The organism is Paenibacillus sp. BSR1-1 (assembly GCF_030403775.1).
Taxonomy (GTDB): Bacteria; Bacillota; Bacilli; order Bacillales; family Cytobacillaceae; genus Neobacillus.
On record NZ_JAQMWQ010000004.1, the window covers coordinates 57,672 to 115,342 of the forward strand.

A 57,671-nucleotide genomic window follows, 5' to 3' on the forward strand; every position below is an offset into this window, starting at 1 on the left:
AGTTTGTAATGACGAAATCATTGGGGCTTACAAATCCAACCCAATAACCATAAATCCCCCCTGCTATACCTGTGAAGAAGGAACTGATAACAAACATGGTTGTTTTATAAAACGAAAGGTTTATACCAATTGCTTGTGCTGCTACTTCACTATCACGAATAGCAATAAAAGCTCTTCCAATACTGCTTTTTACAATATTATTAATTAGCCATATTATTAACACTGTTAAGAAAACAAAAAAGTAAAACAATTGTGTTTCAGATGCAAAAAGGCTGGATGGTGTTACAGATAATCCTGAAAAACCGCCTGTAAGTTTATCCCATTTCAATGCAATTTGCGGGACTGACAGACCGAACCCTAACGTTGCAACTGCTAAAAAATGCCCTTTCAGTCGAACTGCAGGCAGCCCTATCAGCAAACCAATCAGGGCTGTTATAATTCCTGCTAAAGGTAACACAACTAAAAAGGGTAAACCTAATTTAGTAGATAGGATGGCAACTGAATAGCTTCCGACTGATAAAAACCCTGCCTGACCTACAGAAATTTGTCCTCCATATCCAACAAGAAGATTCAAAGACAATGATGTAATGACATAAATACAAGTGATTACAAATAATGTGAGAAAATAACTGGAATATCCTACGGAAAAAGGGTAGAAAAGCATACAAACAATCAGTATTCCCAAAGCAATCCTTTTGTTTCCTAATTGCTTCAACATCAGTATCATCACACCTTTTTAAGAGTTTGTTTGCCTCCAAAAATACCCTGTGGGCGTATATAAAGAACTAAAATAATTAATAAAAATGTATATACCAACTTCATTTCTGGAGAAATATAGAAGGCTATCAAGTTTTCAAAAACACCAATGAACAAACCGCCAATTACTGCTCCCGGTAAACTAACAAACCCGCCTATTACAGCTGCTGCAAATGCCATTATTAAAACTTCGAACATCATTTGTGTATCTAAAAATGTTATTGGAGCAGTCATGATCCCTGCTACACCACCAAGGATAGCCCCTACTGCCCATGTAGCTGTAAATACACTTGTTACTTTTATACCCATTAACTGTGATGCTTTTATGTCCTGTGCAGAAGCTCTCATGGCTAATCCAACCCTAGTAAATCTAAATAAAAGGAAAAAAATAAGCATCAAAAAAAATGTTATACAAAGAATGAATAATTCATTTGGTGTAATAAACACACTGCCAAGCTTTATGGAATCACCCTTTACAGCTTGAGGATAACTGGTCGGTTTATGACCCCAAATTAACCCGGCCATACCATTTAAAATCATGAATAAGCCCAGAGTTACAACAATTTGATTTAATGGGGGCGCAGATTGTACTCGTTTCATTACAATTTGATGTATAGCAATACCAAATATTGCAGCAAATATTAATGCTAATAGTAATGAAGGGATATACCCAAATCCAAAATTCGATAGAAAAACAAAACTTACAAATGTAGTAACCATCGCCATTTCGCCTTGCGCAAAGTTTACAATATCTGTTGTCTTATAGATTAAGACCAATCCAAGTGCTGTCAAACCATAGATGCAGCCAAAGATTAAACCACTCATAAGAATTTGCATTTGATCCCGCCTTTCTTTTCTTAGAATTAAATTGACGAGTGCTGTTCATGTTAAGAGGAATAATGTATCAAATCCATTATTCCTCTTATTTCAAACAACAATTAATGAGCTTTAAATTCTTCTGATAAATTAGGGTAAATTATTTTTCGTAAGTAATTTCAGTCGTATCAGGATCAAACGTGATTCGACCTGACAATGGAAGAATTTGACCATTCTTTGCTTGAGTTAGGATCATGGTTGTCAACCCATAATGATTATTTTTATTAAATGTAACACCTTCATAAATAGATCCATCCCAATTGTCAAATGAATTCAATGCCTTAAAAAAATTATCCCATGTCAAATCTTTACCTGTTCTATTTAAAGCTTCTACCAATACTTCAGCAATTGCCCAGCCATTTTGTGCAAATCCATCTATTGGGTCATTAGGATAATATTTCTTAAATTGTTCTACATAGGTTTTCATGCTTGGATCATTACTAACATCAGGCATTGGGAATGCAGCTGCACTAATTGTTCCTTCCCAAACATCTTTACCCGCTAATTTAAATAGGTTTCTATCATTAGCTCCTACGGATGAAACAATATAAGGTGTATCCTTCATCCCAATCTTGTATAATTCTTTCTTCAGGTTTGCTGCTTGAGTAGGTCCTCCTAACACCATAATTGCATCAGGTTTAGCCTTATTTAAATGCTCTGCATGTGTACTCAGATCGGTATCTCCGGCAACGTATGGTACTTCGGCTACAAGTTCAATGTTTTTAGAGTCTTTTAAGACAGTTAACCCTTCTTTACCATAATCATCATTTTGGTATACGACTCCGATTTTTTTAGCGTGTAACTGATTAACTGCATAATCAACGAAAACTCGCGTTTCGACTCGATAGTTTAAGATACTAGATCCAAAATAATTCTTGATCGGTGGATTTACAAATTGTTGAGCACCTGAACTAATCATAACCATAGGAATGCCAGCCTTTTCAAAAATATTCCTAGCAGCACTGTTACAAGGAGTGCATGGATCTCCTAACATAGCAAATACTTTATCTTCATTTACAATTCTTTTTGCATTTTTGATTGTTCTAGAAGGTTGATATTGGTCATCATAAGCAATTAGCTTAAGCTTCCTTCCATTAACACCACCATTTTCATTTACGTACTTAAAATAAGCATCAATGCCTTTTCTAAAATAATCATAAACAGCTACAGGGCCGGTTTGAGGTCCTAAATGACCAATTAATATCTCTTTGTCAGTGACTCCTTGTGACACATTCTTACCTTGTTGGCTTGTACTGGCACTCTGATTTCCACATGCAGTGATGGTGAATAATGAAATAATCAATAAAATGATAGTAAAAAACTTTTGCTTTTTATTTTTTATCATTTCCTTTGTTCCCCCTTTTTTATAAAACTTATATTTTAGTTAACAAACTAAAGTAGTATTTTCCTAATGTGATCTAATTAAGATATAACTTTAATAGAACTGTATATTATCAAGATCCTTCAAACAAAGTATTCCACCCCCTATACAAAATCACAAACCAGCTGTAAACCCTTACATTTTATTGTCTTTAAATTCTTTCAACAATTGTAACATTTACTATTCCATTAACTTCACAAACCCCCATTAAACCATACCTGCCGCTTATTCTATCTAGTTCATGAATCATTGTTGATAACATTCTGATTCCTGTAGCCGCAACTGGATGCCCCAACGCAATTGCTCCGCCATTTGGATTTAATTTTGAAGGATCAGCCTTTGTTTCTTGAAGCCAAATAAGGGGTACTGATGCGTAGTCTTCATTTATTTCGAAAATGTCAATTTGATCGATATTAATCCCAGCATTCACTAACGCTTCATTCGTACCTTTAATAAGACCTGTATATAGGATTGATGGATCTGTACCCAGGACTGTTCTGTTTAATATACGAAAACGAGGTCGCAAACCCATTTCCTCTGCTCTTGTATTAGACATTAACAGGACAGCTCCAGCTCCATCGCTTATTTTTCCTGAGTTTCCTATGTGGATTTTTCCGTTTTCCTGGAAAAATGGTTGTATTAACGATAAATCTTCAATGGAGTATTCCTTAGTTAAATGGGAATCATGTTTCACTTCTATGGTTTTTCCATTTGGTTGAATCAAATCCAATGGCAGAATTTCTTTTTCAAAACGCCCCTCTTTTTTTGCTTGAAATGCCCTTTGACGGCTGTTTAAGGCATATTGATCCAAGTGTTTCCTGCTTATACCCCAAATATCGGCTATCCGTTCAGCAGCAACCCTTTGTTTGTTTATTTCTTTCCATACATTCTTATTTAAAAGCTTTGAAAAACCCGACACAAATTCTACTCCTGTTGCTATTACAATATCGTGGTCACCGCTGAGGATAGCTTGAGCAGCTAAATTTACAGCTTGTTGACTGGATCTGCACTGTCTGCTGATTATTGCTCCTAAGTTATGCATTGGTATTCCGGTACTTATGCCAGCCAATTTAACCATTTCGGATGCTGCTTCCCCGATTAGCGGACTGTGTCCTATTATTATTTCATCCAATAACTCAACTGAAATTTCATTTTTAATAATTAGGTTACTCATCACCTCTGCTAACATGAAGTCGGGCCGCATTCCACTTAAAAAGCCATTTCTTTTTCCAATTGGAGTTCGTATTGCATCAATTATTACGGCTTCACGCATCTTCCCCCCCCTTTCAGGATTTTGAACAAGTCTTGAAAAAGGCAATGATACTTTCTTACTAAGATTTAATGCAATAATCATACCAAGTTATTAAATTGAAATGATGGCCCTTAATTTTTGGCTATAAACCGTGATTAAATATTCCATCTAAACATTCACGTAATTGTAAATATATTTATTTTTCTGTTAATTTGTGGTTTAATGTAAACAAAAGAATCGAAATGTTTACATATTGTTGGCACTTTGTTCATCTTTGATAACAACTGGTTTATATGGAATGTGGTAAAAAAGAATTCTAAAAGCAATCTATTTTTAAAGCGCTTACATTTTCTTTATTAAAATTTTAGAGTATTAAGGGAGTGGAAATTGTGGAAATAAGGAGTATTATGGCAACTCACTTTCAGCCATGTTTTGCAGATACCTCGTTAGAAAATGCCTCCAAGATCTTCTCTTTATACAAAATAAATATCATTCCAATTGTTAACAAGGATTCTATTCTAATAGGGATCCTTACACAAAATAAAATCATCAATGCAATAGCTAGAGGTTACTCCTTAGCAGATTCTATTGAACCTTTAATAAATTTCAATCCCATATGTATATCACCAGATTCACAAGTACTTGAAACTAGAGAAAAACTGTTGAAGTATAAAATAGGTCATGCCCCAGTTGTTAACTCAAAAAAAGAAGTAGTTGGAATTATTTCTACTTCTCAAATATTATTTGCATACACCCGGACTCTTGATTTGTTTCAATCACAACTTCAATTATTATTCGATAACCTTCGGTTTGGAGTATTATCGGTAGACACAAATATGAGGGTAACAGCTATTAATCCCCTTGCTAGAGAAATATTGAGATATGAGGAAGGAAGTAATGAAAGTTTTATCCATAAAAATAAAGTAATCAGGAACATGATTGAATATATGTATGTCAACAGGGAAAAACCATCTAAGCAAAAAGTAAAATTAAATGGATATTCATTCTTAGTAGACTGCAATCCAATATTTGAAAACAAAATATTGATCGGAGTAATAATCATAATTGATAATTTAACAAATATTGAGTCTCTTATGGAAGAACTTCAAATTACTAAAGAATGGGAAGAAAAACTTCGAACCTTAGTAAAACTGGCATATGATGCGATAGCTTTAGTTGATAAATACGGTGTTATTACTATGGTAAACAAAGGATTTTGTGAACTTCTTGGAGCAAATGAAAAAGATTTAGTAGGTAAATCAACCATCACCGATTTCCAGGATTTAGCGATTAAAGAAGTGCTTGAAATGAGGATCCCCCTTCAAGGTGTTACAAAAATTATTAATTCTAAGCAATGCTTGATATCGAATTTACCAATTATGAATAATGGAGTATTAGTTGGTGCCATTTCGAAAATAACTTTCCGTGGATTAAAGCAGCTCCATGATGCCTTAAATAAAGTGAGTAAACTATCGGATGATAAAGCTTTTAGTCAAAATAATGGGACAAAATATTCGATTGCCGATATTGTTGGATCATCTAACAAAATTAAAAAAGCAAAAAAAGAAGCTTATTCAGCATCACAAAGCAGGTCAACAGTACTATTAGTAGGAGAAAGCGGTACAGGCAAAGAGCTTTTTGCACATGGCATACACACTGCCTCCTCCCTATCCGGTTCATTTATTAAAGTAAATTGTGCCGCTATACCAGGTGAATTATTAGAGTCAGAATTCTTTGGCTATACTGAGGGAGCTTTTTCTGGAGCAAAAAAAGGGGGAAAGAAAGGAAAATTCGAACTTGCTCAAAACGGCACCTTATTCCTTGATGAAATAGGTGATATGCCAATAAATTTACAATCAAAGCTATTAAGAGTTCTACAAGAAAAAGAGTTTGAGCCTGTAGGAGGTACTAAAACAATAAGTCTAAAAATTAGAATTATTGCAGCGACTAATAAAAATCTGGAGGAAATGATAAAAAAAGGTACTTTTAGGGAAGACCTTTATTATCGTCTTAACATTCTAAGAATCAATATTCCCCCGTTGAGAGAACGGATAAGCGATATTCCTGAGATTACTGACGCAATTTTAGAACGTTTAAATAAATCTGGGTTCTATATTAAAGGCATTACGGATTCAGCTAAAAATGTGTTTTTAAAATATAACTGGCCCGGAAATATACGTGAGTTACAAAATATTTTGGAACGGGCTGCAAATTTAAGTACAGACGGTTATATTGATATCCCTGACTTACCAGAATACATTTTAGAGCATCAAAATAGTGATATTTTTAATTATAGTGAAAAAATGATTGAGGAAAAAACGGTGATAAATCCTAAAGATTTCAAAGAAAACCTAAATCAAAAAGAAAGAGCACTTATTACTGAAGCACTTAAACAAGCAAACTGGAACAAGTCAGAAGCTAGTAAGATATTAGGAATTAGCCGAACGTGGTTATATTCCAAGATGAGAAAATATAACATTGCCGCTGAGTAGGCCAGAAGACATGTAAAAAGGGAGAATCATGATCATTCTCCCTCCTCTTTCCACCATTTAATTGTACTGCGCTTTAAGTCCCCGCTTCATTAGTTTTCCTGAAGGAGTTTTTGGAATTTCTTTTATAAACTCCACTTCCCGTATTTGTTTATACTTAGCTAAACGTTCCAAACAAAATTGAATGATCTCTTCTTTCGATACAGAAACTCCTTCTTTTAATACAACAAAAGCTTTAGGTATTTCACCCAAGCGTTCATCAGGCTGACCAATTACAGCTGATTCCAGAATGGCAGGATGGGTGTAAAGTACATTTTCTATTTCTACCGGGTATACGTTGTATCCCCCTACAATAATTAAGTCTTTCTTCCGATCTAGTAGATAAACATAACCATCTTCATCCATTTTTCCAATATCACCTGTATGAAGCCAGCCATTTATAATGGTTTTATCAGTTTGCTCAGGGTTATTCCAATAACCTTTCATAACACAATGACCTCGGACGATTATTTCACCAGGTTCATGAGGTGGTAAAAAATGATTCTTATCATCGACAATCGCTACTTCTAAATGTGGAATCGGATAACCTACACTTTCAAATCGGCGTTCACGAGATAACATATCAACTGTTATGACAGGAGAACTTTCTGTTTGACCATATGCTTGAATAGTTTTAGTATTATACCGGGATTCAAACTTTTTCCGAACCTCCAATGGCATATGACCACCACTTGTAATACATAATTCCAAGCTAGACATATCAAAACATGGTGCGTCTGGCAAGGTCAGGAACATATAGTACATGGCAGGGACACCAATAAAAAAATTAATTTTTTCTTCACAGATTTTTGAGGCCACTGTTTTTGGACTGAATTTTTCAAAGAGGTAAAATTTCCCTCCTTTCATAAAGATCAAGATAAGCCCTGCCATTAAAACAAGCAGGTGAGATAGAGGGGTTACAATACAGCCGTAATGATTTTCGGTCAGGTTAATACTATCAGCATAAAACTCAGCATTTGTATTTAAATTATAATGGGAAAGTTCCACTCCTTTAGGATTACCAGTTGTACCAGATGTATATAATATGCATGCCCCTTGGTCGGGAGATAAATCTTTAGAACAGAACAGCCCATTATAATTGGTAAGGATAGACTTTAAATCTATAAATTGCTCTGAATCTGTCTGAAAATGGTCAGTAATAATCACTTTATTTAAATTCGGTAAATTGTTTTCTAACATGGGGATTTTTTCGTTGGTTGTAAAGATTATTTTGGCACCTGAATCCTTTAAAATATAATTAGCTTCAGCAGATTTGAATAAATGGTTAATCGGTACAGCAATCGCCCCAATTTTTAAGGCTGCATAAAATGCATAAATAAATTCCATGCTATTTGGCAGCCAAATAGCAACTCTATCACCCTGTTTTACATTCAATGAAGTCAATAATTGAGCAAATGCGTCAACATTTTGATTTACTTGTTTGTAAGAGTAGGTTTTGCCTTTAAACTTTACTGCAGTACGTTCTCCGTTAATAAACGCATGTCTTTCAAGAGACTGTGAAATATTCATACTTATCCCCTTTCTCTTCATTCACCTATAACTTTATCTATGCAATAACTATGCCAGCCTTTTTCTTATTAGCTGTTAGTAAATGCAATATTATTAAACTAGTATTTATAACATTTGCGTCACCTTATGTAACATCCACATAAAAATTAGGGTGTAAATTAATGTAAACTCCAGATAACACTTGTAAACATATTGTTCATATTAAATTACAAGTTAGAACCAAATATAAATACCTGAAAGCAATTTTGCTTTCAGGTCCTACAATGCCGGTTCGCGGTGTTACAAATCTAAATATTTGTAAAGGTTACACCAATACTTTTTTTCTTAAACCTTATATTCATACCAATTAATAGGGACGTAAGTTCTTCTAAAATGGATGAAACCCGCAGCGGTCCCGCATCTAGCGGCCGTAATCCAATTTTTTCAGCCATTATCGATACTATTTCTTTTGCTTCTTGGTCATCACCCGCTATTAGGGTATCGCCACTTATTTCTTTATTCAATTCTTGTAATAAATGTGCTGATATAGTATGGAAAGCTGATACAACTTTTGCTTCATCACCTATGATGTTATTTATTTTTTGTGCCACAGACCCCTCAGGTACTCGTTTCGTTGAGGGGGGTTTTCCAGGGACGAGCGCAACCGATGTATCAACCACCACTTTTCCCTTTACTGCCTCACGTAACTCTAAAACCGTTTTATCAATAGATGTATATGGGATCGTTAAAATAATCAAGTCACCCTTGTTAGCAGCTTCTATATTACCTAAACCTTCAATAATAATATCTGGATTTTTTTCTTTCAATTCATTTGCAATATCTTCTGCTCTTTCTTTTGACCTCGAACCTAATAATATTTGATACCCTGCCTTCCCAAGTCGAAGAGCCAGGCCTTTTCCCTGATTTCCTGTTCCTCCAATTATACTTATACGCAAAATGATCACCTGCCTATTATCTAAAAATTGATTTTTTCTTATCGCTAAAGCAAAACAAGACGATTTTAAAGATTCATCTTTCTAGGAAGGATTTTTTCAAAGATATGATTGTTTTCAAGAAAATCTTTTGTTTTAGTCCCCTCTCCTAATGTCTTTAGGAGAAGTAGATCTTCTACAGTATCTATATCATAAGCTAGGGAAGAATTTTGAATAATTGAATAGTTTACTCCTGCTTTTTGTGCATTCATACAATGCCTAACCATACTGTTCACCCCAAAAGCAGTGCTTATGATGTCTGGGGGGGATAATATCAACCCATTCGTTCCTGTTCCGTTACGACATGGAATAATAGTAACAGGTGTCTCGGCCGCCAATCTTATGATTATACTTAATTCCCTTATTGATATCAGAGGAATATCTGCCGGGAAAATTAATAGTTTATTTACCTCTCTAGGCAATTGGTCTACGACAAATTTTATGGCGGCATTCATTCCCCTTGGTTCCCTCTCGTAAAAAACATGAGCACCAAATTGATTCGCTACCTTAACTGCCGTGGGATCACTCGTCACGATACCGATTCTATCTATAGATGGAACTTTTGATAATGTATTGCAAACCTCAAAAAGCATTGAATGAACAAGACTGATGCGTTCAAATGAAGAGAGCCAGTGTTTAAGCCTTGTCTTGGCATTATTCATAGGTTTTTGCATAACAATTGCCAAATTCACTGTAACCACTCCTCATTTTGAAATGTATTTATACAAGCTGATACCTTACAAAATCCATTACCTTTTCTGCTAATTTTCTTTTTTTATGATCCGAATCCATAATTGTATCTGTTACTAAAGTTTCCATGTTTAATTGTTTTAGAGACTCAGCATATTCTTCATCACGGCAATCAATGACCATAGCATCAAGTAGGTCTGAATAACATGAGGCAATCCCTAATGGTGAAACATCGATACCTAAATCTTTAAGCATTCGTGCTCCTGGACCTTTAATAACATCCCCGCCAACTACTGGACTAACAGCCACCACTTTCGCTTTACTTTCAAGAATGGCCTTTTTTATTCCAGGTAGAGATAGGATTGGGTTAATGCTAACCAAAGGATTACTAGGCGCAAATAAAATGAGATCCGATTTTCTAATGGCTTCCAATATACCGGGTGTTGGTGAAGCGTTTTCTATTCCATTGAACTCGATTTTTAACACTTGATCTGACATTTTACGTTTTATTAGGTATTCCTGAAAATGGAATTTCCCTCCTGGCGTATGGATATATGTGGTTACTGGTTCGTTGGACATCGGCAATATTCGTATAGGAATATTCCATTCTTCACACATTTTCAATGTAACTTCGGATAGGCTCCTATTTTGCTTTAGGAGAAAAGTACGGTAAATGTGTGTAGCTAAGTCCTTATCTCCTAAGTTAAACCAACAATCTTCTTCGTAGACTTTTGATAAAATACTTTGACACGAATACGTTTCATCCTTAAATCCCCATCCTTGTTGATGAATAACGTCAGCTAACGTATAGATATTGATATCAATATCCGGGGATATATATAGGCCAAATCTATCAATATCATCGCCTGTATTAATGACAGCTGTGATTTCTTCCTCAGTTGCACTTACTATTCCCTTTAAGAACTTTGACCCGCCTACACCTCCAGCTAACACAACAATCATTTACAGTCCCTCCTGCTAGTTGGAGAGATAATCTTATTTTCATCAAGACCAGACCATCTTCCCCTCGCCTAATATTATTCAACATCTCTTAACCTAATTGGTTTTCTAAGTGGGTTTACTTTTGCAAGCTGTTTAATTTTGTTCTATCCATCGAATTGGAGGAGTTAAATTTCATCCTAACGCGATCTATTTTTCCATTTGGCAGTTTTGGCAAAGGTTCATGGGTTAATTCTATATATCTCGGAATCTTCCAGTCTGATAGTTCTCTTTTACACCACTCAATAATGTCGAGATGAGAAATTTTAGACTGTTTACTAATAACGATAACAGTTGCCGCTTCTTCCGTCCTAATTGGATCTGGAACGCTGAATACAACACATTCTTCTACAGCAGGGTGTGACATAATGGTAAATTCCACTTCTTCTCCTGAGATATTTTCTCCTGATCTCTTAATAACATTTTTAAGTCTTCCTTCAAAATAGACTCTTCCTTCGTTATCCATTCTCCCTAAATCACCTGTTTTGACCCATCCATTCACTAATGTTGTCTGAGTAGCGGCATGGTTTTTAAAGTATTCTTTCATAACATCTGGATGTTTAAATAATAATTCTCCAATTTTATTTGGCTCAACCTCATTTCCATATTCATCTACTATTTTAACCTGTGCATTTTCCGGAAATGGCAAGCCAATTAGCTTCGGTTCAAAACGATTATAATTTGGTGAGGTCAATGTACCCATAGCACCTATTTCCGTCAGGTTCCAAGTTGTGCAAATGTCTACATTAAAACGTTCCATAAATTCTTTTGGCCGAATGTGGGAAATGACAAGATTCAAAGAATGATCACGGTCATTTTCTTGTGGAGGCAAAGTCATAAGGATGGATAACATGGTTGGCAGCAGTAATGCTTTTGTCACTTGATGATGATCTACTGTAGCCCAAAAAGTACTTGCACTAAATTTCTCAACTAAAGAAACGGCAGCCCCGCATGCGATGGCAGCGGCTATGGACATATGGGTACCAGCGGCATGAAATAATGGAATGGTACAAAAAATAGTATCTGTTTTTTGGTAATTTAATCTTCTGGAAAATGCTATTCCACATGAGGAAAAACTGGAATTTGGCAAAACGACCCCTTTGGGTGTCCCGGTACTGCCTGATGTATACATAATGGCCATTGGGTCATCTGGTTTAACGACTATACCTATTGGCTCTTCAGCTTTATTGTTTAAAAGCTGCTCAAATAAATGCTCACTTTGAATTTCATTACCTGTCAAAACAATTTTCTTTAAATCATTTAATTCGTCCCGAATAATGTTTACATTCTGATAATTAGAATGATCCGTAATAAGATAACTGCTTTCGGAATGGTTCAAAACATATTTGATTTCTTGCGGGGTTAACCCATTGATAAGCGGGACTACAATGGCACCAATTTTACTTATAGCGAGGAAACATTGAAGATACGTTGGACTGTTTCTAAAAAGCAGTGCAACCTTATCTCCTTGTTTACATCCTAAATCCAAAAGACCATTTGCTAATTGATTCGTGAGCTTATCAAATTCTTTATACGTATACTGATCGTTATTAAACTTCAGGAAAACTTGATTACTATATCTTTCAACAGCATCTTTCCAGAATTGCTTTACCAAGTTTCATCCTCCTTAAAATAATCCATTAATTAATAACGAAAAAATATCATTTTTGGGTATTATTTTTTAAATGTTTCAATAATCAGCTCCATATTATCAATTACTTCTTGTTCACTGACTTTGAATGGAATTAAAGTTAACATGGGCATTCCAGGGTAATCGCGATATCTTAGTATCTTTTCCCTGCATTCATCAGGTTCACCAGCAATAGTAAAATGGTCTACCATCTTGTCAGTGATTAATTTTGCTGCTTTTTCATAATCCCTTTGTTCTAAAGCCTGACTAATGACTTTTACCTCTTCGCCAAATCCCTCCTCTTCCATGACGCGTTGATAATGAGGATACTGGGCTGTATACATCACAGATCTTCTAGCCCTGTCGTAGGCTTCTTTCCTATTGTGGGATATGGAGCAAATCTGTCCGTAAATAATTTGTAAGTTCGATAAATCTCTGCCTGAACGTTCTGCCCCAATTTTAAGATTGGGATATACATTTTCACTTAAATATCGCGGAGAATGTAAAGCTCCAATGACTAAACCATCAGCAGTCTCACCAGCAAGCTGCAGCATTTTGGGCCCGATTGCTGCCATATAAACAGGGAAAGGTTTTTCCAAATTTACCGGTAATTTATATTTTTTGATTTTAAATAATTCTCCATCATAATTAAATCGATTGCCTGATTTTGAGGTTTGTATTCCCTTTATAACCTCAATGGATTCTCTCATTTGTTTTAAAGGACGTTCATATCGGCTTCCATACCAATTTTCAACAACAAAGGGTGTGCTTAAGCCCAGGCCCATTATAAACCGTCCATTTGATAATTCCTGAAGATTAGTACCCTGCAGTGCTAGAGTTGTCGGATTATTGGGAAATAATTGACCAACACCTGAACCAAATTTTATGGTATTGGTTTTCATGGCGATTGCGGTTAACGGTACGATGGTTTCGCGCCAAGCTTCTGCAAACCAAACAGCTGCAAAACCATTTTTCTCTGCCCTTTCTGCCAGTTCGGCCACCTTATGAATAGGGGTCTTTTCTGTTATAAACCAAACGGATAAATCCATAGATTTCAACCTCCATGTAAAATAAAACGGATTGGGTGAACAAAGTTCCCCCTTTCATTATAAGAAAGAGGGTCACTTTGCACTTTTTAGTTATTCATTAACACTTGTCGTAGCACCAAGCATGGTTCCGCATTCTGGACAGATCAATTCTTGAAGTTTAACATAAGGGGCAGTATCTTTGACTTTCAAAAACATGCCAAAGTTACCCAGCGTTTCTGAGGCTTTCGTGACAATTCTTCCTGCACCCTGCTCCCATGCTTCTTCGATATTTGAAAGGACAGTCCCGCAATCAGAGCAGCACATATACCTCTGTCCATTAGAATCTGCACTTACCTGGAGGGCATCGCCGGCAGATTTTACAAACTTGAGTGATTTCTTGACAATCAATTTTTGCTTGGGAGGAGCTGACTGGCCCAGCCGCTCTCTTCTGATTAATTCCCTACGTGTTTTAGTGCGTTCTTCGTCAAGATTACCTTTTTCATCAATAACAATTCCATATGCTGTCTCTGCCATCTCTTGTGTGATATATCCATCGTTGAAGTCTTTCAAAACAACTTCGGGGTTACGTTTAAGCGGGTCTCCCAACCCTCCGCCGCCGCCCTCAAATTGGACAAATACATCCCCCTGCGAAATCGGCGTCACATGTTTAAATGGCTGCAGTTCTTTTTCCCCTTTGAGCTGTTCGAAGCTTGGCAATGTTCCTGTTTTCATTAGGTTTTCGACATTGGCATTCCTGACAATCCAATGTCCACTGGTGCCACCAGGATACCCTCCCATTATTCCGCGTGCCGGGACCTGCGAGCATGCGGAACTGATCAGTTCATTCCCGCCTTCTGTACCCCATGGAATCCAGCCGAATTCAATCCCCTGCCCGCCTCGATATTTGCCCGGGCCTCCAGAATTGACATTTAATTTCCGCCATAAATAAAGGATTGGGTTGGTCAGTTCATTAATTTCTATATCTGGCAGTCCATTACTTAATTGTGTAAAGCTGGCTGCTGCATCCAGCCCATCAGAGACCGTTTGCGCACCGCCGCCTGCGCCGCCGCCATTCATATCCAAAAACACAACCGGTTTTCCTTCCCGGTCGTTGCCGGCAAATACACCTACCACCCAGCTGTCATGGAAACATGCCATCGCATGACTTCGAACCCATTCATCTTCACTTTCAATCATTGCACGGCTGAGAAGTTCTGTAACCACTTTCGTTACACGCATTCCCGCTTCCATATGCCCCGAGGAAACAGGTGCCGGCATTTTACAATTTATCACCGTGCCCTCAGGGAGAATCATATTGGTTGCTCTAATAATACCTTCGTTAAACGGAATATCTGGCGTCAATACAAGCATAATCGGTGTCATCAAACATCCGATTGCCGTCCCCTCCGAAATATTGACAAATCCATCTGTTTGCGGGGCTGTTCCGGTAAAGTCCAAAGTAATGTTATCCCCTTGAATCGTTAACTTACAATGGACTGGCCATAGTTTATTTTCATGGCCATTATGCTCGATCCACTCCGTTGCTTCATATGTTTTGTCTGGTAATTTAGCAATCCGCTCGCGATAAGCTTTTTCCGATAATTCTTTATTCAGTTCCACATACTTATTGAATTCTTCCAATCCATATTTATCAATCATATCAATCGTCCGCTTTTCACAAATATTACAGGCTGCGATGAAACAGCGAATGTTATTCATATCGTGCTGTGGCATCCGGAAGTTTGCTTGAAGCAAATGGAAAATATCTTGAACAATCTTTCCCTCACTGACAATCTTTATGCCGGGAAAACGCAGCGCCTCTTGATACGCTTCAGTGGCAGTAACGGCAAATCCGCCCGGCGACATGCCCCCAACATCCAATAAGTGGCCTTCAGCCCAACACCAGGCAACTAAGTTTCCATCGTAAAAAATTGGCTTTACAATTCCTACATCAGGGGGATGGCACGCTCCAGTTGTGTGGGGATCATTACAGATAAAGGCATCACCAGGTTTTATATCCTCCTGTGAATAAGTGGCCAGTATATGGCGAACGGCCTGACGAGCCGGACCTGCATGCATGGTCATATAACCCGAAAACGAAATAATCTCCCCATCCTTGTCAGCGATAAAGGTAGAGAAATCCACCGCTTCTGAGATAACAGGGTCCCCCGACGTTCTAATCATGACAATACCCATTTCTTGAGCAATATTGTATAATTGCTGCCGGATGATTTCGGCCTTAATCAGATTTGCAGATGTTAATGGATTAGATTTTGTATTTGCCATACACTAATCTCCCTTCTTCCATTGAATTAAAGTTCTAGCAGATAGTTACGGTAATTATCCATTGTGGCAATAACGCCCTCTGGAATAAATATGGTTGTTTGAGTTCTTTCAATAATGGCAGGACCGGCGAACTTTGAACCAGGTGTAATTTCACGATCGTCATAAACAGGGATTTCCGCCAATTTATGTTCCATCGGCAAATAGACTTTACGCGTTCCTTTCTTAACATCCTCCGCATTTATCGGATTGTTTGGAAAGCTTTTTGGCTGGAATTTTTCGACATGGCCAATTCCGGTAACCCTGACTGTCAGCATATTGACCGGTGAATGAACCCAAGCCGTGCCAGGGCCGTATTCTGCTTCATATAAAGGGGCAAAATTGTTGGAAATCTCTTCAATTGTTTCTTTCGAAATTTCCCCTGAAGGAATGGGTACTGGTAATTCAAAAATTTGGCCTTCAAACTTGAAATCACCATATCTTTGAATCTCATACTCTCCCTCTTTAAATCCACTTGCATAGAGACTGGCTTTGATTTGTTCCTCCATTTCCTCGAGGATTTTGTTAACGCTTTCAACATCCTGTCCCGGTTTCCAAAAACAGGATCTTACGAGGTTGCGGACATCATCTCCAGCTAACAGGCCCTGAGCTGAAAAGACAGCAGAAGTGCTTGGAATGATGGCTTTTCGAATTCCAATTTCCCGGCAAATCTCTGCAGCAAATACAGGCAGTGCACCGCCGTAAGCAACAAAGGTAAATTCGCTCGGATCATAACCGCGCTCGACACTGACACCGCGGACGGCATTACTCATGGAAGCTACGACAAGCTGATAGGCAGAAGCTGCTGCATCCATAATGCTCATATCCAATTTGGAGGCAAGTTTTTCATAATAGACCTCTTCTGCCCGTTCCTTCTCTAACTTCCTTCTGCCTCCGAGAAAATACTCTGGGTCAATAAATCCTAAAACGACATTGGCATCCGTCACGGTAGGCTGGTCGCCGCCTCTGCCATAACAAACTGGTCCCGGGTCTGAACTTGCACTTTGCGGTCCTACCTGCGGTACCCCGCGTGAATCCAGCCAGGCAATCGATCCGCCGCCGGACCCAATGGCAGTAACATCAATTTTGCTGAGACCCGTTAAAAACTCCCGTAAATAGACGCGTTGTGTTTTGGTGAGGTTGTTATTGACGATGACGGAGCAGTCAAAACTGGTTCCCCCCATGTCACCAGTGATCATATTTTTTATTCCCAAGGTGTTCCCGAGGTAATTGGAGCCTAATACACCGCCAACCGGTCCGGAATCGACTAATGTAATCGGGGCAAGGCGGACTTCTTCTGCACTTAAGCTGCCGCCAAATGACTGGATAAAGACAACAGGAGATTTTAGTCCCTTTGCCTCCAACTCAGTTTGGACTTGATCAACATATCGAACCACTTTTGGTCCTGTAAACGCATTCAAAGTTGTGGTTACCATTCGTTCATATTCACGCATAACCGGATATAACTCTGAAGAGATGGTGACATAGACGGAAGGATATTTTGTTTCAATGATTTGTTTTACTTGCTGCTCATGTTCAGGATTTAAGAAAGACCAAAGAAGACAGACAGCAATCGCTTCCACATTCTGTTCAACGACTAATTGTTCAACTGCCTTTTCAACCTGCTGTTGATTGATCTCCACGACGACTCTGCCATTTTTGTCAAGGCGTTCTTCCACTTCAAGAATACATTTCCTGTCCACTAAATCAGGCATGTTTACTTGTTTATGATGATCCCGATTATCGATTCTGGGAGACCTGGCAATCCGGAGGGTATCCCGAAATCCCTTTGTGACCAAAAGGCCGACTTTGGCCCCTTTTAATTCGGCAATACTGTTGGTAACAATCGTGGTCCCATGGACAAATCTGTCACACTGGTTCAATAACTTCGTACTCTCCAGCCCCATTTGCCCAGAAACATTTTCAACACTGTTTAACAGGCCTTCAATTAAGTTTCTGGGAGTTGTGTCGGCCTTATCTGTCCACATTTCTCCATTTTGATTAATAACCACAATATCAGTGAAAGTCCCGCCCATATCAATTCCAATTTGGTATGAATCTGCCAATTCCTATTCCTCCCTAAAATTCGATAATAGAAAAATATTTTTATAGTGTTATAATATCCTCCCTTATTATCACCACCTTTAAAGAGCTGGACTGGATCAACGGAATAGATCCTCTTTTTTTTCTCTGATTAGATCAGCAGCGGTGCCTTTCCCTTTACGAAATTTTACACCTCTTACTAGAGCTGCAGGAATAGCATCTGCTTTTCCCATTATCAATTCCGCAGCGGAGGCAATTTCATCAGCTTGAGCAATATTGGTAACTTTTAAGCAATTACCAAATGTATCAAATGTATTAATGTAGTCGTATAATGGATTCATCCCTGACAGACCAATTGCGACATTGGTTTGTCCGCTGCGCCATGGGCGGCCAAATGTGTCACTGATTATTACCGCAATGGGCAATTGATATTTTCTTTTAAAATAATCCCTTATTTTCCCCGCAGAGCTATCAGGATCTTTAGGCAACAACAAAAATTTTCCTGGTTCAACATTAGAGGAGTCAACACCGGCGTTTGCCATTATGAATCCAAGTTTATGCTCAGTAATTAAAACGTTTTTGGTATGTCTAATAATTTCACGTGACTCATTTAAGATGATTTGTACTTCTTCCGGGCTCTTATTTACCATATTTTTTGCGATATCAATCGCTTCCTTAGAAGGAATGACCTCCTTGGGATCCATATACCGCCCTTCAGCTTTTGAAATAATTTTTTGAGCGACCACTAGTATATCATCCTCTGATAATTCTAAATTATTGCTATCTAAAGCATTATCTATTATAAGCGGGATATTATCACCAGGGACCACTTCTTTAATTCCTGGAATGCCAACAATGCTGATCCTAGGATTCAATGGTATCACCTTCAGTTTTTAATGGTATCCTGTCCGCTAGTGAAGAACTGTAAACCCGTTTTTTTACTTGTGACCACACTAAAATAAATAATATAGTATTCAAGGCTCCTTTTATTAAATTGAAAGGAATGTACACAGGCAATATCATTGCCCACACCTTATTAACATCCATGCCGAATTCCAAAGGTACGATCATAACGTTTAAAGGAATGGTTATCAATGCCATCGCAATGGTGCCTATTCCTGCAGAAAAGAAGATATTTGTTTTTTTATAGAAAAGTCTCATGATTAATAAAAAAGTTCCTGAGGCACAAAAGTTCATGAATATACCAAAAATATTACCGCCGTGTACGAAGAAATAAAGAGAGTTTTTGATGACTAACGCTATCAATCCTGTTAATGGGCCGTAAATCATTGAAGCAATCATCAAGGGAATATCACTAGGCTCATATTTTAAATATGGGGCAAGGGGGATAATTGGAAAGCCAGCCCACATCAAAGCTAATGACATCGAGGATAGCATCCCTATCATAACAAGCTTAATTGTTTTCATATCATACCTCTTCTCAAAAAGTATATTTAATCCATAATCATGCAACTAATATGCCAACTATTTAAGAGTTGGAGAATCGTAAGAATAACTTAGTATTTACATATCACCAATTCAGATGGGAATGTGATTATGTAAATAATAGATAACACCATGCAAACATTCTGTACAGTGTTCTTAACAATGTTTAGAAATATAGTGAACATATTTACAAAAGGAAAAAGCTGCCGAAAATTTTCGGCAGCTTTTACTTCTTTTACACATGGTTACCATTAAGATATTACTTGACCCTTGAAAATAGGTTTCCAATCTAGTACTTCGCCCTAGCTTCTATTTTAGGTTTATATGAACCAAGGAAAATCCCAAGACAGATAAACACAGCCCCAATCCAAATATTGTTCGTTATTTTCTCGTCTAATTGTTGCCACCCGAAAAATAGTCCAAGAACAGGGACCAGCATTAGTACTATGGAAGCCATCGACACTTCCATTTTGTCAATCACCCAAAACCAAGCAACAATCGCAACTGCTGTTGAAAAAACACCTGTAAAAAGTAGTGACAAACTAGAAACGTTTGTCCATTGGACTTTAAGGAAGGAAGGTTCTGACATGACAGAAAGGATGTATAACAATAAAGACCCCACCAGCATCTGCCAAAAAGTCATTTTTATTTTATCATAATGAAATAAGTACTTTTTGCTAAAAATATTCGCACATGCCCAACAAACAGCAGATAATACGATGAGCAGCTGTCCAAATAATGTTTTATCTACATTTTGATTTAATATTTGTTGGCCCATGACAAACATCAGTCCTATTGCTCCGAAAATTAGGCCTGTGCATTTAGTTAATGTTAGGCTCTCCTTCAATAAGAAATGAGCTAGAATACTAACAAATATAGGCATGCTGTAAACTAGTATAGCCCCTACTCCCGAACTGACAAACTGCAAGCCATATGAGGACAAACCAAAAAAACCGATTGACATTAATAGACTCATGAATAAGAGGCTTTTCCAATCATCCCCCGCTGGCATCAATGACTTTTTTCTAATTTTTTGAACAGCAAAAAGCAGGATGGCGCCGATTAATAATCTTAAAGATGAAAATAAAAATGGCGGCAAATAACTTAATCCTACTTTCATAATTACCCACGTATAACCCCATATGAAGGTAATCATTAAAATTACACTAACATGTAACTTTGTCACTACCAGTCTTGCCTCCCTCCATCTCATTCTTTCGGGGGTTGCCAATAACTTTTCAATAAAAAACCACCAATTAATAGCCCACTTTGTCCTACCAGGCCCCTTCAAGCAAAATCTGTAATTTCTCCCTTGTACATGTTTGGTGTATGAGGGGATTCTCCGTATGCTTCACTTCTATCATGATGTCATCTATGACTTTCGGTATACTCTCTACTGGCACGTTGTAATCCCTTAAACGGCTTGGGATTCCCAATTGGCTCACCAATTCTCTAACCAGATTCGCTGCTCTTTCTGCCTTTTCTTGCATTGACAATTCTTTCTGTTCATACCCGAGCCTCTCGGTAATGCGCGCTTGTTCTAGCTTGGTTTGAGGCAGTAAGAATTCCATAACATGAGGAAGAACAATAGCAGACGTTCCCCCATGAGGGATACCATAATGAGATCCTAATTGATGTCCAATCATATGTGACAAACCCATTTTAATATTATTAATAGAGAAAAGAGACATCCATGCTCCTTGCTGGCACTTAACGCGAGCTTGCAAATCTGATGGGTCATTCTTGCTGAGAGGAAGAAAATGATACAAGCAATTCAACGCCTCCATGGCCAAACCACTGTTAATCGGTTGGGGTTTAGGAGAATATAATGTCTCTACGGCATGGTCAACCGCCCTGATTCCGCTTGTCAACCAAAGCCATTCGGGTGTTCCCACTGTATATACTGGATCCAGGAAAACCGAAAATGGCGTTAAAGCTGGATTTACAAACAAATGTTTCATCTTTGTTTCATGATTCGTGACACCCGCTAAACAGGTGAATTCTGCTCCAGATAGTGTTGTAGGTATAGCAATATGAGGAATTCTGGGACTTAAATTAGGGGTTCGGGATTTTCCTTGGATCGAATACTCAAAAAACTCATCTTCTGTTTCGATCCCCTCTTTAAGAATCAATGACAGTGCCTTACCTCCATCAATGGAACTCCCCCCGCCGCAACTTAAGATTAAATCGGGTTGAAAATCTCTAATTTCTCCAATAGGTTCCATTAATACGTTGGCAGGTGTATGATCCTTTGTGTGGATGATCATGAAATCACTATCTGAAACGTAATTTAGCAGGTCTTGAAAAACATTCTGCTTTTCAACACTCTTCGTCGATACGATTAAAATTCGCATGGCCTTCAGCCGGTCGATTTCTTGCTTAAGATAATGCTTCACTACGTGAACTCCATGATAAACTCTTTCCACCGGGAGACTCTCGTAATACATATTCATCACTCCTTTACCGTAGCCTTAATTATGAAATAGCCCCACAATCTTCGTGGATTGTGGGTCCTTCCAGAAACAACTTTCAGATTACGCTTCACCGAGAAGTAATGCTTGCCGGCCAGTTCACTGGGATGGGCCCTACATTCCGGCGAAAATATAGCATTGGATTCTTATCCGTTTTTGTTAACTCGACTGCCTCTCCAATTAATATTGTATGATCACCGGCATCGACCCTTTTTACCAATTTACATTGCATAACCCCATAAGATCCGTCCAGAATTGGTAAATTGTACTCCGATAAACTCCATTTGGCTATAGAGAACTTATCAGGCTCTTTTCCAGCAAATGCCCAACAAAGATCCTTCTGATCGGAGGCTAGGATATGGATTGCAAATCCATCGCATTCCTGAAAAGCCTCAAAAGACTTTGCTTTATGATCAATACACCAAAGCACCAACAAAGGACTCAGTGAAACTGAAGTAAACGAATTGACTGTCAGACCAACAGGATTACCATTTGAATCAGTTGTCGTAATAATCGTTACACCCGTTGGATAACTGCCCATGATTTCTTTAAATACCTGTTGCTTTTCTTCTATAGTCAAGTTAATTAACACCTCACGTGTAAGTTTTTTTCTCTTTTATTAGCAAAGTTCTAATACAAGGATGGACCAAGTACTTTCCCATTGGTCATGGCCGCCAGTTCCACAAGATCCCGGCCAAATCTCTCAGCTTGTTCTCTTACTTTTTCCTCTACGATATATCCGCCTTCCACGGTAAACCTTGAGTGATACAAAGTACCAGGGATTATATGAACCTGAAAAAATGCCATTGCAGTTCTAAATCCCAAATCCAGACCTAAGTAGTGATGATCACTGCCACCTGTTGCTACCAGTCCTGCGGCTTTGCCTTTTATAAAATCATTCGGGATCAGGTCAATTAAATTTTTTAAAGCTCCTGTCATGCTGCCACGATACATTGGTGAGCCAAATAGGTAGGCATCAGCCATTTTTATTTTATCAAGCACTTTTTTTGTTGACTCAGTATAATCTTCAAATGGTCTACCATCGCAAAAATCCAAGGTAACCTCAGACAAATCTATAATATCCGTTTGAATATCGTTTCCTTCCAGTCGTGCTGAGCTTAACGCATGTTCAATTAATGCTTTCGTCCTTTTGCTGGATGCAGAACTCCCGCACACACCAAGTACTAACATTTCTCCCCCTCCAAAGGTAAAACCATATTCTGCCATAATGAGTTTAGAAAGCTGCTTTTCAAATGTATTTCGTGCTGAGGCCTCCCCGTACAATAAATGCTGTTAAGATCAAATTTTTCAAGGAATTAGCGGGTCTCTAACTTTTACGAAACGAAATGTGTTGCCCATTTTTTCATATTGGTATCCGACGATAAGGGTATCAAAGTTAGTAAGGATCGGTGATACGACTAGATGAGGATTTTGAACTAGTAGGTTTTTAATTTCATTTTCAGATAGAGTGTTACTGTGTATTTGCTCTATTAATGTTTGATCGGATGCTCTTTGAGGGTTTATTAAAGCGTATGAGAAGGCATTAGGATAAGCAAGGTCTCTTGCTCCTCTATCTGTAATTTCAGATAGTGTCTTAATTTCTTGTTCAGTTATCGAATAAACACTACGAATTTCGACAGGAATACCATGATTTTTAAGCCATGCTTTTGTCACCTCAAAAGAAGGGTTTCCTGATTTTCCAAAAAGAATCCAATTTGTCATTATATCATCTCCCTGCAATATTAATTTACTTCTTATGCATTGATGAAAGTTTTTGATTCGGTGGAAACCTCTGAGTTTTTATTTTCAGCTTTTTTAGAGTCCTTTTCTACTGGATTCCGTAATCCTGCTTGCTCTAATAGTGGTAAAACATTCTCATTAAAGTATGGCATTTCTTGTAAATAATCTACGAATGTAACAAGTGATCCGGAAACACCTGTTTTGGATAGTTCAATGAGTCCTTCTGCAACCTGTTCTGGTGTTCCGACTAAAGGCCATCCCCCCCATCCGCCAAGGAACTTTTCTTTCGCCTTGGATAGGTAATCACTGGAATGGGAGGAGGCATGCATACCAAACATTTCGGTAATAATCGTCGCAGCTTCCCAATCCCCTTGTTCCCGGACATAATAATTGTAGTAGTCTTTTGCCTCTTTTTCTGTAGGACGACAAACTACAAAACTGGTAGTGAACGTATTGATTTCACGTTTGTACTCTTCCCAAGCTAATTTCTTGACTGTCTCAGTCCACTTGGCTCCTTGTTCAATACTTTCGATATAGCCAAAGTTAAAATCACAAAAACGTGCAGCATAGTCTCTTCCGGCCGGCGATGTTCCTGCACTTATTAAAACAGGGCGCGGATTTTGAACAGGTTTAGGTTCGGAGAAACCATCATTAATTTCAAAAAATTCACCTTTATGATCAAAATATTGTTCCGACCATAGTTTTAATACCACTTCAAGCCATTCGGTAGAATATCTATATCCCTGATCATGTTCCAACCTCGAACCGCCAAACATTCCCATCTCTTTCGGGAACCAGCCAACTACCGTATTAAGTCCGATTCTTCCTTTCGATATATCATCAATTGTTGCAATCATTTTTGCAGCAACGATTGGATGCATCGTTGGCACATGGGAGGTACAGAACAGATAAATTTTTTTGTAACGGCCGCCATGGCCGCAGCCCATGTATAGGTCTCCATGCATGTACCGTTTAGATTAATGGATCCCCCCATTCCTCTCCACCGTGCAACAGGTACAATACATTCATATCCAGCATCTTCCATTACTTTAGCGATTTTTACATTCGTCTCGAAATTTGGTTGAAAACTACTTTCAGCATGTGTCATCGTGCATGAATTGCTAATATTTGGTCCAAATATTCCTAACTTTAATTTATTGCTATTAAACATGGGATTACCCGCTTCACGGAAAATATCAAAACGACTCATATGAACTCCTCCTCATAAATTGAAGAATAATGGTCTACCTTTTTATGGCATTTAACCTGGCCGTCCTATCAAGTAAAAAAAGAAGGATAGTCTTTCTGGAACGGTTTCATTTCGTAAAATAAGTAACTACACCTCCTTTAAGATATCGTTAAATGTTCCACCCATATTTCTTCCAAATTGTTACGAACAATCAATTTTCCAACTCTTTTGCAAAATTTTATTTTCAAATGGAAAAATAATGAAATAGTAAGATTCCCCTATTTATTCCCCCCTTCATGCACTTTATTTGCTTTGAAATCCATCTTCCCAACTAGTTTCAATTGTACAATGTTTAAAATCTTAGAACATAATCAAATCCCGATTATTGGGACACTATATCAAAATATTTAATTTTTATTCTAACTAAAATTAGTTGTTTAAATCATCCAAAAAAAAACACATTTACTATAACTAGTAAACGTGTTTAATAAAAAATATCATTTTTAATCGCAGGTAAAGACAGAAAGATTTCTTTAAAATTCCTTTATATTACCACCTGCGACTATATTCATAAAATTGGCAAATTTCTGATATCCTGCCCGCAGTTTTCTTAATTTCTTCTACAAAATTGGAAATGTTATGGCGGTTTATACGATCAACTGTACTTACTATATCGATTGCAAAATTAACTTTTCTACTATAATCATGAACAGGTGCAGCCACAGAAATCCCACCTATTCCAAATTCCTCAATACTAGTAGAGTATCCTTGTTCTCTTACCTTTTTCAATTCAGCACGAAATTCATGGGGATCTGTCTTCGTATATTTGGTGTATCGCTTCAACCCTTTTTGTATGACATCTTCAATGAATTCCTCATTGCTATTAGCAAGCAGTACTTTACCGGCGCTTGTACAATGTACAGGATTATATCTTCCAATATGATTAAATGATCTACCAGGATATTTGCATCTATATGCATATACTTGGATTACTTGTGTTCCTGCTAATGTACTACTCCGAATTGTTTCACCAAGTTTATCAGCTGCTTCTTTATATACTGGATAAAATTCTTTAAAGGCATCGAAGTGTGAAGTTACAATTGTACTTAACGAAAGGAAGGGAATACCTAAGCGATATTTCTTTGTGGAAGGATTCTGCTCCAAAAATCCTTCACTTGCGAGAGTAGCTAAAAGACGTTGGACTGTACTCCTGGGCATTCCTAGTAATTGAGACAATTCACGCACACCCTGTTCAGGCTCATCCATAGAGAACGAACGTAAAATATTTAGTGCATTTTTTACAGTTGAAAGTGACGAACTTTTTTCCTTTTCCAATTTTCCCATCAGCTATTCCCCTTAGAAAAAATGAATTTGTAATCCGTCATACTGGCATCTCTGCTAAATTTCTATATGTCACCTTACTTTCTTGAATTTTCAGTAAATATAATTTAAGACATCTATATGTTCCAGACTTGTCGGTTTTTTAAATTGTGCGATGGGGTTATTCATTGCATACTCTCGATTTTTCAACGCAACCATGGCCAAATGCTTCTTTGAGGCACATGTTTCATAAAAATAGCGATTGGCAAGCATTCCAAAAAATCCTGGAAAGGTTAAACTAGCAAGTTTTTCGTTTGAATCGTTATCCATAGCTGCATTTATGGCTTGTGTCGCTTCTTCTGTTGTGGCATGTTTCATTTTTTCAACACGGCAATCAGCACATTGTCGTACTCACCACTTTGAATCATTAGGAACGCTTGTCTGAAGGCGATCCCGCCCCTGCTGCACAAGCCCCCTCACCTTTTTAAATCCATGAGAACAATCCCCTTAGTCACCGGATCACTCCTTTCTTTGCACATTTCTGAGCCGTCACTATTTATAATTGCAATTTCTGTGCCAAGAAAAAATATCTTCAAAAGATTTACCATACCTCTGCGAAATTCAAGACGTATTTGGATTTGTTCCTTGTTAAAAACAAAGGATTAGATCGTTTAGATTAACTATCAATGAACCTTTTCTGCATCATAGTGATGAAAAAAAGGTTCATTTTTACGGGAAATATAAAAAAACACATCGGATTGTATCATTCCGATGTGTTCATTAAGTCCCCATTATTTCTTATACTTCGATAACTTGGATGTTATGGATACAGTCTGTTTTTCTGTCTTTTTAATTTTTAAGTTGGATGCCCAGCTTATGGAAGATTCATATTTTTGGGTATGTTCCTTTTTAACAAGATTCTGTAATCGTTCTTTATTCTTTTCTAGAGATTCTTCCAAGGAAAGCAGCCGACGGGTTGGGAAGTATAATCCAGCAAGAATGGTTGTAACTGTAGGGTCAGTTTCGGAGAGATACGTCCCTTCAAATAATTGTACTGGTTCCCCTACCCTTTCAAAAATAGAAGGTACATTAATAAGTTTTGAAATAGTCTCTGGTCCTTCATATATGAGCCCTGCGCGAATGACACCTTGTGATTCAACAGGACAGAAAATCGAGTTTTCCCAAGAGGATTGTACTTTGGTCGACACTTCCGCACTGGTTTTGGTATCAGTAATCGCAACAGAAGAGATGAGGGTAACTCCTCTTGTTCCGAGTATATTCATAAGATCGGTTTCATCGAAGTTCCCGTAAAACGAACTCTTATTTGTTATTTTCAGGACATGACTGATGGCCTCCACCGTTTGACGATTAGCAGAGAGGTAAATTTCATGCTTGCTGGATTGCGGCTTCAATTTGCGCATCTGATCATTATCAACCAAGAAAACAGAAGAAATGCCTTCTATTTGGGAAAGCTCTTCGATACACTCCGCGGTATTGATTCGATTCCCCGCTAATACGTTTCGTTCAGGTATGATGGCAATGGCCCCTACTTTTATGCCAGGCAATTGGTCGATTAACAGGTCAATTAAAAGCGGGCTCATCCCTGACCCTGTACCGCCGTCCGTTGAAAAAGCTACCAATAGCAGCTTTATGTTCTTAAAGGAACCCAGTACGAAATCAATCATTTCTCGATATTTTTCCTGAACCGCGCGCATTCCTAAAGATCGATCTTGGCCTGCCCCATTATAACCTGGGACAAAATACTTTCTTTCCACTCTGGTGTTTACGGCGCCATCACGTTGATTTGTATTAATTAGCGCTGTTTGAAAACCCAAGACGGATGCAATTTCCGCCATATTTCCACCTGCTTGACCTACGCCTAAGATTCCAACCGATTTCATCTGAAACTCCTCCTTATCAAGGCTGAAATAATTCCATACATATAGTTAGAAGAATTTTTAATAAAATGAATGGTTTGGATAAAGAAAACCTTATAACATGTTTACTTTTTAGAAGGGCAGATTATGACTAAAAAACGTTTTTTCATCTCAGGGTAAATGAGGCATCACGCCAAGCATCAAAATAAGGATCAACTATATCTTTATTGTCTTTTTATGTAATCTTTTATATTAATTTGATATTCGCCTACCCATCGATATAGTGTACTTAAAGAAATGCCTAGCTTATTGGCTGCTTCCGTCACATTTTTGCTATTTCTCAGGGTTAAGATCATGGTTCCTTTTTTTGAATCATTTGTCACAGACTGATAGAGGGTCTCCCCTGCCCCATACTCCCGCAGGAGTCTTCGCGCCTTCCGCTCCAATCAACATTGTTAAAAATCAACAATGCCCTTAAACATAGTCAATGATTAAAAAACTTTCCATTCAAATGCTAGTTAAAATAGTCTAATAGTGTTGAAAAACCCTTGCATGACAAGGGTTTTTCTGTTTCTAAGTACTATAACTATAAAACCCTTTACCTGTTTTCCGTCCTAACTCCCCATTTAAGAATTTTTCAGTAAGAATTTTTTTGGGTTTTTGGGATTCATCCCCTGTTTCTTCGTAGAGAACCTGGCGAATATAATAATTGACATCAATTCCTGTCAAATCTAGAAGAGCAAACGGACCAATCGGGTGATTAAAAGCTTTTGTACAAGCAAGATCTATTTCTTCCACCGAGGCAATCTCATTTTCCAGCAAATAAACGGCTTCATCTATTACCTTTCCTAAGATTCTGTTTGCAACAAAACCCGATATTTCCTTTTTTAATAGAATTGGAGTCTTATTCATTTGTTTGGCTAGTCCAAAAGCGGCAGCCGCCGTTTCTTCTGAGGTATGCGGCCCCTTTACAACTTCCACTAATTCCATTACGAGAACAGGATTAAAGAAATGAAGATTACATACCTTATCTGGACGATTTGTCGCATCAGCCAGCTTTGAACTGACGATCGTTGAACTGTTTGTGGCGATGATCGCGTGGGCTGGAGCCAGTTGGTCCACTACGGCAAATAGCTCGCGTTTGGCGTCCAATTTTTCAACAATTGCTTCAATGACAAAATCGGTTTGATTTAACGCGGTTTCTAATGAGGTGACAAAATGAAGTTTGCTGAAAGCCTCTTCCACTTGTTGAGCGGTTAATTTTCCTTTTTGGATTCTTTTGTTCATATGCCCCTGTAAGGATTCTTTTGCTTGTCTTAAGCTTACTTCATTAATATCTTGTAAAAAGACCTCAAATCCGGCAAGAGCTGAGACCATTGCAATTTGCGAGCCCATTACTCCAGAACCTATAACGGTAATTTGTTTAATGGCAGAATTCAAAAAATTCCCTCCTGTATTCCGGACGCCGCACTAAGACAGTAGTCCGGACAGATAGTTTCCTAACTTTTTAAATTATGACTCTGTTAAACTTTGTTGTTGATTTGCGCTCCAGGTGCTTCGCTTTCCGCGGGCGTGCCGGGGAGCCTCCTCGGCGCTTTGGCGCTTGCGGGGTCTCCCCTGCCCCGTACTCCCGCAGGAGTCTTCGCACCTTCCGCTCCAATCACCATTGTTAAAAATCAACAATGCCCTTTAACAGAGCCTAAATTATTGAAGAACTTCATTTTGCTCCTTAGCATCTTTTACAATCTCTTTGGCAAATTTAATCTTTTCTCCCCAATTAATCGAACGTTGAATCACCACTTTTTGCGCCTGCGGTGATCCGGCCCCGTGCATACATTCGATAATTGGAGTGGAGCCTGTCATATTCTCAACAAGACGTCCCATTTTAATCCTGTCAATTGGATCAGCATTTTCGCCAGTGCTATAGTATTTATAAATATAAGGAGCAATCCTCGGGTTATCCAGTTCTTGTTCAGATGGCAATGTTGCCACGAAACCTCCTGCTAAATCTTGTGACAGCTTGGTAACCTCTGGATAATACCGTGCTGTGTTAAGTTTTGATGAATTTGCCAGCACCGGGTCAACAAAAGCGGTGCCGCATCCATTTTTAGAACAATTGAAGGAGCAGGCAAGGGCTCCGCTATACATGGTTTCAACTAAGTGGGCCATTTCCGCCAATTTCTCTTTCACATGACCAGCTTTGGAAATTCCATGCATATCAGCAAGTGATGCCGTTGCTCCTATTAAGACATCCAGGTTTCCAGCTTTACAAGCTCCATAGTTTTGTCGATGGTAGGAAGCAAAGCGATCAACCAGCTTGCCCGTATATTGCGTTTCTTTATACATAAAGACCCGCTCCCAAGGAACAAACACATCTTCAAAAATAATCAATGCCTCTCCACCGACTACACCATATTTTGCATTTCCCTGATCGATTTTCCCTTCCCATTTACGGCTGTCGTTCACTTGTCTTCCAAAAACGTAGAGCACACCTTTTTCGTCGGCAGGTACCGCAAACGAAAGAGCATAATCTGCATCTTTCGGGGACATGGCAGTTCCCGGCATAACTAAAATTTGATGGGAATTTATCGCCCCTGTTTGATGCATTTTGGCTCCACGAACAACGATCCCATCTTCCTTTTCTTCTACCACTCTTACATATAAATCAGGGTCATGTTGTTCCGATGGCCTTTTGGACCTGTCTCCCTTTGGATCCGTCATGGCTCCATCGGTCATATAATCATGATTCTGTGTCTCAATTAAAAATCGCTTAAACCTTTCGTGATAGTCTGTACCAAGTTCTTGGTCCATTTCCCAAGTCGTGGAGTAAAGAGTGATTAAGCCGTCCATACCAACGCATCTTTGAAAACATGTTCCCGTTATTTGTCCCGCAACCCGAAGCATCATCGCTTTTTTAACAAGATCCTCCTGATTTTGCGGGATATGTGTCCAACGATTGATTTTGTTACCTGTTAGATGGGAGATGGCACTGCCCAGTTCCTCGTATTTTTCCTCTGTGCCCAATTTATACGTCACGGATGCGGCATTGATATGTGGCCTCATTGCAGGATGGTCAACGACATTTTCGACCCTCTCGCCCATAAAATATACTTCCTTCTTCTGGTTACGCAGGCTTTCAATATATTGTTCCGGTGTCATCATAAAATTTTTCCTCCTTTTTCCTACCCTTGAACTTTACATTTCAAAAAAGTTCGGTTAGGCATCATTAATGTAAATAAATATGGCTTGTTCTTAGAAAACATGCCTTTTTTTTGCAAAAAAATTGATGTATAACAATCTTCAATCTTTTTTAAGTTCGAGTTGTCATACATCAGCATGTAAGATTCAATAGTGGATTATATTCTATTAATTTACGACATTCGTGATTTTATCTAATTCCCTGAGTTCTCTTCTTAATACTTTTCCTGCAGCGTTCCTTGGCAGTTCATCAATAAAGACAACACTTGTTGGTTTTTTATAGCTTGCCAGGTTCTTTTGGCAATGCTTGATGATTTCTTCTTCTGTTACTGGCATGTTGTCTTTTACGACAACATAGGCTCTTGGTGTTTCTACCCATTTTTCATGAGGGACACCTACCACTGAAACTTCTTTTACCAAAGGGTGTTTAAGGATGGCTTGTTCCACCTCTGCAGGGTAAATGTTTTCCCCGTTTCAAGGGTGGTTGTCTCACCATAACCCCGGTAGATGATGAAATCACCCGGAAGACTGAATAGTTTGTTTTTGATAAATTCCTTTAACAGTTCCCTATCTCCAAATGGAAGATTTGTTGGCCACACAACCCCTGCTAGTAATGTATCCCCTGTAAACAAATAGGCCTCATTGATAAGAAAACATGTACTGCCAGGAGAATGCCCTGGAGAATGTATGGCTCTAATATTTAATGAACCGCATTGAATCCATTCATCTCCAATTAATAAGATGTCTGGCCACTCACTGATAATAGGTGTGTTCGTCTTAGCTGATCCATTTAAATCGGGATCTAACAGCCACTCTGCTTCCAACTGATGGGCAACAACCAAAGCATCAGTTTTATTTTTTAGCAAATTTACCCCGGCAATATGATCATAGTGACAATGGGTTAATAAAATATAATCTACTTTCTAGTACCGATATATTCCATTAATTCAAAGGGGTTTTCACCCGGATCAATAATGATGCAAAAAATTCCTCATCCGAAATAACATAGCTATTTGTTTGCAGATTCCCCAATGTAAACGGTTGAATATTTAAGGACTTCATCCGGTGCCTCCTTCCTGTTGGAAATCCTCACTTTTATTTATGCAATATTCATGCCAAAACAATTTGATGGAGAATATCCAATTTTCAGAGAAATCAATTTACGATTTTTATTATTAATAAGAATTCGTTTGCGATTTTTCCTATTTTCGGGAAAAACGTTTTCAATAAAGAGAAAATTCTACTATTTTATTTACTGTGCAAGCCATCCGCCATCAACAAAGATGGTTTGGCCCGTTATAAAACTGCCGGCATCTGATGCAAGTAAAAGAACGGCACCCTCTATTTCTTCAGGATTTCCCAATCTTTTCATCGGTGTTTTCCCAATTATTTTATCAAGAACTTTAGGATTACTTAACTGCTCATGGTTCATTTCTGTCTCAATATATGCCGGGCCTATTGCGTTTACTTGATTACCTAACCTGGCCCACTCTAATGCAAGAGATCTTGTTAAATTAATGACAGCTGCTTTGCTTGCGGTATATGCGCTTATTCCTACATCTCCAACCGCACCAACGACGGAAGAAACTGTAATAATTTTACCTTTGCCCTGATTCTTCATGATTTTTGCAACCGCCTGTGAACAAAAAAATAACGATTTCACATTCAAATTCATTACTTTATCCCATTCTTCCTCTGTAACATCTAAAGCAAAATTGGTTTGCGATGTACCTGCATTATTTACTAATATATCAATAGTTCCAAAAGTGGAAGCTATACTTTCAACCATTTCATTTAGTGAGTCTATACTGTTTAAATCTGTAGAAAAACTAATCGCTTTTCGATTTAGCTGTTCAATTTCTCCAACTACTTGTTTATTTCTTGCTTCATCTCTTCCTATAACTACTACGTTGGCTCCTCTTTCTGCGAGTGCTAACGCGATTGTCCGTCCTAACCCCCTGTTTCCGCCAGTTACAATCGCAGTCTTGTTGCTTAAATCAATTCACTCCTAATATTTTAATGGACTTTCTATCTTATTTACTTGCAAAAAATGTGCCAAATTATGATTTCCGTTTTTTCCTATATTTGAAAGGAAATTTTTTGCAATGATAAGAATTTAGCGAGAAAATTCTTTCTATTAATAAAAATTCGTTTTTTTAATAATAAAAAAACCCCTTGTTCAATCAAGAGGTTCGTAAAATCCTAAAAAATATCCTCATAGGCCTGCTCAAGAATCTTCCAGTAATCCTCAGCTCTTATGTTTCGAATGTTACTAGGCGTGGAATTATTTTGTACAGCTAGTTCTACTATTCGTGAAAAATCCTCTTTTCGGATTCCTGGCAAATCTTTTAGTTTTGGAATCTCCAATTTAGTAGTAAATTCCCGAATACCGGTTAATAGTTTTTCAACGGCACTTTCATCCGAATCAGATTCATTGGCAAACTTCATATATCTTGCCAGATCCGCATGGATGCCCTTCTCTTCTTCCGCATTAAATTTTAATACATATGGTAAAAATACCGCATTGGCAACTCCATGCGGTGTATCATACAGGCCGCCAAGTGCTTCGGCTAAGCAATGGACAGCCGCCACATCCGTTGAACCAAAGCATAATCCAGCTAAAAGGCTGCCTTCAAGCATGTCATAGCGTGCCTGCTGATTTTCTCCATCCTTAAATGCAGCTGGCAAGGAAGTAACAATTTTGGTCATCGCTCTTGCGCCAAATGCTTGGGAAATGGGATTGGTTATTTTACAGGTATAGCCTTCAATAGCATGAACTAACGCATCCACACCTGTAGCAGCGGTAACTGACTGCGGAACGGTAAACGTTAATCTTGGATCAAGAACGGCCATCATAGGTCTTAATGAAGCATCTTTTAAAGTCAACTTTCGATGTGTGGCAGACTCGGTAATCACGGAGGAACGGGTTACTTCAGAACCAGTCCCTGCAGTGGTTGGCACACAAATAATCGGGGCAATATTGGCATATTCCCTCTTCCCCTCCACATACTTGACTGGCGTACCGCCATTAGGACCAAGAAGAGCAATCGCCTTCCCTGTATCCATGGCACTTCCTCCTCCAACAGCGACGACAGTCTCAATACCCTGCTCTTGAAAAATTTTTGCTCCAGCCAAACACTCCGTATCCCTCGGGTTTTGCGAGATCGAATCAAATAAAACGACGCGATATCCTGACTCTTCCAACGTTGATTTGATTGGTGTGACTAATCCAGCCTTAACGACACCGGGATCACTGACTAATAATACTGATCGCCCAACCTGAAGAGCATTCAACATCATTGGCAATTGCTCAGCTTTACCCAACCCCATCTCAATTCTTGTATTATTGAAATAACTATAACTCTCCATTTCCAACACTCCTTTTGTCAATAATCCACTGTTATGTAAGGTTCCTATTTATCCTTTATTATAACATTATTTATTTAAATATTCTGACAAAATGATTTTTTTGAATTCTATTATAAAAAAACCCAAGTGACAAGTAATCACCTGGGAAAAAGAATTCGTTTAATTAAATTTCTTCATTTACTTTTTCAACTTTTATACTGGCCCATTCTTCATAGCATTTAATAACGGAACTCATGTCTTCTGACCCATAACCTTTCGCTTTAGCGATCTGAAAGATTTCTTTTACTAATGAAAGAATGGGAGTAGAGATTTCCAATTCTTTTGCTACATCAGAAGCTAGACCTAGATCTTTATGTATTAATTGCGTCATAAATTGTGGCGTGAAATCTCGGTTTATCATTTTGGGTGCTTTCATTTCCGCCTGCCCGCTTCTTGCTCCCCCGCCATTCACTATTTTCACAAAAATTTCTGGGTCGATCCCAGCTTTGGCGGCCATCGTAATTCCTTCAGTCAATGATAAAAGGTTAATCGCCGTCATGGTATTATTAGCCAACTTCGTATAGGAGCCCTTGCCATTTTCCCCCACATGATAAGCGTTCTTCCCCATCGCTAAAAACAAAGGCATGCATTTTTCAAAGTTTTCTTTTTTACCGCCAACCATAAACGTCAGAATTCCTTCATTCGCCTGCGGCTCACTGCCACTAACAGGAGCATCAAGCATATCAATATCATGCTTTGAAAGTTCTACCGCTAATTTTTTACTTGTTACTGGAGAGATGGTACTGGAATCAACCACGATTAGCCCTGGATGAGCACCATATATAATCCCATTTTCACCGAGAATGACTTCCTCAACGGCAGCATCTGCTGTAAGCATCGTGAATACGATATCACTTTTCAATGTAACTTCTTTAGGAGAATTAGCAACCATGGCCCCTTGCTCCGTAAGAAAATTCATTTTCTCTTTGGTGCGATTATAAACAGTTAGTTCAAAACCATTTTTCAGCAAATGGTTTGCCATTGGAAGACCCATCGTCCCTAAACCGATAAAACCTACTTTCATCGCTCGTTCACTCCTTTTTAAATGGAAATCCTTATCTAAATAATAGTATAAATAAAAATTTATTACTTATCCCCCCTTATGCTAACCTTCTATTATGCTAGCAAACTAATAATCGATATTAAAAAAATGCGCCTCCAATAAATTGGGCGCATTTTTAAAACTTATCATTCTGTTACGGTCACTTCCATTGGCTCAGATACTAAATGCCATTCCTTGCCAAGCATTTGGAATGTATGCATCGCGAACACATTCACCATTCCGGGCTCAAGCGCTGTTATGGTATTGCCTTCGACTTTAACCTTCGTTTCTCCATTGTTAACAAAGAGAGTCGTCGAAATATTTTCTGTTTTGGATTCACGATAGTTCACAAAGGATTTGACCTGAATCGTTGCCGATTTTCCGACATTCAGGTTGACCTTTTTGTTTGGAATTTCCAAACGAATCGGCGCATCTGTCAACCACTGCGTATAGTCCGTGATCGGTCCGACCACGCCGGCCTCCAAAGCTTGCCCAAAATGATCTTCGTTTCTAAATGTCCAATGCATATTCAGGAATCCACGCTGGCGCATGTAGCGAATGAATTCCGAATTTAAACTGCCATAGTCGGCATTCAGGGTCGCGTTCATGCTGGCACCGTACTGCATCATTTGTTGGGCCTTTTTCAGCTTGCCTTCGATTGTAGATGGTACAGCTGCAGAGTAAAGATAGCCCGTGCCCACTTCAGGGTTAATACCTCGAGTGTTGCGGATATGGTTGGAATTAAAGCTTTGAATCACTACTTGATCAACCATTCCGGTTTGCTCGATCTCCTCCATCACTTGCTTCTCGATGCCATCTGCCTTAATCTCGATAAGCAGGACCACATCTTTCCCCTTGAACTCTTCTAAATACTCTTTAAACGTAGGTACCTTTTCTCCTTGGAATTCAGGACTGAACTTGATACCGGCATCCAATGCCTGAACCTGCTCGAGGGTCAAATCCTTTACATTTCCTTTCCCGTTCGTGGTCCGGTCCACCGTATAGTCATGCATAATAACCAGTTTCCCGTCTTTGGTCCTCTGTACGTCAGTCTCAATCATATCTGCTCCCATTTCATAGGCCTTTCGATAGGAAGCCATTGTATTTTCAGGCGCAATGGAAGGTACACCTCGATGTGCGGCCACTACCGGACGCTGTACAATGGTATTCTCTGGATACTGTCCCAAAGCTTCAATGGAAGCGGAAGGATTTTCAGAAACAATGCCGTCCACTCCAAGATGAATCAACGTATGGGCAGCTTGCACATCCTCAGCGCCGACTCCCCAAACGGATATGGCACGGCTATGCAAATAGTGAACGTTCTCAGGGCTCAGAATTTTTTGTGGAATTACCGCTACCATCGCATCGCTTTTATGAATGTAACGTACGAACCCCGCCCTATCATTCTTATTGAAAGATGCCTTGTTGTAAATAAGGGCACCGCGGGCCGTTTTAATAAAACTGCGCATTTCTTTTACGATCGCAGGATTACTGGATAAAATCTGAAAATCTTGTGTCTGGGTTTCTTTCAGGACATTGGCTAGACCTTCTATATCCGAATGTTCTTCCACTTGGATAATCGGAATGAATTTTCCTTTAATAGTATTAAGGGCGTTTTCAATTGGGGCCCCTTCAACCGTCCATTTCCCCAGTTCGTTCCGCTTTGCCTGCATGAGCACGGAAGCTGCACCTTCCTGCGCAACGGTTTTCGAAATAATCGTTGGCGGATTCACGATATTCGTTTTCACTTCTTGAGGAAGAAAAGCGTTCGTACCCCCTAATGGAGGAAGTGCATTTGAGTAGGTATTGACCTTTACATTATCGAATTGAACGGTCGTCCCGTTCGCTTGGAATCCGACATCCCCGTTTGTCCATTTCCCGGCCTGATCCGTATCAACCACAAGCTGGCCATCGATAAATTGCTGCACACGATTTCCGCTTGCGATCACTTTGACATGATAAGTCTTATTGGAGGCCATATTTTCCGGATAAAAATTCGTTTCCGGCACAACCCACTGATTGCTTTCATTTCTGATGGCGAACTCCAGTCCGTTCAGCGCCGTAGTGCCTTTGCGCATGGCGAATTGATAATACGGATATGTATTTGGCTGGACACGATACATTAACGAAGTCCATCGGGTGTCTTCAACTGCACTTTGAAACATCATATCCGCTTCAAAAACGTAGTTTCCTGTTTGGTTTCCTATAGGAATCACAACTCTGGCAGGAGCGCCGGAAGATGGTGACGTTAATACCAGCTTGCCATCCAAGACCTTAGCATCTCCCTGTACAAGCTTCCAGCCTGCAGGAAGCTGCCCGTTAGCGATTTGATCGAAATTCTCCAGTGTTAGAGCCTGCTCCGCGGCCTGAACCTTTGTTGGTCCATCCACTGATGCTATCCAAATACTTCCGAAAATACTTGCTGATACTAAAAAGGCTGTTAATTTTTTTGATTTTCCCCTCAAATTTGGTACCATTTTCTGTCTCCTCTTCATTTAGTTGAAACAAATGTAAAAGGTTTACAAACCCTTACTATGAAAATAGTACTTAATGAAGGTATAAGGGGTATTAATCTTTTTTAAAGATATTGTTAAAAAATGGAGGACTTTGGCCTGAAGGTCTTTTCTACTAATCTGTCCCAAAGATTGTAAAAATCTTTAAATTTAATGGAAATCCCCCCCAGAATCTACCTTCTATTTCGAACTATATTAATATAAAGAGAGTATGAAAACTCCCATTTCTAGCAGAACTAACTAGAATATTGAAAAAGAGAATGGAACAACTGAGAGGGGTTGAATAAATGGCCAAAAAGTTATGGAAAAAGTTTTCGTTTGGATTTTTATCTGTAAGTCTATTATCGACTTCGGTGCTGTCTATTGCAGAAGCAGCGGACAATCCTCCCTGGGTAAGCCCAATTCAGGTATCTCCCCTTTCGAGTGATGGCGTAACAGTTTCAGGGGATGTACAAATTTCCGTTACGGCTGGAGATGACTTAGGTGTTTCCAAAGTAGAGTTTTACAGCGCCAATGGCGGATATCTAATTGGTACAAAGACTTCCGCACCCTATACCTTGAAATGGGCTACGGATCCATGGGTACCTGACGGAGAACAAGTTGTAAAAGTCATCGCCTACGACAGCTCTGGTCAAAAAGCCGGAGCATCCCGTAAAGTCTACGTACAAAATGACAAATCAGCACCTTCCCCTCCTATTAATTTGCAAACCACAGCCACAACGAACAAAAGCATTTCACTGACATGGAATGCGGCCAGCGATAATGTAGGTGTGACGGCTTATGAAATTTACAATGATCAGGTTCTAATCGGAACTTCTGAAAGCACGAGTGTTACCTTGAACGACTTAACGCCTGGGACAACATACCATTTGTCAGTTAAAGCAAAAGACCGGGCAGGGAATGTTTCCGTTGCAAGCAATAGTTTGAATGTGTCAACTCAAGACCTGCCCCCATCTGTGGGTCCCTTGGAAGTATCTCCGTTGGATTTTGACGGAGAATCGGTGTCAGGTAATGTAAAGCTTAGCATCAATGCCACGGACGATACCGGTATTTCCAAGGTTGAATTTTACAGTGCCAATGGCGAATATCTGATTGGAACAAAGACTTCAGAGCCATATGCCATCAATTGGGCAACCGATCCATGGGTCGCTGACGGTGAGCAGATGGTTAAGGCGGTTGCCTATGATAAAGCAGGTCAAAAAACCGAATCGTCCCGTCAGGTGTATGTTCAGAATGATAAAGTCGCACCTGCAACGCCGGCCAATTTTCGACTGACAGGAAAAACGGACCAATCCATTTCCTTGGCCTGGGACCCTTCATCAGACAATATCGGTACAGCCGAGTATGAAATTTACAATGGACTTGTCCGCATTGGGACGTCAACATCCAATAGTGTCACGTTAAAGGATTTAAATCCCGGGAAATTATTTAACCTAACGGTGAAAGCAAGAGACCGGGCATGGAATTTTTCCAGTGCCAGCAACGCAGTACAAGTAACAACGGATGTATCCAAAGACACCATCCCTCCTTCCATTCCATCCAACCTGAAGGTGAGTGACGTAACCGACACGACAATGAAATTGGAATGGGATGCAGCAAAAGATAATTATGATAATCTCAGCCCGAATGTAACGTATCAAATTTATACCGGCTCTACACTTCTGGCTACTAGTTCAGGGCTTCGAACAACGATACGGAACTTGAATGCAAATACATCTTATACCTTAACAGTTAAGGCCAAGGATTCTGCCGGAAACGTGTCAGCAGCCAGTCAGTCCGTCACGGCATCAACTGGTGCCCTGGACACGGCAGCGCCGCAGGCACCTGTGAACCTGCACTCTCTGGCATCGACGGATAAAACCATTACTTTAAAATGGATTGAACCGGCCGATAATTATGGGGTAACGAGCTATTCGGTCTACCAAAATAAAGTAAAAATCATGGATACATCTAGTCCGAATTTTGTTGTCGGCGGACTGCTGCCAAATACAAAATATAACTTCTATGTAACCGCCAAGGATGCTAAAGGCAATGTGTCAATGGCAAGCACGGAAATTTCGGCTTCTACGGGTTCACAACCGCTCACTCCTCAGAGTCATGTTATCGCTGGTTACTATGCCGGCTGGTCTACTTATAGCGGTTCAGAAGTTTCCGACATCGATGCTTCAAAGCTGACGCAAATTAATTATGCCTTTGCCAATATCGGCAATGATTTAAAAATGCAGGTCGGAGATCCTTACGCGGATACACAAAAAGAGTTTCCGGGAGATTCAGCAACGGATCCGTTCAAAGGGAATTTCAATCAATTAAAGAAACTGAAGCAAAAATTCCCTCATCTAAAAACGGTGATTTCAGTAGGCGGATGGAGCTGGTCTGACAAGTTTTCCGAAGTAGCATTGACCGAGGCATCCCGCACTGCCTTCGCCGACAGCGTTGTGAAGTTCCTGGTCACGTACGGTTTTGACGGAGTTGACTTTGATTGGGAGTATCCCGTTAACGGAGGAATGAAGACGAATGTCCGCCGCCCGATTGATGAAAAAAATTATACCCTGCTGCTTCAGAGGGTTCATGAAAAACTGAATGCCCAGCAGGCACTCGATGGAAAGAAATATTCGCTTTCGATCGCGGCCGGTGCATCCAATAATTTTACAGAAACGACCCAATTGGATCAAATTAGTAAAATTGTCGATCATGTTCAACTCATGACGTATGATGTGCACGGTGCGTGGGACAGTCTTACCGGTTTTAATGCCCCGCTATATGCCAGTTCCGCAGAACCGGCCCCTGCACTAAGCGTTTCGCAGGCTGTTCAAATATTTTTGGAAAAAGGCGTTCCAGCAAACAAGCTGGTTATGGGTGTACCGTTTTATGGGAATGAGTATAAAGGCGTGAATAATGCAAACAACGGATTATATCAGGCTCGTACCGGAGGCGTCTATTCCAACAGTTATGGTGATTTAGAGAAAAAGTATATCGGTAAAGATGGATATGTACGTTACTGGGATTCCGAATCACAGGTACCTTATTTATGGAATGGATCGACCTTTATCAGCTATGACGATGTCGAATCGATGTCGCAAAAGGCAGCCTATATCAAATCGAAGGGATTAGCAGGAGCGATGATTTGGGAGGTCAGTCAAGATCCTAGTGAAACCTTATTAAACCAATTAGGATTAGATTTAAAGTAACCAAGGAAGGGCTGAAATTGGCCCTTCCTTTATTTTAAGATTAGCTGGATTAATAAAGTTACCCCTAAAACTGGTCATTTTTTTTCATCTCATTCATTGTCTCTTCTATTTTGTTGTTATAATGTTCAAATAAAAAGTATTGGTTTTAATAGACTGCATGATTAGAAGAAGAAAGTTAAAGCAGAAAAATAGTTGCATTATCGATTCGCCGATAAGGTTATTCTTCCCTTAGAGTCACTTAAAATTTAGTTTAAATCTCCTGGCCTCTTAAACTCATAATCTGTTCTAAAGAAACAATTAATCGGAACAGATGATTTTGAATGAACCACAGATGTAGTCGATTTAGGTTTTTCTATATTTAAGGATAAAGTTACATGATCATCGTTTGGTAAATTAGGGTCATAGATATTAATGGAAAGATGTTTCTCATTCAAGTCATACCCATATGCCAGAACTTGATGATGTTGTCTGATCTGAAAAGGATTAAAGGATTTTACTCTGATTAAGCCAAGCGGTGAAAGCTTGCCGTTATCAAGATCCTTTTTTATTCTCGGCCATTCCTTTTTCATCATTCGCCAAATCCTTCCATGCATTGCAGCTCCTAGTTTACTAGCTTTTGTTTCATGGTCCCGGAGTAAAGGATTCATCAAAAATAAATATTTCAAAAGACCTAAGGGCAAATGAAAGCTTTCTATCTGCCGTTTAACGATATAGTCGAATAATGGTCCAGAGGAAGGGGCTTCCGAATTGGACGGGATCGGCATTTTTGCTTCAAAGTAATCCATGGCAGCATAAATCATTCCGCCGCATAATCCATACGATGCATTACCGATTGGTATCTTCAGACCCAAAACATTTATTTTCTTTAATGGAACCTTATCAAAGCTGTTTTCAAACTTAAAAGCGGATGAGCTCGGCAGAAACCCTGTTTTTGCTGGCATAGTGACTTCCCCTTTACTTGTAAATGTTCGTAAAAATAAAGCATCAGTCGTTGATCATTGGAAATTATTTTATTCACAAATCCTTCTTTTGGGAATTAACAGAACGCAATATCCCCTCTGAATTGAGGCCATCCATATTATCAAAGGATGGTTTTTCGTATTTGATTGAGTTGAATATAGAATAGGAAGCTTGCAGTAGTTCCAAGCTCATCTGCTTAAAAAGAGCTTCGAAATGACAATTTTCAATTCTGCTGGAGGAAATCTGAAGAGTTAAATTGAAAGGATTATTTTTGGAATCCCTCGAAAATATATCTTATTTCTGTTCTAGTTTATTAACTTTTCTCTTTACTTCTGCCATTTCTTTAATAGAAGCTCTACATTTGAATTGTAAATTAATTCTTTTTGTCCTTACTAAAGGAATTTGAAAGTGTAGAACACTTTAAGAATGGACTGGCAAAATATTTTGACTACTATAATCAAAAACGAATAAAGGCAAAAAAAAGGCATGAGCCCAGTACAATACCGAACTAATGGCCAAATAGCTGCCTATTGAAATAACCGTGTCTAACTTTTGAGGCTCACTCTTTTATTCACAAATACCTATTCATAATCGGATATTTAAAGGAAAATGAAATCTATAAAGTCGGCTTCCAATCTAAGAAACCTACTTTTTATTTTATAATCTTAATATTTCTTCTATCGATCCATTTTCGAAAAGAATTCTTCATAAAGAATTTAAACAGTTTTCTAGTTGGCTTAAAAAGCATTAGAAATCCGAATATATCCGTGATAAATCCTGGAGTCAATAATAGTGTACCGCCAATTAGAATACAAATGCCATCTAAAACACCTTCACTGGGAATTTGTCCGTAACGCAGTTGCTCCTGTACCCTGCGAATGGTTTGCAGCCCCTCTCTTTTCGCTAAATAGGCTCCAATTATTCCTGTTAAAATAATAGAAATCAATGTCGGCCAAACACCAATTGCTTTACCAGAGAACAGCAATACGCCTATATCCATTGCAGGAACAATAATGATTAATAATAATAAATAACGCATGTTTGTCCACCTTTCAAATGAATATATTCCTAATATTTTTTTCAAAGCACAAAGACGTTTGGTTTAAGTTCTTTATCCTCCGTCGTGTTCTATTAATATAATTTATTAAAAAAAATGCAAGATGTTTTCATTCCAACTTGCATTTCTGAATACGTCTTTATTTATTTTTTCATCTCCTAGTGCTAAGTTCTAAATATTATCCTTGTCTTATTTTTGGCTTTATTACGATGATAAAAATTCATTTAGAGCAGACTTGTTTTGTTCAAGATTGATACTTAACACTGCACCTGCATTCTTGAATTGCTCATTAGTAAAAGACCCATCCACAGGAATACGCATTGTTTTTAAGTCATTGGATTGATTAGTAAGCAAATCTTTCCCCAAGGAAAATAGAGTGGGAGTATCCAAATTTGTATCAACATAAGGGGTTATAACACCAAAAATTTTAGGAAGCTTTAGGATGCTTCCAATACTTAAAGCTTGGTCCTTCAACTTGCTAATGACTTCCTGTTGTCTTTGAACTCGGCCAAAGTCACTTAACTTGTCATGCCTAAAACGTACATATCCTAATAACTTATCACCATGTAAAGTTTGTTTTCCGGGGTTTATTGTCGTTCCGATTCCATACTGCATTTCATGAGGAACATCAACTTCAATTCCATCTGGTGCAATAATATCTGCAATCTTTGAGAATCCTTCAAAATCAACAACAGCGTAATAATTTACGTCAATATCAAAGTTTTCTTTAATTGTTTGTCTAAGTAGCTCTGGTCCGCCATATGCATATGCTGCATTTATTTTTTGCTTTCCATGACCAGGAATATTAACATAGGAGTCTCTCATAATAGAAATCAACTTAGATTGATGAGTATCCTGATCATAATGGGCAATCATGATGGAATCTGTTCTTGAGTGTTCTTCACCTCGTGAATCGTCTCCCAATAGGAGCACATTAATTCTACCAAACTTCACATCTTCTCCCTGGAAAGCTTTCGCTACTTTCTCATCATTATTAAATTTCCCTTCCTTACCGAGCGAAACTCCTTGTTTATATTGATAAGTTGCATAAGCACCTACACTACCAATCATTAAAATAAAAATAAGCAACATTAACCTTTTCCATCTAACACGCTTTTTCCTTCTAAGCATTCTTTCCATAGTACACCTTCCCAAATGTCATTAGTTTATAGAATTATTGCCCTGTAACTCCAATGCAGCTCTTAGACGGCTATTTCGAAGAATTAAGGCAATTGCTACTCCGCTTTTAGTAAATTTGCTGCAATTTGAATTGCCATCGCATCGTCGATAAAACCGACTGGAAAAATGTAATCTGGAATAATATCCACTGAGACAATAAAATAGATTAGCGCACTTCCAACTATGGCAAGTTCCCGTGGCGTTCCCTTATTTAAACGGAATTTCTCATACATTTCCTTAAGCTGACTGATAAACGGACCAATACTGGCTAATTTCTTAATCTTTTCACCAAAGCCTTTGAGAATATTCTCTTTTCCCTCTTCTGTTTGTACATATTGTTCATAATTAGATAATTCCTGTTCTAAACTACCAATACTAAACTTACTATCTATAAGATTGGAGAATTCAAGTAAATTTTGAATACTTTCAACCGACATAAAAATGTCAGATTGCTGTATTGTATTTCTCTCTTCAATTGAAAAGCCTGCAGCTATAAATAACTCTGAAATGGGAACTTGTAAATAATTAGCAATTTTTTGTAAATGAGCAGGGTTTGCTTTGCGTTTCCCATTAATAATCCTAGAGATCGTGGCTGTGTCTATATCAGTAAGCTCACTAAGCTTCCTCATGGATAAAGAACGTTCCTTTAATAATTTTTTCAATAATAACCCCAAATTATTATCCATCTTTTCACCAGACATCTTAGTTTCCCTTTCCGTTTTTCATTACTTATCAATTTCATATCTATTAAAAATCAGTAGAAAAATTAAACACACTTTATCCTAATTAAAAAAATGAAATTCTATTAAAATATACAAATTCGTTGACATTTTGTCAACATTCGACAATTCGTCGTCAATAAAATGTCAACATATATATTATTTATACGGAATAGAAATGAAATAAAATAATCCCTCTAATTAAGAGGGATTCATCTATTAAGCAAGAGATTCTTGCTTGTTTACTATTTCTAAAGATTTGATATGATAACCATCAACTTCAAGGACTTTAATGTCAAATTCACCATGATTAATAATATCGCCTTCGACAACATCCATCTTTTTGGATAAAATCCATCCACCAATGGTATTAATATCCTCGTTATCTAAATCTAATCCAAATAAATCATTTATTTCTTCAATAAGCACTATACCGTCTACAATTGTTTTATTGTCATTAATTTTATTTATTTCAGGAACTTCATCAGCATTAAATTCATCTCCAGTTTCACCGACAATTTCCTCTAGAATATCCTCGACCGTTACTAAACCTTTCCCAATTGCTTTTTTCTTCTCCAAATAAGGTAAACCATTAAAGAAAGAACAAGGAAAAACAAAATAAGATACATACTGTATTTTGACACATAGGTATCAACTATACCCCAATTTTCACCTAGTTTTCTTCCTAAAGTAATAAAAGACAAACTCCATATGAAGGCTCCAATATAAGCATAAGCAGCGAATTTTCTAAACGGAAAACTATTTAAGGCAGCAACATAAGCAGTAAGATGGCGAATTCCAGGAATAAAAAAGCCAATCAATATAAGAAATGGTCCAATTTTGAGAAATAATTTTTGAGTTCGATTGATTTTTTTTTCCGTTATATGAATTTTAGGACCAAACTTTTTTATTAAAGGTAATCCGAATTTAAATCCAATAAAGTAGCTGAGAGAAATTCCTCCCATTGCCCCCACAAAAGCACTTAGTAAAGAAGGTATGTACGATATTGTGCCTTGAAACACTTTATAACCAACATAGGTTAGAAGAACCTCGTCAGGTATTGGAAGGCCAACAATTCCCCCAATTAGAGCAATAATGATTCCGAAGTAGCCAAAATGTGAAATAAGATAATCTATATGCTGTTCCATTTCTCGATCCCACCTATGAAGGAAATATTTATGAATGTGAGTTATACTTATCACTTGAATTATTAGTGGATCACAGGTGCCGATTTAATATGAATTGAGGTCTGTTTATGAATTTAAAAAAAGAACTTTTCATTGCATTTCTAATAAGTTTTGTTTCACTTTTGGGCTTTACCATTATGGCTCTTCTTGTAAGTAAACATACAATTATTACTTTCGACAAAATCATCATTTATTATGTGCAAGGTTTTGAAGCTCCATGGTTAACAAATATTATGAAAGTATTCACGTTTATTGGTGGTACGATACCAGCTGCGGTAATTTCACTTCTGTCCATTTTGATCCTCTATAAGGTCTTTAATCACCGTTCAGAACTTGTTTTATTTATTGCTGTTTTATTAGGTGCTAATATTTTATTCTTAACATTAAAACAGTTGTTTCATAGAGCACGTCCAGATTTGCATCGCTTAGCCGAAGCGAGCAATTATAGTTTCCCTAGTGGCCATGCAACAATGGCGTTTGCGTTATATGGTGTTCTAACATTTCTGCTATGGCGGCATATTTCTACCCGATTAGGGCGGACAATATTAATAATCTTTAGTGTATTTATGATTGTCGTCATAGGAATTAGTCGGATTTATCTGGGAGTTCATTATCCTAGTGATATAATAGCGGGTTATTTTATTAGTGCATTTTGGCTTACATTTGCTATTGGTTTTTATCAAAGATATAAGGAACGACAATATCAACAGAAACAAGCTAAATAAAAATATTAAGGAATAGTCCCAATTTGAGGACTATTCCTTTTTTTAAACCAGTTATATCCGAAGAATGAACATAAGCAATGCAGAAATAATTGCGAGTAGACTACTTACACCAAAAGCTGTAAAAGCTCCAAAAGATTGCCACAAAAACCCTGCCAATACGCTTGCAGGCAACGCAGCAATCCCCGTTAATGCATTAAACGTTCCCATTGCCGTACCTCGCTGTCCTTCTGGTACCATATCTGCCACATAAGACTTTTGAATACCTTCCGTAGTAGCGTAGTACAACCCATAAAAAATGAATAAAATCCAAATCCCACGGACAGTATGTACCAGACCAAAGCCGAGGTAAATGAGTGCAAAAATCACATAACCTGTGATTAAAACTGGTCGGCGACCGATACGGTCAGAAATCATCCCAAATGGAGTTGAGAAGATACTTGTAACAATGTTGTATGCAAAATATGTCAACGGTATATATTCTGCAGCCATACCAACGTCTTTCGCCCTTAAGATAAGGAATGCATCTGAGAAGTTCCCTATGGTGAACAGCAAAGTAATAAGTGTGAACAGGAAAAAACGTGAACCCAGCCCCTTAAAGCTAATCTTGGGTAATGATTTTCCCTTGCTTTGCGTTTTTGTAGGATTCCTATTATCTTTTAAGAAGATGATGAGGAGCAAAGTTGCAATTAATCCAGGGATTGCAGATACCCAAAATACCGACTGATAACTCCCATTCCATAAAGTAAGAATTAGGTAGGCGACAAAAGGTCCAAGTGCAGCACCCAGTGTATCCATTGACCTTCTAAATCCAAATGCTTTTCCACGTTCTTCTTTTGTAGTGGTATCCGCAAGGATCGCGTCTCGCGGGGAAGTACGAATCCCTTTACCAACACGATCTGCAAAGCGAATAAAGAGAACTTGCCCCAATGTTGATGATAATGCGAAAAAAGGTTTAATCAAATTGGATAGACCATAACCGCCAACCATTAACCATTTTCTTTTTCCAAATCGGTCCGAAATCCACCCTGAGAAAAACTTTAAAACACTTGCCGTGCTTTCAGCAATGCCTTCGATAATACCTACAGTCCCGACTTGTACATGTAATACAGATGTTAAATATAATGGAAGGATGGGAACAATCATCTGACTAGAAAGGTCCGTCATTAGACTTACCATTCCAAGGACAAAAATCACCGAACCTAACCCGAAAAATCGTTTTATAGATTCTCTCTCAGATTCCATGATTCACCTCTTCTCATTTAATCCGTTTCCAAAAACGTATGATATTACTTAAATTTTATTCTTACTAGCGAGACGATTGCCCACCCCAAAAACAATTTTGGATTATGGTACCTAAAACAAAATGGCGTTACATTCTAAGAAGCATTTCACCACAGATCACGGCTATTAAGATTAAACTATCTAATATAATTAGTCCAATTACTAGATGTCTCATACACTAAACATCCTCTCGTCTTTATTGCCATTTATATATAAAGATTTGAATGTTCATAAATAGTTGTTCATCCATTTAATAATCAAAAATTAATTTTAATAAAAGAAAGGGAACTGTTGAAATTAAATGACCTAATCGAGTACATGATTAGGTCATTTTTATTTTTTCACTGTTACTTAAAGGGATAAAAATAATAAGTTGCAAAGGCTACTATGATGCCTGTAATAGCTCCAAAAAACACTTCAACTGGTTTATGTCCTAACAATTCTTTTAATTTTTCTCTATACTCGGCTTTTTTTAAATTGGGATCTTTCAAAGTATCGATTAGGTGATTGAAATCAACTAATAGCTTATTTAGAACTTCAGCATGATAACCGGCATGTCTTCTTACACCAGTAGCATCGTGCATGACGATTAAGGATACCACCGCAGCTATGGCAAATTCGTTTGAATAAATTCCTGAAGTTAACCCAATTGCAGTAGTTAAAGAGATGATTGTCGAAGTATGAGAACTAGGCATACCACCTGTACTTAACATCAAATTCCACTTTATTTCCCTTGATGTTAAAAAGTGAATTGGAATTTTTACAAATTGGGCAATTAACATACCCAATATAGCAGCTAAAATAGGATAAGATAAAAACATTTTTCCTCCTGTACTTATAAAAATATTTTTTATAGACTTTTGTTTCGTTTTAATCGTGTTCTACCGTTTCTTGATAACCTTCATACTCAAGCACCATCTTTAAAACACTTGCGATTTGAGTCTTATCCTCAACAACAAGAATATGTGTTTTCAATTCTTACTCGTCCCTTCGTAATATTTTTCCAAAACCAGTCTTAACATTTCAAACAATAAGAAGTTAAAGAATATCCAGACACCGCCATATACATATCCACCCGCAATATCACTTGGAAGTGTTTCGGTAGTTGCAATATTAATAATTGCCATACCTAATAATAAGACTAAAACAAACAAAAATCCTAATATTGGAGCGTAATGGCGTTTCGAATGACGAACAAGTAAAAATAAGCATGTTCCAAAAACAATGAACATAATAAAGGCATTTATATCAGGAAAATTTGCCGAGTGGAATTTACTAACAAAACCAAATGATTGTAGGTATGAAAATGCCTTGATAATTAACTCATGAAAGGGTTTTGCTCCCAATACCGAAGCTCCAAGCAGAAGAAATTCCAGCCCCCTGTTTCTTTTCTTACTCCAAATACGAATCATCGTTATTGCTAAGATGGAACTCAGTGCAATGGGGGATTGAATTACTACTACAAATCCTTTCGTCCAATTCATATAACCCACTGATTTCACTAAGTATTCAGCAATATCATCGAACTGATTAAACTCCCCATATAAATAATCTTGAGCAAGTCCTATCATCAGGCTAACCATTCCAATTAAAACTAAAGTAAGGACAATTAGAAATATCTCAGTTGCTCTTATTGTTTTTAATCGGTCAATCAACCGTTTTAACAGGAGAATAAAAAAGTTTTTAATTTGAATTTTATAAAAGCGGTATGCAAAAAAACCTGCTAACAAAACAGCAAGGGCGATAATGAAAATAACGAAATATTTACTTGCTGCTCCATGGAAAGTCTTCCATTCAGGCCCCAATACTTTCCCAAGTGTAATGAAACAAATTCCCCATAAAAATGCTCCAGAATAGGCAGGAATGATAAATTTCCGAAAAGGAATTCTAGAAATCCCTGAAATATAACCAGTGAAATGTCTTACACCAGGGATAAAATAAGCAAAGACTAGCAGTTTGTTACCCGATCGTTCAAACCAAGCTGAAGTTTTTTTATACCTTTCAGGTCCAAGGTGGATATATTTCCCGTACTTTTCGATAAGTTTAAATCCCCCTGCTTTACCAATCCAATACGTTACGGTAATACCTGCACCCCCTGATGCAAAGACCGTAAGAAGTGCCAAAATAAAATTCATCTTTCCCTGATAAACAAAGTACCCTGCATAACTCATTAGGAATTCACCAGAAATAGGTAGTGCCATAAGCTCTAGGAAAATCCCTAAAAATAATATCAGATAACTGTGTTGTTCAAATAAATTTATTAAATATGACATATCTATGCCTCCATAGTTTATGAAAAGAAAAAACAACTAATGTGAACAATTATTGTTACCTTCATCCATAATGTACCACCGTTTTAGATTGATTTTTCCATTTTAATGGATTCTTAATGTTTTATTAAGGGAACAAAAAGGATATGGATAAAATAAAAAAGCACTTTCTTCATGAAAGTGCTTTAAAGATTATTAAAATAAAAATAATTACGATCATTTAAAAATATTAATTATTAAATATCTATAAATAATACCCCAAGATTATAAAATTCCTATCCACGTCTTCACTGCAGTCGCCAAAATTAAAATCCCCATAATGACTTGCAACACTTTGGTATTAACTCTTTTCCCAGCGTTTGCTCCTATCGGTGATGCAATTAAACTGGCAACAACCATGATAAGTGAAGGTAAAATTGACAATTGTCCTGTTGCGATTTTACCTGTAACAGCCCCAATTGATGAAATAAGTGTAATGGCTAAGGAAGAGGCAATGGTCATCCTTGTTGGAATCTTTAACACAACAAGCATAATTGGCACTAACAAGAATGCTCCTCCCGCTCCTACAATACCAGCCCCAATCCCTACTATGAAGGATAGCAGCGCTGCAAGCCATTTGTTAAACTTGACTTGTTCCAACGGAATATGATCAATTCCTCTCTTTGGGACAAACATCATGATAACAGCTAACAATGCTAATATACCATATACAATGTTGATACCTCTTTCCGGTATATGAGTGGACCCAAAACCCCCAATTAAACTTCCAATTAAAATACTTATACCCATGTATGCTATAAGTGATTTATTTAAATAACCACCTTTACGATAAGCCAAAACACCACCTAATGTTGCAAAAAACACTTGGATGGCTGTAATACCTGAAACCTCATGAGCAGAAAAATGACCTACACCAAGGATAACTGGAATATATAACAACATCGGATAGTTGATGATAGCTCCGCCAATCCCTAACATCCCAGAAATAAAAGAGCCCACAACCCCCATTAGGAAGATCGTAATCATTAAGCTAATACCCATGATGTCCTCCTCTTTAGAAAAGGGAACCCCGATTGGTTCCCACTTTATTATTAACCTTTATTAATCCAGAATTTTAAAACGTCATTTCTTTATATTGCTTCCTATTTCATGATTAACGGACCGCACAACGGTTTGGACCGATTTCCATTTCTCGTTGCTGATCAATGTCAGGATTGATTTTTCCCATATTCGTTTCACGAATTTCTTGATAAGCATTTGGTTGTGGCGGTAAGTTTTCTGTCACCAATTTTCTAAATTCATTTTCATCTTCAATATTTAAACCATGATTATTGGAAAATAGAGTTCCTAATTTTTCAGCTACACTGCCATCATCATTTAATTCATCTATAATCATAAAATGAGCAGGTAAGACCATTAAATTCTCAGCTAAACCTCGATAACGTTTGTATAGACTCTCTCTTAAATCCCCAACCCAATCCTGTGCCAAGCCGGCTAAATCTGGTCTTCCAATTGAGTCAATAAACAAAATATCACCTGAAAGTAAGAACTTTTCATCGACAATAAAGGAAGTAGAACCAATGGTATGACCTGGTGTATATAAAGCATGGATATTGATTTTCACGGTTCCGATTTCGACGTTGTTACCGTCTTTTAATGGCTGGTAATCAAAGGTAACTTCTGTGGCATCCTTTGGTGGTAGCCAATAGGTTGCTCCAGTTTTCTCAGCAATTGTACGACCGCCAGAAATATGGTCCGCATGAAGGTGAGTATCAAATACATGAGTAATTTTTGCACTAATACTTTCAGCAAAATCAAGATAGATATCCGTCATACGAGTTGCATCAATCAGTGCTGCTTCACCGTTTGAAACCACCATGTAAGATAAACATCCTTTACCGATTCGAACAAACTGATAAATTTCGCCACCATCAGTTAGGTCCCCCACTTTAACCGGTTCTAAATGTTCACTCCATGTCTTCATTCCCCCCTTAAGGTATGAAACGGTTAACCCTGCATCAGAAAGCATTTCTGCTACCATTACCGATGAGCCTTCCTTAGCACAAACCACTAATACCTTTTTATCAGTAGGAATTTTATCAATGATTTCTTCTATACCATCAAGTAATTCAAAATATGGAATATTTAAGTACTCAAAGTTTTCACCTTCTATTTTCCAATCATGGAAATCAGTTTCATTACGTACATCAAGAATAAATAACGCTTCTCTATTTAAAACCTTCTTCGTTACCTCTTTTGAAGTCATTACATTGACAGCCATTTCTAAATTACCCCCTATGGTATTGAATTAATTAAAAAAATATGTCTTAACGATTAATTCCTGTAGTTTCACCAGTCCATTGATACATTCCCGGAACAACATTGATGACAATAGTAAACCCATTTTCCGTTAATTTTTTTGCAGCAAGATCGCTGCGATTTCCTGTTCGGCAAACTACAAAGATTTGATCTTGTTTGTTTAATTCATTTAATCTGTCTTCCAGTTCACCTAATGGAATGGAGATTGCGTTAGGAATATGGTTAAAAGCATATTCTGCAGCTTCTCTTACATCGACTACTACGATATTTTCATTTGCATCAAGCTTTTTCTCTAGTTCTTCATTATTGATAACATTTGGGTGATTTTTTTCATTGAATTCATCATTTGAAGATTTACGAATGTAATGTTTCAATACTTCGCCTTCCTCGATAGTTCCCAAATAATGATGTCCCGAACTTTCACTCCATGCTTTCATGTCAGCTCTGGACCCTTTATCTGTAGCTTGAACTTCTAATACTTGTCCTGCCACCAAGTTATTCATTGCCTTTTTTGTTCTTACAATCGGCATTGGACAAGCTAATCCTTTTGCATCTAAAGTTACGTTTGCTTTTATGTTATTCATGATAGACCTCCTGTTTTTATACCTATAAGGGTATTATTTTTGTTAAAAAAATTTATTCCACTTTACCTTCCCAAGCAAGCATTCCACCAACCATGTTGAATACGTTAAATCCATAGCTTTCAAGAAATTGCGTTGCACGACCACTTCTGCCTCCCGAACGGCATACCATGATATATTCTTTTGACTTTTCTAATTCATGCATACGAAATTCAATTAATCCTAATGGAATGTTTACCGCACCTGAGATTTTGCCAGCCGCAACTTCATCCACTTCGCGCACATCTATAATGTTTAATTTCTTTCCTTCTTTTAGTAATGTTTCTACTTCTTTTGGAGTCATTTGTTTCATTTTTTACGTTCCTCCTAATAACAATTTTTTAAGACTAAGCACTCATGCCGCCAAAACCTTCGTTAAATAAACAGGTTTACATTACCTTCCTCTGCATCAGCTAAGTAAGCAGCGACTCCTGCATATTCAATGTTATCTAATAGCTCTTCCTGTTTAAGACCTAACAAATCCATTGTCATGGTACATGCTACAAGTTTTACATCCTGCTCTTGTGCCATTTCGATTAATTGAGGTAAAGACATCGCGTTGTGCTTTTTCATAATATCTTTAATCATTATGGGACCAAACCCAGCAAAGTTCATTTTGGAAAGACCCATTTTATCTGCGCCTCTTGGCATCATTTTCCCAAACATTTTTTCCATGAACCCTTTTTTTACCGGAATATTTTCACCTTTACGTAAGGCATTTAATCCCCAAAACGTATGAAAAATGGTTACTTCGTGATCATAAGCAGCTGCGCCATTTGCGATAATATAAGCAGCCATTGCTTTATCATAATCTCCGCTAAATAAAACGATTGTTGTCTTTTTCTTTTCTGTCATTTTGTGACCTCCTGATAGTTAATTTATAAACGTATACCAGTATGGGTATATTTTGTTTTAAAAAAATTATCCTTTTTTAATCCAAAATTTTAATACTTTGTCTTCTTCTTCATGTTTCAATAATTCATGACCACCAGATTTAGCCCAAGCGGTAAGATCATTCTTAGCTCCTTTATCCGTAGTATGGATTTCCAATACTTGACCGGATTCAAGTTCATTCATCGCTTTCTTTGTTTTAACAATTGGCATTGGACAAGCTAAACCTTTAGCATCAACTACTTTTGTTACATTCATTATTTATTCCTCCCTTTTGGTTTTTTGACTACCCCTATGGGTATTTATATTAGTAAAATGAAAAGAGGGTGTCAACACTTTTTAAATGCTACCTGTTAAAATTACTAATGCCATGTAAGCCTCCGTCAATTAAACAATGTCATTGACAAGCTCTATATTATACCCCTATAGGTATAAAGTCAATAGTTAAATTTTAAAATAAGACTATTATGGTACTATGAAATAGTCTTTGATTTTTACTGTTATTTGTGTAATTTATTAATCCATACTGTTAATGGCGTGGAGCAAATAATATTACAGAAGCACCAACTAAACAAATTCCTGCGCCTATCCAATCAAATAAATCAGGTGTTTTCTTATCTATGCCCCATCCCCAAATTATAGAAAGAATGATAAACACCCCACCATATGCAGCATAAACTCTACCAAATGATGGGTATGATTGAAACGTAGCAATAATACCGTATACAACCAGGATTAATCCTCCCATAATCCCCCAATAAAATCGGTATCCCTCTCTTAACCATAACCAAATGAGGTATCCACCTCCAATTTCTGCCAAACCAGCTAAAACAAATAAAACGATTGCATTAATAATTTAAACCACTCCCAATTGTTTGATTATATATTAAATCATAAGCTATCTATGTTCTTTTATCCTTCTTCTTTTACTAAAAAACCAAAAGCCCCCAAAAAATTGAAGTTTTCCTCTTTCATGCGTAGTTTCCTTTTAACTGCCCATACTTATATCATAGGGTATTTCGAGTGTGCACATCATTTTCATTTCTTGTACCAAAGCAAGATAATTAGGAGGCGATTTTATGAAAACTTTTTTGATTGCCCTGGCCATCCTTGTGATAGGAATTGGTGGATTTTTTATACTCGGCAATGTGCAAGATCAAAAAGAAGTGGCAAAAGAAACACCTGGTCAGAATGAGGCCAAAGAACCACCTGCTCAGAATGAAGGTCAAAAAGAAGGAGGCGCGGTATCCAAAGTGGACGGAGAAGCCATTTATAAGACCACCTGTGTAGGCTGTCACGGAGATCAATACCAGGGTGGAGTCGGCCCTTCTTTAAAAGGAGTCGGTTCCCGGTTATCGGAAAAGGAAATTGAGAACATCGTACAACACGGCCGAGGCAATATGCCGTCTGGTTTAGTATCCAAAGAGGATGCGCCAGGAATGGCTGCATGGCTGAAAACATTAAAATAATACTCCGCTGTATAAAATAAAAGAGGGAACTTGAATGAAATTAAGTTCCCTCTCGCCTATTATTAAGTAATTAAGAAAGCCACCAATACCGTCGCTTTGATTTTAGCAACTCGTCTATTCACTGAATCGATTGGTCCGTAACCATACCATTTTTATTAACATGGAATATACTTAGATGATTTGAAGTAAGTTCGGTTACAAGGATTTTACTCCCATCAGGAGTAAAGACCTCACGCCCTAAACGATAATGCTCTTGCATTTGGTCTCTCTCCTTCTGCGATCCTTTCATTAATCTCATTAATTAACGATGGCAGCTCACTCATGGACCTGATTGTAAAATCGGCCCCATTTTTCATAAAGGATTGTTCTGTTTTAGATATGGCCTTTTCCTTATCCGATAAAGATAGCGCATTAAATTCATCTAATCTTAATCCCATTTCAGAGCTTCCAATAATAACACCAACGGACCATACTCCAGCATGATTCCCTTCTTGAATATCTGAAATGGTATCGCCTACCTTTATAACCTTCCAGGATGCCGATAATTTTAATTGTTCCATATTCCGATAAATCATGTAAGGATAAGGTCTTCCAACCGAATTCGTTGCATCAGGTGTAAGATAAAAATCTGGACTATAGCCTTTTTTCTTCGCATTTGGAACGACTATATCCATCATTTTATCGGTATAACCTGTCGTGGAACCAATCTTTAAACCTTGATTCCTTAATTCTTGAACGGTCTCAATGATCTCCGGAATGGGATCGGTATAGTCGGCTAAGGAAGCCAAAAGGGCAGGTTCAAATTTTTGATACAAGTTTTCCACATCTTGTTCATTAAAGGGTCTTCCATATTTTGCTTCCCATAATTTTGATATTCTGGACATAGATAACATCGCCCGAATATGATCAATTTTTAACATTCCCATCGGAGCTCTTGCTTCCTCCATGGTCACATAAATGCCGGCATCTTTAAAAATGTCCACGAATACATGAATAGGTGCGAAACATCCAAAATCAACGGTTGTACCTGCCCAATCAAAGATTACTCCTTCTATTTTGTTCATTTTGCCACCACTCCCATATATTCTTCAATGATGTTACATAACTCGTGAATGTCTTCTTCATAGATTTCGCCAATGTTTCCAATTCGGAACGTGTCTGCGTCTGTGAGCTTTCCAGGATAAATGACATAACCTTTCTCTTTCACATAGGAATAGAAGTCAGCAAAGCTGAACTTTTCATTCGGAAAAAGAAACGTTGAAATAATTGGTGATTGCTGTTCGGATGAGATATAAGTATGGAAACCTATTTCTTCAAGTCTCTCTCTTAAAAGACGATTATTATTTTGATAGCGTGCAAATCTTGCGGAAATGCCGCCTTCTTCCACTAACTCATCAATCGCTTTTGAAAAGGCAGCCACAACATGTGTTGGGGATGTATAGCGCCACTTTCCTTCTTTGTCCATTTCCTTCCATTGATCATATAAATCTAATGACAAGCTGTGTGAATTTCCTTTGCAGGCTGATAGCTTATCGATATTGGCGATCACAAATCCAAACCCTGGAACCCCTTGAATGCATTTATTGGCACTGCTGA

At 38.0% G+C, this 57,671-nt stretch carries 55 protein-coding genes and 2 pseudogenes (2 of these 57 cut by a window edge); 5 read left to right on the forward strand and 52 right to left on the reverse strand.

What is annotated here, in order from left to right:
• The 4 genes from PH210_RS08220 to PH210_RS08235 form a co-directional block, all read right to left on the reverse strand.
• Positions 1–718 carry the 5' portion of a branched-chain amino acid ABC transporter permease gene (locus PH210_RS08220; protein ID WP_289984529.1) on the reverse strand. 272 nt of this gene lie to the left of the window's left edge, so the window shows 718 of its 990 coding nt (coding positions 1–718); it begins with the start codon at positions 716–718; its stop codon lies beyond the left edge, outside the window.
• An 8-nt stretch (positions 719–726) separates the two neighbouring features.
• Positions 727–1,593 carry a branched-chain amino acid ABC transporter permease gene (locus PH210_RS08225; RefSeq protein ID WP_289984530.1) on the reverse strand — a complete coding sequence of 289 codons (867 nt, stop codon included), beginning with the start codon at positions 1,591–1,593 and terminating at the stop codon, positions 727–729.
• 139 nt (positions 1,594–1,732) lie between these two features.
• Positions 1,733–2,977 (reverse strand): ABC transporter substrate-binding protein, encoded by a 1,245-nt coding sequence (locus tag PH210_RS08230; RefSeq protein WP_289984531.1) that lies wholly within the window; start codon positions 2,975–2,977, stop codon positions 1,733–1,735.
• Between the two features lie 187 nt (positions 2,978–3,164).
• Positions 3,165–4,286 (reverse strand): acetyl-CoA C-acyltransferase, encoded by a 1,122-nt coding sequence (locus PH210_RS08235; protein WP_289984532.1) that lies wholly within the window; start codon positions 4,284–4,286, stop codon positions 3,165–3,167.
• 368 nt (positions 4,287–4,654) lie between these two features.
• On the opposite strand from PH210_RS08235, the gene PH210_RS08240 reads away from it, so the two are divergent.
• A complete protein-coding gene (locus tag PH210_RS08240) occupies positions 4,655–6,757 on the forward strand; it encodes a sigma 54-interacting transcriptional regulator (protein WP_289984534.1) in 2,103 nt (700 codons plus the stop codon).
• Between the two features lie 57 nt (positions 6,758–6,814).
• Here PH210_RS08240 and PH210_RS08245 read toward each other — a convergent pair whose 3' ends face one another.
• The 29 genes and pseudogenes from PH210_RS08245 to PH210_RS08380 form a co-directional block, all read right to left on the reverse strand.
• Positions 6,815–8,323, reverse strand: a complete 1,509-nt coding sequence (locus PH210_RS08245) for a class I adenylate-forming enzyme family protein (protein ID WP_289984535.1) — start codon at positions 8,321–8,323, stop codon at positions 6,815–6,817.
• Between the two features lie 287 nt (positions 8,324–8,610).
• On the reverse strand, positions 8,611–9,258 hold the full coding sequence (gene npdG / locus PH210_RS08250; protein WP_289984536.1) for an NADPH-dependent F420 reductase: 648 nt from the start codon (positions 9,256–9,258) through the stop codon (positions 8,611–8,613).
• Positions 9,259–9,323: 65 nt separating this feature from the next.
• Entirely contained in the window at positions 9,324–9,986 is a 663-nt protein-coding gene (cofC, locus tag PH210_RS08255; protein ID WP_289984537.1) for a 2-phospho-L-lactate guanylyltransferase, read from the reverse strand.
• Positions 9,987–10,014: 28 nt separating this feature from the next.
• Positions 10,015–10,947: a 2-phospho-L-lactate transferase gene (gene cofD, locus PH210_RS08260; RefSeq protein ID WP_289984538.1), complete on the reverse strand. Its 933-nt coding sequence runs from the start codon at positions 10,945–10,947 to the stop codon at positions 10,015–10,017.
• 115 nt (positions 10,948–11,062) lie between these two features.
• A complete protein-coding gene (locus PH210_RS08265; protein ID WP_289984540.1) occupies positions 11,063–12,598 on the reverse strand; it encodes a class I adenylate-forming enzyme family protein in 1,536 nt (511 codons plus the stop codon).
• 59 nt (positions 12,599–12,657) lie between these two features.
• Entirely contained in the window at positions 12,658–13,662 is a 1,005-nt protein-coding gene (locus PH210_RS08270; protein WP_289984542.1) for an LLM class flavin-dependent oxidoreductase, read from the reverse strand.
• Between the two features lie 90 nt (positions 13,663–13,752).
• Positions 13,753–15,927, reverse strand: a complete 2,175-nt coding sequence (locus PH210_RS08275) for a hydantoinase B/oxoprolinase family protein (protein WP_289984544.1) — start codon at positions 15,925–15,927, stop codon at positions 13,753–13,755.
• Positions 15,928–15,953: 26 nt separating this feature from the next.
• The gene (locus PH210_RS08280; protein WP_289984547.1) at positions 15,954–18,029 is read right to left on the reverse strand and encodes a hydantoinase/oxoprolinase family protein; all 2,076 of its coding nucleotides are present in this window, start codon (positions 18,027–18,029) and stop codon (positions 15,954–15,956) included.
• A gap of 96 nt (positions 18,030–18,125) precedes the next feature.
• Positions 18,126–18,881: a coenzyme F420-0:L-glutamate ligase gene (gene cofE, locus PH210_RS08285; RefSeq protein ID WP_289984549.1), complete on the reverse strand. Its 756-nt coding sequence runs from the start codon at positions 18,879–18,881 to the stop codon at positions 18,126–18,128.
• Positions 18,871–19,479: an ECF transporter S component gene (locus PH210_RS08290; protein WP_289984551.1), complete on the reverse strand. Its 609-nt coding sequence runs from the start codon at positions 19,477–19,479 to the stop codon at positions 18,871–18,873. The genes cofE and PH210_RS08290 overlap by 11 nt, the downstream gene beginning before the upstream one ends.
• Before the next feature lie 262 nt (positions 19,480–19,741).
• Entirely contained in the window at positions 19,742–20,638 is an 897-nt protein-coding gene (locus PH210_RS08295) for a DMT family transporter (protein WP_289984553.1), read from the reverse strand.
• A gap of 88 nt (positions 20,639–20,726) precedes the next feature.
• Complete coding sequence (locus tag PH210_RS08300; protein ID WP_289984556.1) at positions 20,727–21,899, reverse strand: iron-containing alcohol dehydrogenase; 1,173 nt, start codon at positions 21,897–21,899, stop codon at positions 20,727–20,729.
• A 94-nt stretch (positions 21,900–21,993) separates the two neighbouring features.
• Positions 21,994–22,503 carry a flavin reductase family protein gene (locus PH210_RS08305; RefSeq protein WP_289984557.1) on the reverse strand — a complete coding sequence of 170 codons (510 nt, stop codon included), beginning with the start codon at positions 22,501–22,503 and terminating at the stop codon, positions 21,994–21,996.
• Between the two features lie 50 nt (positions 22,504–22,553).
• Positions 22,554–23,114 (reverse strand): NADPH-dependent FMN reductase, encoded by a 561-nt coding sequence (locus tag PH210_RS08310; protein ID WP_289984558.1) that lies wholly within the window; start codon positions 23,112–23,114, stop codon positions 22,554–22,556.
• Positions 23,115–23,231: 117 nt separating this feature from the next.
• The gene (locus PH210_RS08315) at positions 23,232–23,645 is read right to left on the reverse strand and encodes a thioredoxin domain-containing protein (RefSeq protein WP_289984560.1); all 414 of its coding nucleotides are present in this window, start codon (positions 23,643–23,645) and stop codon (positions 23,232–23,234) included.
• Positions 23,646–23,677: 32 nt separating this feature from the next.
• Positions 23,678–24,610, reverse strand: a complete 933-nt coding sequence (locus PH210_RS08320; RefSeq protein ID WP_289984561.1) for an LLM class flavin-dependent oxidoreductase — start codon at positions 24,608–24,610, stop codon at positions 23,678–23,680.
• The gene (locus PH210_RS08325; RefSeq protein ID WP_289984563.1) at positions 24,517–24,873 is read right to left on the reverse strand and encodes an LLM class oxidoreductase; all 357 of its coding nucleotides are present in this window, start codon (positions 24,871–24,873) and stop codon (positions 24,517–24,519) included. Before PH210_RS08325 ends, PH210_RS08320 begins: the two co-directional genes overlap by 94 nt.
• A 528-nt stretch (positions 24,874–25,401) precedes the next feature.
• Entirely contained in the window at positions 25,402–26,196 is a 795-nt protein-coding gene (locus PH210_RS08330; protein WP_289984566.1) for an IclR family transcriptional regulator, read from the reverse strand.
• 114 nt (positions 26,197–26,310) lie between these two features.
• Positions 26,311–26,645, reverse strand: a pseudogene (locus tag PH210_RS08335) (thiolase family protein); the annotation flags it as partial.
• 318 nt (positions 26,646–26,963) lie between these two features.
• Positions 26,964–28,073, reverse strand: a complete 1,110-nt coding sequence (locus tag PH210_RS08340; RefSeq protein ID WP_289984568.1) for an FtsZ/tubulin family protein — start codon at positions 28,071–28,073, stop codon at positions 26,964–26,966.
• 200 nt (positions 28,074–28,273) lie between these two features.
• Positions 28,274–28,405: a helix-turn-helix domain-containing protein gene (locus tag PH210_RS29745; RefSeq protein ID WP_354669973.1), complete on the reverse strand. Its 132-nt coding sequence runs from the start codon at positions 28,403–28,405 to the stop codon at positions 28,274–28,276.
• Between the two features lie 217 nt (positions 28,406–28,622).
• Complete coding sequence (locus PH210_RS08345; RefSeq protein WP_289984569.1) at positions 28,623–29,489, reverse strand: 3-hydroxyacyl-CoA dehydrogenase family protein; 867 nt, start codon at positions 29,487–29,489, stop codon at positions 28,623–28,625.
• Between the two features lie 264 nt (positions 29,490–29,753).
• Positions 29,754–31,211, reverse strand: a complete 1,458-nt coding sequence (locus tag PH210_RS08350; RefSeq protein ID WP_289984570.1) for a 4-hydroxyphenylacetate 3-hydroxylase family protein — start codon at positions 31,209–31,211, stop codon at positions 29,754–29,756.
• 204 nt (positions 31,212–31,415) lie between these two features.
• Positions 31,416–31,694 (reverse strand): AMP-binding enzyme, encoded by a 279-nt coding sequence (locus PH210_RS08355; RefSeq protein WP_289984571.1) that lies wholly within the window; start codon positions 31,692–31,694, stop codon positions 31,416–31,418.
• A complete protein-coding gene (locus PH210_RS08360; RefSeq protein WP_289984990.1) occupies positions 31,661–32,158 on the reverse strand; it encodes an MBL fold metallo-hydrolase in 498 nt (165 codons plus the stop codon). The genes PH210_RS08355 and PH210_RS08360 overlap by 34 nt, the downstream gene beginning before the upstream one ends.
• Positions 32,159–32,499: 341 nt before the next feature.
• Positions 32,500–33,249 carry an SDR family NAD(P)-dependent oxidoreductase gene (locus PH210_RS08365; RefSeq protein WP_289984991.1) on the reverse strand — a complete coding sequence of 250 codons (750 nt, stop codon included), beginning with the start codon at positions 33,247–33,249 and terminating at the stop codon, positions 32,500–32,502.
• Between the two features lie 200 nt (positions 33,250–33,449).
• Complete coding sequence (locus PH210_RS08370) at positions 33,450–34,616, reverse strand: iron-containing alcohol dehydrogenase (RefSeq protein WP_289984572.1); 1,167 nt, start codon at positions 34,614–34,616, stop codon at positions 33,450–33,452.
• Positions 34,617–34,779: 163 nt separating this feature from the next.
• The gene (locus tag PH210_RS08375; protein WP_289984992.1) at positions 34,780–35,742 is read right to left on the reverse strand and encodes an NAD(P)-dependent oxidoreductase; all 963 of its coding nucleotides are present in this window, start codon (positions 35,740–35,742) and stop codon (positions 34,780–34,782) included.
• A 101-nt stretch (positions 35,743–35,843) separates the two neighbouring features.
• Positions 35,844–38,174, reverse strand: a complete 2,331-nt coding sequence (locus PH210_RS08380; RefSeq protein WP_289984573.1) for a glycerophosphodiester phosphodiesterase family protein — start codon at positions 38,172–38,174, stop codon at positions 35,844–35,846.
• 323 nt (positions 38,175–38,497) lie between these two features.
• Here PH210_RS08380 and PH210_RS08385 point away from each other — a divergent pair, with 323 nt between their 5' ends.
• Positions 38,498–41,398, forward strand: a complete 2,901-nt coding sequence (locus PH210_RS08385; protein ID WP_289984576.1) for a glycosyl hydrolase family 18 protein — start codon at positions 38,498–38,500, stop codon at positions 41,396–41,398.
• A gap of 245 nt (positions 41,399–41,643) precedes the next feature.
• Here the strand turns inward: PH210_RS08385 and PH210_RS08390 are convergent, their stop codons facing one another.
• Positions 41,644–42,339 (reverse strand): hypothetical protein, encoded by a 696-nt coding sequence (locus PH210_RS08390; RefSeq protein WP_289984577.1) that lies wholly within the window; start codon positions 42,337–42,339, stop codon positions 41,644–41,646.
• Positions 42,340–42,750: 411 nt separating this feature from the next.
• Here PH210_RS08390 and PH210_RS08395 point away from each other — a divergent pair.
• A pseudogene (locus PH210_RS08395) lies at positions 42,751–42,892 on the forward strand (IS3 family transposase); the annotation flags it as partial.
• A gap of 118 nt (positions 42,893–43,010) precedes the next feature.
• Here PH210_RS08395 and PH210_RS08400 read toward each other — a convergent pair.
• The 5 genes from PH210_RS08400 to PH210_RS08420 all read right to left on the reverse strand — a co-directional run bounded on the left by PH210_RS08400 (position 43,011) and on the right by PH210_RS08420 (position 46,461).
• The gene (locus tag PH210_RS08400) at positions 43,011–43,397 is read right to left on the reverse strand and encodes an FxsA family protein (protein ID WP_289984579.1); all 387 of its coding nucleotides are present in this window, start codon (positions 43,395–43,397) and stop codon (positions 43,011–43,013) included.
• A gap of 222 nt (positions 43,398–43,619) precedes the next feature.
• Positions 43,620–44,555: an LCP family protein gene (locus PH210_RS08405; protein ID WP_289984580.1), complete on the reverse strand. Its 936-nt coding sequence runs from the start codon at positions 44,553–44,555 to the stop codon at positions 43,620–43,622.
• Positions 44,556–44,650: 95 nt separating this feature from the next.
• Positions 44,651–45,295 (reverse strand): helix-turn-helix domain-containing protein, encoded by a 645-nt coding sequence (locus PH210_RS08410; protein WP_289984581.1) that lies wholly within the window; start codon positions 45,293–45,295, stop codon positions 44,651–44,653.
• 237 nt (positions 45,296–45,532) lie between these two features.
• Positions 45,533–45,892, reverse strand: coding sequence for a transporter associated domain-containing protein (locus tag PH210_RS08415; RefSeq protein WP_289984583.1), 360 nt, complete (start codon positions 45,890–45,892; stop codon positions 45,533–45,535).
• Complete coding sequence (locus PH210_RS08420; protein ID WP_289984585.1) at positions 45,859–46,461, reverse strand: DedA family protein; 603 nt, start codon at positions 46,459–46,461, stop codon at positions 45,859–45,861. The genes PH210_RS08415 and PH210_RS08420 overlap by 34 nt, the downstream gene beginning before the upstream one ends.
• A 107-nt stretch (positions 46,462–46,568) precedes the next feature.
• Between PH210_RS08420 and PH210_RS08425 the strand changes: the two genes are divergently transcribed.
• Positions 46,569–47,225, forward strand: a complete 657-nt coding sequence (locus PH210_RS08425; protein ID WP_289984587.1) for a phosphatase PAP2 family protein — start codon at positions 46,569–46,571, stop codon at positions 47,223–47,225.
• A gap of 51 nt (positions 47,226–47,276) precedes the next feature.
• Here PH210_RS08425 and PH210_RS08430 read toward each other — a convergent pair whose 3' ends face one another.
• The 10 genes from PH210_RS08430 to PH210_RS08475 all read right to left on the reverse strand — a co-directional run bounded on the left by PH210_RS08430 (position 47,277) and on the right by PH210_RS08475 (position 55,462).
• Positions 47,277–48,467, reverse strand: a complete 1,191-nt coding sequence (locus PH210_RS08430; protein WP_289984588.1) for an MFS transporter — start codon at positions 48,465–48,467, stop codon at positions 47,277–47,279.
• Positions 48,468–48,853: 386 nt separating this feature from the next.
• On the reverse strand, positions 48,854–49,327 hold the full coding sequence (locus PH210_RS08435; protein WP_289984589.1) for a divergent PAP2 family protein: 474 nt from the start codon (positions 49,325–49,327) through the stop codon (positions 48,854–48,856).
• Positions 49,328–49,477: 150 nt separating this feature from the next.
• On the reverse strand, positions 49,478–50,779 hold the full coding sequence (locus tag PH210_RS08440) for a DedA family protein (protein WP_289984591.1): 1,302 nt from the start codon (positions 50,777–50,779) through the stop codon (positions 49,478–49,480).
• Positions 50,780–51,040: 261 nt separating this feature from the next.
• Positions 51,041–51,817, reverse strand: a complete 777-nt coding sequence (locus PH210_RS08445) for a sulfite exporter TauE/SafE family protein (protein WP_289984592.1) — start codon at positions 51,815–51,817, stop codon at positions 51,041–51,043.
• Positions 51,818–51,929: 112 nt separating this feature from the next.
• A complete protein-coding gene (locus tag PH210_RS08450; protein WP_289984593.1) occupies positions 51,930–53,057 on the reverse strand; it encodes an MBL fold metallo-hydrolase in 1,128 nt (375 codons plus the stop codon).
• Between the two features lie 46 nt (positions 53,058–53,103).
• A complete protein-coding gene (locus tag PH210_RS08455; RefSeq protein ID WP_289984594.1) occupies positions 53,104–53,679 on the reverse strand; it encodes a sulfurtransferase TusA family protein in 576 nt (191 codons plus the stop codon).
• Positions 53,680–53,731: 52 nt separating this feature from the next.
• Positions 53,732–54,028, reverse strand: coding sequence for a rhodanese-like domain-containing protein (locus PH210_RS08460; protein ID WP_289984596.1), 297 nt, complete (start codon positions 54,026–54,028; stop codon positions 53,732–53,734).
• 62 nt (positions 54,029–54,090) lie between these two features.
• The gene (locus tag PH210_RS08465) at positions 54,091–54,570 is read right to left on the reverse strand and encodes a DsrE/DsrF/DrsH-like family protein (RefSeq protein ID WP_289984598.1); all 480 of its coding nucleotides are present in this window, start codon (positions 54,568–54,570) and stop codon (positions 54,091–54,093) included.
• A 66-nt stretch (positions 54,571–54,636) separates the two neighbouring features.
• Positions 54,637–54,864: a sulfurtransferase TusA family protein gene (locus tag PH210_RS08470; protein WP_289984600.1), complete on the reverse strand. Its 228-nt coding sequence runs from the start codon at positions 54,862–54,864 to the stop codon at positions 54,637–54,639.
• Between the two features lie 271 nt (positions 54,865–55,135).
• Complete coding sequence (locus PH210_RS08475; protein WP_289984994.1) at positions 55,136–55,462, reverse strand: YnfA family protein; 327 nt, start codon at positions 55,460–55,462, stop codon at positions 55,136–55,138.
• A 223-nt stretch (positions 55,463–55,685) separates the two neighbouring features.
• On the opposite strand from PH210_RS08475, the gene PH210_RS08480 reads away from it, so the two are divergent.
• Positions 55,686–56,075 (forward strand): c-type cytochrome, encoded by a 390-nt coding sequence (locus tag PH210_RS08480; RefSeq protein WP_289984601.1) that lies wholly within the window; start codon positions 55,686–55,688, stop codon positions 56,073–56,075.
• Positions 56,076–56,193: 118 nt separating this feature from the next.
• Here the strand turns inward: PH210_RS08480 and PH210_RS08485 are convergent, their stop codons facing one another.
• The 3 genes in view from PH210_RS08485 to phnW are tightly spaced (each overlapping or abutting the next) and all read right to left on the reverse strand, a layout consistent with a single transcriptional unit that may run on beyond the window.
• Positions 56,194–56,334, reverse strand: a complete 141-nt coding sequence (locus tag PH210_RS08485; RefSeq protein ID WP_289985008.1) for a hypothetical protein — start codon at positions 56,332–56,334, stop codon at positions 56,194–56,196.
• Positions 56,306–57,139 carry a phosphonoacetaldehyde hydrolase gene (phnX, locus tag PH210_RS08490; protein ID WP_289984602.1) on the reverse strand — a complete coding sequence of 278 codons (834 nt, stop codon included), beginning with the start codon at positions 57,137–57,139 and terminating at the stop codon, positions 56,306–56,308. Before phnX ends, PH210_RS08485 begins: the two co-directional genes overlap by 29 nt.
• A protein-coding gene (gene phnW / locus PH210_RS08495; RefSeq protein WP_289984603.1) for a 2-aminoethylphosphonate--pyruvate transaminase crosses the window boundary here: on the reverse strand, positions 57,136–57,671 show its 3' portion. It continues 559 nt past the right edge of the window; the window shows 536 of its 1,095 coding nt (coding positions 560–1,095); its start codon lies off the right edge, out of view — the gene reads right to left on this strand; the stop codon is at positions 57,136–57,138. The genes phnX and phnW overlap by 4 nt, the downstream gene beginning before the upstream one ends.

What these genes read in the sequence shown, in the direction of transcription:
- PH210_RS08270 (WP_289984542.1), bottom strand. Translation starts at nt 13,662, where the DNA reads ATGGATTTATCCGTTTGGTTTATAACAGAAAAGACCCCTATTCATAAG.
- PH210_RS08330 (WP_289984566.1), bottom strand. Translation starts at nt 26,196, where the DNA reads ATGGGAAAATTGGAAAAGGAAAAAAGTTCGTCACTTTCAACTGTAAAA.
- PH210_RS08465 (WP_289984598.1), bottom strand. Translation starts at nt 54,570, where the DNA reads ATGACAGAAAAGAAAAAGACAACAATCGTTTTATTTAGCGGAGATTAT.
- PH210_RS08245 (WP_289984535.1), bottom strand. Translation starts at nt 8,323, where the DNA reads ATGAATATTTCACAGTCTCTTGAAAGACATGCGTTTATTAACGGAGAA.
- PH210_RS08350 (WP_289984570.1), bottom strand. Translation starts at nt 31,211, where the DNA reads ATGATGACACCGGAACAATATATTGAAAGCCTGCGTAACCAGAAGAAG.
- PH210_RS08225 (WP_289984530.1), bottom strand. Translation starts at nt 1,593, where the DNA reads ATGCAAATTCTTATGAGTGGTTTAATCTTTGGCTGCATCTATGGTTTG.
- PH210_RS08390 (WP_289984577.1), bottom strand. Translation starts at nt 42,339, where the DNA reads ATGCCAGCAAAAACAGGGTTTCTGCCGAGCTCATCCGCTTTTAAGTTT.
- PH210_RS08320 (WP_289984561.1), bottom strand. Translation starts at nt 24,610, where the DNA reads ATGGGCTGCGGCCATGGCGGCCGTTACAAAAAAATTTATCTGTTCTGT.
- PH210_RS08450 (WP_289984593.1), bottom strand. Translation starts at nt 53,057, where the DNA reads ATGGCTGTCAATGTAATGACTTCAAAAGAGGTAACGAAGAAGGTTTTA.
- PH210_RS08385 (WP_289984576.1), top strand. Translation starts at nt 38,498, where the DNA reads ATGGCCAAAAAGTTATGGAAAAAGTTTTCGTTTGGATTTTTATCTGTA.
- PH210_RS08420 (WP_289984585.1), bottom strand. Translation starts at nt 46,461, where the DNA reads ATGGAACAGCATATAGATTATCTTATTTCACATTTTGGCTACTTCGGA.
- PH210_RS08400 (WP_289984579.1), bottom strand. Translation starts at nt 43,397, where the DNA reads ATGCGTTATTTATTATTATTAATCATTATTGTTCCTGCAATGGATATA.
- PH210_RS08410 (WP_289984581.1), bottom strand. Translation starts at nt 45,295, where the DNA reads ATGTCTGGTGAAAAGATGGATAATAATTTGGGGTTATTATTGAAAAAA.
- PH210_RS08235 (WP_289984532.1), bottom strand. Translation starts at nt 4,286, where the DNA reads ATGCGTGAAGCCGTAATAATTGATGCAATACGAACTCCAATTGGAAAA.
- PH210_RS08470 (WP_289984600.1), bottom strand. Translation starts at nt 54,864, where the DNA reads ATGAATGTAACAAAAGTAGTTGATGCTAAAGGTTTAGCTTGTCCAATG.
- PH210_RS29745 (WP_354669973.1), bottom strand. Translation starts at nt 28,405, where the DNA reads ATGATCTTAACCCTGAGAAATAGCAAAAATGTGACGGAAGCAGCCAAT.
- PH210_RS08275 (WP_289984544.1), bottom strand. Translation starts at nt 15,927, where the DNA reads ATGGCAAATACAAAATCTAATCCATTAACATCTGCAAATCTGATTAAG.
- PH210_RS08445 (WP_289984592.1), bottom strand. Translation starts at nt 51,817, where the DNA reads ATGGGTATTAGCTTAATGATTACGATCTTCCTAATGGGGGTTGTGGGC.
- PH210_RS08300 (WP_289984556.1), bottom strand. Translation starts at nt 21,899, where the DNA reads ATGTATTACGAGAGTCTCCCGGTGGAAAGAGTTTATCATGGAGTTCAC.
- PH210_RS08480 (WP_289984601.1), top strand. Translation starts at nt 55,686, where the DNA reads ATGAAAACTTTTTTGATTGCCCTGGCCATCCTTGTGATAGGAATTGGT.
- PH210_RS08315 (WP_289984560.1), bottom strand. Translation starts at nt 23,645, where the DNA reads ATGACAAATTGGATTCTTTTTGGAAAATCAGGAAACCCTTCTTTTGAG.
- PH210_RS08460 (WP_289984596.1), bottom strand. Translation starts at nt 54,028, where the DNA reads ATGAAACAAATGACTCCAAAAGAAGTAGAAACATTACTAAAAGAAGGA.
- PH210_RS08455 (WP_289984594.1), bottom strand. Translation starts at nt 53,679, where the DNA reads ATGAATAACATAAAAGCAAACGTAACTTTAGATGCAAAAGGATTAGCT.
- PH210_RS08485 (WP_289985008.1), bottom strand. Translation starts at nt 56,334, where the DNA reads ATGCAAGAGCATTATCGTTTAGGGCGTGAGGTCTTTACTCCTGATGGG.
- PH210_RS08370 (WP_289984572.1), bottom strand. Translation starts at nt 34,616, where the DNA reads ATGGAGAGTTATAGTTATTTCAATAATACAAGAATTGAGATGGGGTTG.
- PH210_RS08310 (WP_289984558.1), bottom strand. Translation starts at nt 23,114, where the DNA reads ATGTTAGTACTTGGTGTGTGCGGGAGTTCTGCATCCAGCAAAAGGACG.
- PH210_RS08440 (WP_289984591.1), bottom strand. Translation starts at nt 50,779, where the DNA reads ATGTCATATTTAATAAATTTATTTGAACAACACAGTTATCTGATATTA.
- PH210_RS08230 (WP_289984531.1), bottom strand. Translation starts at nt 2,977, where the DNA reads ATGATAAAAAATAAAAAGCAAAAGTTTTTTACTATCATTTTATTGATT.
- cofD (WP_289984538.1), bottom strand. Translation starts at nt 10,947, where the DNA reads ATGATTGTTGTGTTAGCTGGAGGTGTAGGCGGGTCAAAGTTCTTAAAG.
- PH210_RS08325 (WP_289984563.1), bottom strand. Translation starts at nt 24,873, where the DNA reads ATGAGTCGTTTTGATATTTTCCGTGAAGCGGGTAATCCCATGTTTAAT.
- phnX (WP_289984602.1), bottom strand. Translation starts at nt 57,139, where the DNA reads ATGAACAAAATAGAAGGAGTAATCTTTGATTGGGCAGGTACAACCGTT.
- PH210_RS08435 (WP_289984589.1), bottom strand. Translation starts at nt 49,327, where the DNA reads ATGTTTTTATCTTATCCTATTTTAGCTGCTATATTGGGTATGTTAATT.
- PH210_RS08430 (WP_289984588.1), bottom strand. Translation starts at nt 48,467, where the DNA reads ATGGAATCTGAGAGAGAATCTATAAAACGATTTTTCGGGTTAGGTTCG.
- PH210_RS08340 (WP_289984568.1), bottom strand. Translation starts at nt 28,073, where the DNA reads ATGAAATCGGTTGGAATCTTAGGCGTAGGTCAAGCAGGTGGAAATATG.
- PH210_RS08425 (WP_289984587.1), top strand. Translation starts at nt 46,569, where the DNA reads ATGAATTTAAAAAAAGAACTTTTCATTGCATTTCTAATAAGTTTTGTT.
- PH210_RS08405 (WP_289984580.1), bottom strand. Translation starts at nt 44,555, where the DNA reads ATGGAAAGAATGCTTAGAAGGAAAAAGCGTGTTAGATGGAAAAGGTTA.
- PH210_RS08380 (WP_289984573.1), bottom strand. Translation starts at nt 38,174, where the DNA reads ATGGTACCAAATTTGAGGGGAAAATCAAAAAAATTAACAGCCTTTTTA.